The following is a 56,601-nucleotide window of genomic DNA, read 5'->3' on the forward strand; positions in this document are numbered from 1 at the left end:
AACCTAGACCCTTGACCGCAGCAGCCGACCCGAAACAAAACTAACAGGCGGGTCACTTCTCAATGGAAAACCCGGGGCACTTCTCGGCGGAAATCAACATTGAGACGGTAACATCGGTGACGACTCGATCATGTCCATCGTTTCCACCTCAGCTGGCATGGGCTCAGGCGTTGACGTCGACGACGGTGCGGCCCTAGATCTTTCCCTGCAAGACCTGGGCGGCGACATCCTTGACCTCATCCAGTCCGATCATCCGCGTGGTTTGGGCCAGCTTGTCGAGATCGATGCCAGCCAAACGCGACCATGCTTCAGGGCGTACGGTCTGTGCGGCCTTGACGGAGTCGGTACCTGCCAGAGTGACGTCGCGGAGGATGAAAGGGGAGAACCGTGCCGGGGAGATACGCGCCTTGGGCAAGGCCATTGGTTGTAACGACGACACGACTGCCCATCTGCGCTAGGATATGGCGAGCGTCTGGCTCCACACCGAGTCGATTGCGCCCGCCCAACGTTCGGCTGAAATCGGCGCACGTAGCTCGGGCAAGCTCTTGCGGGTGATAATCTCGATTGCGCCCAACTACTTGAGATAGTCACTTTCTGCAAGCCGGCCGGTCGACGCAATTACCCTATAGCCGAGGTTGGACAGATAGCGATCGCAACGGAGCCAACGCAACCATTGGCGCCGATGACAAGGATCGGCCCGCGGTCCGGTGTGATCCCGCCATATTCGAAGGCGAGGACGCTGAGCATCGCCGTGTAACCGGCGGTGCCGATGGCAGTTGAATGAAGGGTCGAGAGTGACTGGGAATCGTGACCAGCCAATCGCCGCTGAGCTTTGCCTTTTGCGCGAATCCGCCATGATAGGTTTGACTCGGGCGCCGGCCATTGACGACGACTTTGTCGCCCGGCTTGAAATCGGAATGAGATGAGGTTTCGACGTTGCCGGTGAAGTCAATGCCGGTAATCAGGGGGAATGTGCGGATCCCCTCAGAGGTGCCGCATAGCGCCATCGCGTCTTTTAGTCCACCGTGAAATATTCGATAGCGACGGTTAAGTCGCCAGTCATCGAATTGTACTCGCCGAAGTCGACGAAATATCGGCGGAGAATTTGTCGGCGCTTTTGGTTGCGCGCAGCGCTTTAAAAGTCTTTTTCCAGTCCTTTTCATTGTCGAATGCGATGCGCGAGGGGCGTCGCGAGGCTATTTGGGGATGCCGATGTAGGTTCTGGTCGCCGTCAGGATCTGCTCTGAAACAGCTTCGGAATCAGAGATGCGGGCCAGAACTAGGGCGCCGATCATGGTGGCCCATTTTCCGAGTGCCTGGGCATCCAACTCGTTTTCGCCGTCTTCGCGAGACACCGTGAATTCCTCGATCTGCCGGTGGATGGCGTCACTCATGACGCTGCGGGCCTGCGGGTCGGCGCGGGCGACTTCAGAACCAAGAGCTGCAAAAACACATCCCTTGCCCGGATTTTCGCGATGGAGCTTGGTCAGATAGTCGTCTGCAAAGGCATCTACGCCATCGGCTGAGATTAGGCGCGACTTTCCAGAGCCTTCCAACGCCAAGGCGAGCGCTTCGGCAACGAGCGCCTGCTTGTTCGGGAAATGCCGCGGGAAGCCGCCATGGGTGAGGCCAGCCGCGTCCATGATCTCGGCGACGCTGACCCCTTCCAGCCCCCGTTCGCGAAACAGTTCTGCTGCTGCAATGACGATGGCGGCGCGGCTCGTCGCCTTCTGCTGCTGACTTGTTCCCATGATCGGCCACTCCTGTGTTTCGATGTTTTAGATGATCACCATCATCTTGACAATCAAGATGATGAACAACATCTTGATTGCGACATTCGGGTCAATCTCCAGCAGGTATCACTATGTCCACTGCACTTATCACTGGCGCTTCAAGCGGCATCGGCGCGGTATACGCGCGGAAGTTTGCCAGTCGCGGCCACGATCTGGTTCTCGTCGCGCGCACCACTCAGAAGCTTGAAGACCTAGCCGCAGAGTTACGCGCGGCATATGGCGTCAAAGTAGAAATCCTCACCGCTGACCTTATCAATGCCACACAGCGGCAGACGGTCGAGAACCGGCTACGGGACGGATCGCCCATCGATGTGTTGGTCAACAATGCCGGCGGCAATATTGCCGGCACTATCGCTGAAACGAATCCTGTCGATCTTGAAAAGCTGGTGACGCTCAATGTGACCGTGCCAACTCTTTTGGCAGCGGCAGCGGCAAGCGGGATGGCCCGGCGGGGTACGGGGACGATCATCAATATCGGTTCCGTCGTCGGCTTCATGCCCGAGCACTTTTCGGGAATCTATGCTGCGACCAAGTCTTATATCTTGACCCTCTCGCAATCCCTTGCCGCCGAGCTTGGGAACAGGGGTGTTCACGTGCAGGCCGTGGTGCCCGCAGCGACACGCACGGCGATCTGGGAGCGGAGCGGGGTGGACGCAAACACACTGCCCAACCTGATGGAGGTCGATGATCTCGTCGATGCGGCACTGGTTGGCCTCGATCGCAAAGAGCTCGTGACCATTCCGCCGCTTGGCGACGAGGCACTGTGGCAGAATCTAGAAAGCGCCCGTCATGGACTCTTGGGCGGTCTCGGCGGCACAAAGCCGGCCGAACGCTATCGTTTGGAAAAGTGAGGGCACGCCCATGAAAACGGCAATAGTGACCGGAGCTTCATCCGGCATCGGCCGAGCCAGCGCTGAAGCGCTTGCGAAAGCGGGTTTCACGGTCTTCGGCACAAGTCGGAAGCCGGGTAGGACTTTGCCTGCCGGCATTGAAATGCTCACCTGCGATGTAACCGACGAAGCTTCCGTAAAAGCTCTGGTAGACACTGTCCTTGAGCGCGCAGGCCGGATCGATGTCGTGGTGAACAATGCCGGCGTCGGCCTCCTTGGCGGGGCAGAAGAGTCCTCCATCAGCCAAGTTCAGGCGCTCTTCGACGTGAACCTCTTTGGCGTTCTGCGGATGACCAACGCGGTGCTGCCAACCATGCGTATGCAGCGGCAAGGCCGGATCATCAATGTCAGTTCAGGTCTCGGCTTCGCGCCTGCGCCTTACTCGGCCCACTATGCGGCGACCAAGCATGCATTGGAGGGTTATTCAGAATCGCTCGACCATGAAATCCGCGCCTTCAACGTCCGGGTCTCCCTGATCGAGCCCGCTTACGTGCGCAGCCCATTCGACCAAAACTCGCTCGAGCCGGACAGGAAGCTGCCGGAATATGACGAGGCACGTTCGAGAGTTCTTGGCTTCGTTCAGGATGTCATGCCCACGGCGGATACACCTGAAATGGTGGCTGAGGCAGTGCTGAAAGCGGCGACGGACAAGGATCAGAAGCGTCGCTACACCGTCGGTGAAGTTGCCGGACAGATCAGCCTCCTGCGGCGGCTGATGCCTGCAAAAATCTTCGACAAGGCCCTCCGCCAGCAACTGCGCCTTCCCGCGTAATTCCAGACAGGACATCCATGCCATGTACGCCTATTTTGTCGATGCCTACAAAAAGGGCTCGCTCCTCCGTCTAAGGGAGGCACCAGAGCCAGACGTTGGGCCCAACGATGTGCTGGTGCAGGTTCATGCCGTCAGCCTTAACCTCCTCGACTCCAAGATCCGCGACGGTGAATTCAAGCCCATTCTACCCTACAAGCCGCCCTTTATCGCCGGCCATGATGTGGCGGGCACCGTCCTTCGGGTTGGCGCCCAAGTGCGAAAATTCAACGTCGGTGACGAGGTCTATTCGCGGCCGAGCGATGGCCGCATCGGCACTTTTGCAGAACGTATTGCCATCGACCAGAAAGACCTGGCGCTCAAGCCCAAGACCCTGAGCTTTGCCGAGGCCGCCTCGGTTCCACTCGTAGGCTTGACCGCCTGGCAGGCATTGGTCGATCGGGCAAACCTCAGATCTGGCCAGAAGGTCTTTATCCAGGCCGGATCTGGCGGGGTCGGTACGTTCGCCATCCAACTCGCCAAGCATCTTGGCGCCAAGGTCGCCACGACGACGAGCGCTGCCAATGGTGAGCTTGTGCGGAACCTTGGCGCCGATGTGGTGATCGATTATCGCGAGCAGGACTTCGAGAAGGTGCTCTTGGGCTACGACGTGGTGCTCAACAGTCAGGATACGGAGACGCTGGAAAAGTCATTGCGCGTTGTCCGCAGGGGTGGCGTAGTCGTCTCCATTTCCGGTCCGCCCGATCCCGGTTTCGCCAAGCAGAAGAGACTCAATCCGATCATCGGATTAGTGTTTCGACTGCTCAGCAGAGGCATCCGCAAAAAGGCCCAGCCGGCTGGTATCCGCTACACGTTTCTTTTTATGAACGGTAGCGGAGCGCAACTCGAACAGATCACCAAACTCATCGAGGCAGGCGCTATTCGTCCCGTTATCGATAAGGTGTTTGCTTTCGAGGCGCTGAATGAAGCCATGGCCTATCTCGAAACCGGCCGGGCCAAGGGCAAGGTGGTCGTTACTCTCCGATAAGGCCAGTGCACCCGTTGTCTCGGCGATACCTGACAACCGGTAGATCCACGCCGTGCTGGTTTTACCGGAACACGACGATGGCCTCAACTTCGAAGAGCATGGTGTCGATGGCGAGCTTGGGAACGGGGACGAGGGTCTGGGCCGGAAGCTTGTCGCCGAACAGGGCGATGACGTTCTGGGCGAGCACGCCGAGCTTGTACATGTCATGGTCCACGACATAGACGGTCAGTTTAGCCACCTGCTCTGGCTTGGCGCCGATGCCTTCGATAGCCACGCCGAGATTGGCATAGGCTTGAGCCACTTGCGTGCCGAAATCGGGCGAGAGAGCGCCGGTCTGATCCTGACCGCCTTGGCCGGAGATATAGGCGATGCGCGCATTGGCCGGCGCCACAACCGCCGTGCTGTACCCATTGGCGGTTGGATCGCCCAGTTTAGGGGGATTGATGAGGGTGAGGTCTTGCGCGACAGCGGCGGCGGAAAATTGCATGATGAATAGTCCTTTTATGAGTAACGTTTTGATCGCCTGAGACATGACCGGTGGTCCTTCTGACACAAGGCGGTTTGAGTTGCTGATGGGAGAAGAATAGGCGACCATACCTGTCATCTGCTGTCAGGTTGGTTGGGGCCATTTCAAATTTATGCGTGCAAGTCGGCTCCTCTCGATCCTCACTACACTCCAGGCCAAAGGGCAGGTTACCGCCCAGGCCCTCGCGGACGAGTGCGAGGTTTCGGTGCGGACGATTTATCGAGACGTGGATGCACTAAGCGCTTCTGGGGTGCCGATTTACAGCGTGCAGGGCAGCGCTGGTGGATATCGCCTGCTCGACGGCTATCGCGTGCGCCTTAATGGCGTGTCGTCAAGCGAAGCGCAGGCGCTGTTTCTCGCGGGCCTGACACAGCAAGCCGCAGATCTGGGAATGGGATCGGCGGCGGCAAGCGCGCGGAGCAAGGTGTTGGCGGCCTTGCCCGAAGAGATGCGGTCGGGTGCGGCGCGGTCGCGCTTTCATTTCGACGCGCCGGCCTGGTTTGCAGAACCCGAGACATTGGCCCAGCTTCCTACAGTGGCTGCTGCCGTCTGGAGCGAGCGGGCACTGCGCTTCCGCTATGCAAGCAGGACCGGCTTAGGTGAACGAGAGGCCGACCCACTCGGTATCGTGCTCAAAGGTGGGGCTTGGTACCTGGTTGCCGGGGTGAAGAGCGAAACCAAGACCTTTCGAATTGCCCGCATGAGCAACGTCCATCTGCTCGAGAAGGCATTCGACTACCCCAAGAGCTTCGATCTGGCTGGCCACTGGGCCGAAAGCATACGTCTCTACGAAGTTGACCTGCATCCCAACAAAGCGACCACTCGGCTATCGCCGGCCGGATTCGCAATGCTCGATGACCTATTGCCGCCCTACATCCGCAGCGGGGCCGTGATTTCGCCGGAGAACGACCGAAATGGCTGGAGGCAGGTGACCATCTCTGTCGGCTTGCTCGACCACGCCGCCGCCGAAATGCTGCGCTTCGGCACTCATGCTGAAGTGCTTGAGCCTCCGGAACTGAGAGCCAAGATGACCGAAATCATTGCTTCGTTGGCGAAGATGTATCGGTCGTCAGCGAAGCCGGAGGGATAGCGACCGCCGGAAGCCGCCCATTGTCCTGGCTAACGGATGCTGAACGGAAAATATTTGGCGTTGATCATGTTGTAGGTACCGTCTTCGGTAATTGTCTTCAGCGCGGCATTGAGTGCGGTTTTCAGGTCCTGCTCTTCCTTGCGCACCGCGATGCCTGCACCATCGCCGAAAAAGCCGGCATCCTTGATGTCTTCACTGCGGAATTCGCAGCATTGGCCGGTCTTGGTGTTGGTGAGCCAATCATAGGCAGCGAGTTTGTCTTCGAAGACGACGTCGACTTCGCCCTTGGCGAGGCCGTCGTAGAGTTCGGGCGACGTGCCATAGACCTTGATGTCCGAGCGGCCATAAAGGCTCTTGGCATAGGCCTCTTGGGAGGTCGCAAGGCTCACGCCGATGCTTTTGCCGGCGAGATCATCCGGCGCAAAAGCCTCGAGGTCGGATTGCTTGTTGGTGATGAAGATGGACGGGCTGTCGTAGTAGCGCTCGGTGAAATCGGCGACCGCGCGGCGTTCGTCGCTCATCGACATGGAGGAGATGATGGCATCATATTTGTCGTCGAGAAGCCCGGGGATCATCTCGTCCCAGTCCTGCGTGACATATTCGCACTCAGCCTTCATCGCAGCGCAAAGGGCATCGGCAATCTCGACGTCGAACCCTTGGAGCTTGCCATTGGTATCAAGATAATTGAAGGGCGGGAACTGTCCCTCGATGGCGATGCGGATGGGGTTGTCCTGGGCGAGGGCCAGAGGGGGCGCAGCTAAAATGCTGACCGCTGCAAGAATGCCCAATGCCCAATGCGTCGTTCCGCTCTGCCCGTTCATTGCCGTCTCCCTAGTGCTGGCGCACGCACGCGCTCTTCGGCCTTTAGCAAAACAGAAAATCTACAATCACAACTTACGTCATCGGCCCATTTGTGAGCCTTTATGACAAGACAATCGTAATTGTTTGAGTAGAGCCTGTGGGCGTACTCGGCATGATTGGCCTTCCCTTGCTTCGTCCCGCCCTCAAATGGACCTCGTCCGGCGCGCTCCTCACCCTGATCGCCATTGGCGGTGTGGTGACCATTGGGCTCGTGCTGGCTTCGGCTATCTGGGCTAGCCGCGAAAGCGACCTTGCTGCGCTCGATCGACAGCGCGAACTTTCAAACACGCGGCTTTCGACACAAATCGAACGCGTTGCCCACGAACTCGACTTGATGGCCGAGGGCTATGCCAGCTCGATTTCCACTGTCGACGAAAGCAATGTCAGCCCCCAGGACGGCAAGGGGTTTAGCCACCTCATCAAGTCGATCTTCGGATACGATCAGGTCTTTGTTATCGACGGCGACGGCAAACTTGCGCTTGAGACCGATGCGGAAATCGCGTCGCGATTTGACTGGGCGAAGCCGCTACTGCTTCCGCTGCTGACAAGGCTGCGGCAGCAGGATGAGCCGCTGCCAGTTGTCGAACTGATGCGCCTTGAAGGCCGCCCGTCTATTGCCGGCATCAAGGCGATTACGCTTGGATCGCAGCCCGTCGCGCCGACCAATCGACTATATCTGATTGCCTATCGCTATATCGATGGTCCGGCGCTCGATGCTTTCAGCCGCGAACAGGGCCTCAACGGCGCCCGTTTTGCGCGCGCTGCTGACCCGGATATCGAAGAAGTCACTTTCGAAATTCGTGCCACAAGCACGGGCGAGCCGATCGGCTTTATCATCTGGACGCCGGACTTGCCGGGCTCGCGCGTCGTCAGCCGGCTTCTCCCGGCCCTCGCCGCTTCCGCGCTCATCATTGCCTCGCTTCTGGCCATGCTGATGTTGTTGCTCAAGAAGTCGATGTCGGAACTGACCGACAGCGAACAAAAGGCCCGGCGCCAATCGCTCCATGACGCCCTCACTGACTTGCCCAATCGAATTTTATTTGGCCGTCGTCTCACTGATTGTCTCGAAGATCAGCGCCTCAATGTTACGCGCTCGGTCGTGGCGCTGATCGACCTCGACAAGTTCAAGGCCGTCAACGACACGTTCGGACATGGCGCGGGGGATGAACTGCTGACTGCGGTCGCCGATCGTATCCGTGCCCTGCTTGGGCCCAATGATACCCTCGCCCGCCTCGGTGGCGATGAATTTGCCCTGCTATTGCCTGACCGCGCCAAGACAGATCGATCGCATGTCGAACTCTTTCAGCGGATCATCACCTCGCTCAATGCGCCCTTTCCGCTGCTCGATGGCAAGGTGACGGCCACCATTGGCTGCTCGATTGGCGCCACGAGCCTGACGAGTGCACGCCAGACGACCAGCGAAGTGCTGCACCTGGCCGATATCGCGCTTTATGAAGCCAAGAGTACCGGCCGCAACCGTTGCGTAGAATATTCGGCGCGGCTTGATAGCTCGGCGCAAATGCGCGCTGAGTTGAAGTCCGAGCTGCAGACATTGTTGGGCACTGGTGGAACAGATCCTCAGTCCGAATTCGGCCTTGAGGTCTTTTTCCAGACCATCCACTGCACCGCGCCGGGCCATGCAGTTTCGGGCGCCGAGGCTCTGGTGCGCTGGCGCCACGAAACGCATGGTCTCCTCACGCCCGATAAGTTCATCACGCTCGCCGAAGACAGCGGCATGATCCATGAGCTTGGCATGGTGGTGCTCGAAAGAGCCTGCGCCGCGGCGACAGGGTGGGACAGCACGCAATTCGTCTCGGTCAACGTGTCGCCCCTTCAGCTTCGCCGTCCCGACTATGTCGACGCGGTGGTGAAGGTGTTGAAACAAACCGGGCTTGCCGCTGAGCGTCTGGAACTCGAACTCACTGAAACCGCACTTCTCGATGCCGACGAGGCAGTGGTATCGGATACATTGTCGCGCCTCCGCGATGCAGGCATCAAGATCGCGCTTGATGATTTTGGCACTGGCTATTCCTCGCTCAGCCACCTCGTCCGCTTCGGTATCGATCGCATCAAGATCGACCGGTCTTTCGTTAAGCTCCTCGGCAGTCGCGCTGATGGCGCCGCGGTTGTGTCGGCAATCGTCGCCCTCAGCCACAGCCTTGGTCTATCGACAACAGCCGAAGGCGTTGAAACCGAAGGTCAACGCGATTTTCTCGTGGCTGCAGGTTGCAACGATCTTCAGGGATTTTTGCTTTCAAAGCCCGTCCCCAACCCCGATATGGGTGTTGTCGATGAGGCGGCTACGGATTTGCGGTTAAGCGGCCTGTCAATCGCTTAAGTTAAACGCCGTTTCGGGAATTGCGTGATCAGTTGCCTGAAGAAACTTGATCATTTTATCTGCGTTATTACGCTCGCAGGCAGTGGGTGAATAAGCTTACATCTGACAAGCGCTGATGATTTCCGATGGACGAATAGATGAACGCTGACCCCCGAATTTCCACCGGAAACGAAGGCCTCGATATCGTATTGAATGGGGGCCTGACGCCATCGCGCCTCTACCTCCTCGAAGGAGCGCCCGGCTCGGGCAAAACCACGCTGGGTCTGCAATTCTTGATGGAGGGCGTGCGGCAGGGCGAAAGATGCCTCTACATTACGCTCTCCGAAACCCACGAAGAATTGGCCGCCGTTGTCGCCTCGCATGACTGGACGCTGGACGGCATCGACATTTTTGAACTGTCGTCGGCAGAGGAAGTGCTTGGCGATGGTCGTGGCCAGACCATCATCCACCCCTGGGAAATCGAACTGAGTGCGACGGTCGACCTGATCATCAAGCGGGTCGAAGAGGTGCAGCCGCGGCGCCTGGTATTCGATAGCCTGTCCGAATTGCGTCTCCTGTCTCAGGATCCGCTGCGTTATCGCCGGCAGGTACTGGCCCTGAAACAGTATTTTGCAGGCCGCAATATTACAGTGATCCTTGTCGACGATCTGACCGGAGAACATGGCGAGCGTGACGCTCACCTCCATTCGATCGCTCATGGTGTCATAACGCTCGAGCGCAATACGCTGGAATTCGGCGCTGCCCGCCGCACTATCCAGATCCAGAAACTGCGCGGCGTCAGTTTTTCGGCTGGATATCATGATGTCCAAATCCTGCGGAGCGGACTCAAAGTGTATCCGCGGCTCATCGCCTCGGACTTTCACACGCCATTTGTCGGCGATCCAGTGCCGAGCGGCATTCCAGAACTCGATGCGCTGCTCAATGGCGGGCCGATGCGCGGCACTTGCGCCATCATGACGGGTCCCCCCGGCACGGGCAAAAGTTCAGTCGCCTTCTCCTATGCACTCGAAGCCTGCCGGCGGGGCGAAAATGCCACCGTTTATCAATTCGATGAGCGTATCGGCACCCTGATGGCCCGCTCCCGCTCTTTGGGGCATGATCCCGATGGGCCAATGGAGGCTGGCTGCCTCAAGCTCATCCAGATAGACCCTGCCGACGTGACGCCGGGGCAGTTCGCCTGGATGGTGCGTAAGGAAGTGGAAGAGCGTCAGGTCAAGGTCATCGTGCTCGATAGTCTCAATGGTTATCTGTCATCGATGCCTGAAGAAAAGCAGCTCATTTTGCAGATGCATGAGCTGCTCTCCTATCTGAACCAGCAAGGTGTGTTGACCCTACTGATCAATCCACAGCAGGGATTGGTTGGTACGATGCACTCTGGCGCGCTCAACATTTCATACATTGCGGACGTCGTGTTCCTGTTCCGGTTTTTCGAAGCCCAGGGCCGTCTTCGCAAAGCTATGTCAGTGCTCAAAAACCGAGCCGGCGCACATGAGGATGCAATCAGAGAAATAAAGTTCGACAGTCACGGCATTCGTATGGGCGATCCCTTGGTTGCCTTCAGGGGCGTCCTGACTGGTACTCCGGAATATGTCGGTGATCGCGGCCCGCTTATGGAAAGCCGCCCCAATGATAGCCAGTGACGGCAAGGTCGTCGTTTATGCGCCCTATGCGAAGGATTCAGCCAGCATAGTTGGGTTGCTGCGGGGCGAGCATTTCGACACGGATACCGCGTCGTCGCTGGCCGATCTGGTGGGGCATTTCGGCGAAAGCCTCGGCGCGGTGCTGATGAGCGAAGAGGCACTGGTGCAGGCGGATTGGTCGGCCCTCCTCAAGGCTGTCCACAATCAGCCGACATGGTCGTCTTATCCCTTCATCCTGCTGATCAGCCAGAAACGCTCTGCCGTTCAGACCGAAGCGGTCTATCGCTTGTTCCCGCCTGAAGTTGCCAATGTCATGGTGCTCGAGCGTCCCATGAGTTCGACTGCGCTATTGAGCGCGGTCCGCTGGGCATTGGCCGGACGGCGTCGTCAGTTCGTTACCAAGTCTCATCTTGATGAACTAGAGCGCCGGGCACAACAGCAGCGCCTGTTGACGCGCGAACTGGCGCACCGGGTTAAGAACACCATCGCCATGCTTCAATCCATCGTTGGGCAGACCATGCGGCCCCACCCTGAAATGGCCGATGTTCAGGAACAGATCGTCGAGCGTTTTTCGGCCCTGGCACGAACGCATGACCTGCTGTTCAGCACCGATTTCCAGGAGGCCGAATTCGGCGAACTGGTGCGGCAGACGCTCTCTGTCCATAGTCGAAATTTCGTCATTAAAGGACCCGCAATTCACTTCTCGCCACAGGCCGCATTGTCATTCGCCCTCGTCATCCACGAGCTGGCGACGAACTCGATCAAATATGGCGCGCTGTCCTCGGACCAGTCGGGCCAGGTTGACGTCATGTGGGAAATCCAGCCTGGCCCGAATTGCGACCAATTGAAATTCGATTGGCGGGAGAGTGGTGGGCCGCCGGTTTCAGCCCCGGCGCGCAAGGGCTTTGGCAGCCGATTGATCCGCGCGACCCTCGGGGGTCTGGGCCAATCCGAGATCAGTTACGCAGAAGAGGGTTTTCGATTGGCCTTCACCGGCGATCTGGCAGGTCTTGCCCAGTCCGTTACCCCAACCGACTGATATCCAAAGGCTATTCCGACGCGGCGAAACGCAAGGCTTCGGAGGAGGAGCGGAGGCGTTGTGCCGTGATGATGGCGATCCAGGTGATGATGGCCTGGCCGATATCGGGCGCCTCGTGCGAGAGCGTCTCGAAGGCTGATTTGCTGAGATAAAGGGTTTGCAGCGAACCGTCCGCAAGGAGATCGGCGGAGCGTGGATTGCCTTCGAGGAGGGCAAGTTCGCCAGCTGGGGCGCCTGCAGCGATGCCAGCGACGCGCAGCGCGCCGCTGGTTGCGGGAATGCGGACGCTGATGCTGCCCGAGAGGATGATCCACATGCCGTCACCCGCATCGCCCATGCGGCAGAGGATTTCGTTGGCGGCATAGTCGCGATGCTCTACCGTCGCCATGAAAATCGCGCGGCGGTCGGTGGATAGGGATTGGAGGAATTCGAGGTCGTCCTGCGCGTGCGGCGCATTGAGGCGCTCACCGAGCGACTTTTCCTCGAACCGCTCGAGGGCCGAATCGAGATCGGGCAGGGTCTCGATGGCCGGGCCGATGAATAGCGCCAACTCCGGCGTGAGCCCCGCGATGCAGAGGCTGCGGCCGTTCTTGGCGAGGCGGGCGCGCATGTCGTTGAGGAGCTTGTTGCCGGTGGCGTCGATATCGGTCACCCGGCGCATATCGAGGATGGCGGTGTCGAACTCTGGTTCGAGCCGGCGCAGTTCGGTATCGAGATCATCGCAATTGCCGAAGAACAGCACGCCCTGAAGACGGAGTACCAGCGTGCGTTCGCCTTTCTGGCGCAAGAGGTCCATGTCATGCGCCGAACGGCCACGGCGGGAGAGGAGGGTTGCGCCGGTGGTGCGCGCGACAATCATTGGGCGCGCCATATCGGTGATGAACAGGAGGCAGGAGAGGACGACGCCGATTAGCACGCCCATCGTGGGATGAACGAGCAGAATGCCGAGCATCACGGCGAGAAGGATGGACAGATCGCGCAAAGCGCGGCCGCGGAGGCTCGGATATTGCGGACGAATGGCGTCGCGCACCATGTCGATGACCGACCAGTTGATCGAGCGTACGACGAAGAAAAGGGTCAGCGCCGTCAAGCCCAGCAGCGGCATAGAGCCGATGAAGCCAGGGATCAGGGCAATGGCGAGGAGCGCGAAACACCCGACGATGCGCGTGAGGGTGGTGCGGCCACCGGCGAGATAGGCGGGGACGGCAACGGAGAGCGACGTGGTCATCGCGGCGGCGCCGGACACGCTGGCGGCCATATTGGCAAGGCCGAGGCCTGCCAGTTCGCGGCGCGGGGTGGCGTCGATCTCGATATAGCCCTTGCTGGCGCGGACCGTGAGCAGCGTGTCGAAAATGCCGATGGCGGCGACGGCGACGGAATTGAGAATGATCGGCTGGATCATTTCGCGAGGGAGCGTTGCGAGACTGCCAAGAGCGGCACTGACAATCCCGGCGAGTTCCCCAAGGGCATCACCGCTGGCGGTGCGGCCCAGCGCAATGCCGGGGAAAACCAGGTGGAGGCCATGGTAAAATACGATGGCTGCGAAAAGACCGATCAGCGGCACCGGCAGGCGCGGAAAGCGCCGGACGAGAAGCAGCATGCCGGCGATCAGGACGAGGCCGATCAGCGGCATGGCCAGTTCGGAGGCGCCGAAGGGCGTGGTGACCAAAGCTCCGAACGAGGTGCGGCCAAAGAGCATGGGCATCTGGCCGATAAAGAGCAGGAGCGAGACGCCAAGACCAAAGCCGGCAAGAACCGGGTGGGGCACGTAGCGCACGACATTGCCGAGCCCCGCCAGCCCAAACAGCACCTGCCAGAGACCCGCCAGCGCCACGCAGATCGCCATGGCGGCGATGGTGGCATTGAGATTGCCGGTGGTCGCCAGCATGGTTGTGGCGAAATTGGCCTGCAACAGCGCCACCATGACGCCGGGCGTGGTCGGTACCGGGCTCGGCGTGCGGGCACCGACAAGGCCGGCAAAGACGGCGCCTGCAAGACCGGCAATAGAGCCAGCGGCGGCCATTTCAGGACCCAGCGCCTGATAGGCGACGACCCCAGCGGCCATTGAGCTTGGGAGCGCAATGACCGAAAGCACCACCAATCGGCAGAAGAGTAATTCGGGCATGAAAGCCGGCGCCATCATGGATGATGAACTGGACGAAGGCATTCTTGATCAGGTGTCGCTGGCCGGGGCGCGCTTTGAACACATGATGTCCATCCTCTCCGCCGCACGCGCCTAGCCCTCCGATCACATTTTACGCGACTATCTTCCTCATGCGAATGAATTTAGTCATTCTCTTCCATTCGCTGCGAATTGAGACGGTAGACAGCCCCCATGGTAGACAGTGCGGCGCCCAGCCAGGCCATCCATTCCAGTGCGCTGTCGCGAGAGGAAAACTACGAGCAGTGGCGCATGGGGCTCGCGAGCCTTTTTGAGGCCAATCCGCTCGATGGTGAACTCGAGACATTCTTCCGCGTTTTTGTTTTGCACTGCTATTGAGCATGCAAGGAAGGCCTAGTTCTATATCCGTCTTCCAAGGGCACACCTTTTTGCGGTTGGCTTCGAGCCATCTTTTGAAAAACGAACGAGGTTTTCGGCATGGCCAAGCGCATCGAGAAAAGCGATCTGCCGGTGAAGACTTGCTTGGTCTGCAAGCGCCCATTCGTCTGGCGCAAGAAGTGGGCCAAGGTTTGGGATGAGGTCAAATATTGCTCTGACGCTTGCAGGGCCCAAAGAAATAGCAAGGTGGGATAGCGGCGTAATTCGGCGTGCCATTCATCCGCAGCGGCGCCTGTCAGCCCGATGGTGAAGGTCGTTCGGCAGCTTGCTCTTGCATGCATGATTTGAGGCAGAACGTTTCCTACGAAGCTATATCAACAAAAGCAGCCGCTTCCGCCGGTTGTAAGACGGGAAAAAGACTTGCCATCTTCAGGTCCCGCAATCCCTAAGCTATTTATCTATAAAAATACTAGACTTATGCTGGCGCCCTGTACCAAGGGGATCATGCATGACCTATCGCCTCAGCCTGCTCGACAAGAGCCCGATTGCCAAGGGCGAAACCGCCCACCGGGCTTTGCAGCGGACGATTGCCTATGCGCAACGGGCGGAAACGCTGGGCTATCATCGGTTCTGGGTCGCTGAACACCACAACGCGCCCGAGCTTGCGAGTTCGTCTCCCGAGATCCTGATCGCCGCTTTGGCGACCTCGACCAAAACCATCAGGGTCGGGTCCGGCGGGGTCATGCTGCAGCACTATAGCCCCTACAAAATCGCCGAAAATTTCAATCTTCTCGAAAGCCTCGCCCCGGGACGCATCGATATCGGGATCGGCAAGGCGCCCGGCGGCTTGCCGCTGTCGACCAAGGCGCTGCAGGCCGGCCGCGACGCTGCAGTCCGTCCCGACTTTGCAACCCAACTGCGCGAGTTTAACGCCTATCTGGGCGAGGGCACTGGCGATCGCGTGGAAGGTCTTTCCGCGACGCCTCAACCGGCCAGCACCAGTGAGCGCTTCCTGCTCGGGGCGAGTGTCGAAAGCGCCGAACTGGCCGCGAGTCTTGGCTGGAACTTCGTGTTCGCCCGCCACCTCAATGGTGATGATGTCGCGCTGGCAACGTCCATTTCGACTTATCGCGATCTGAACCATCGCACTCCGATCGTGGCACTGGCAGCCATCGTTGAGAAGGATGGCAATAAGGCGCGCGAAACCGCAGCCGGCTTCACGCCCTTCCGCGTCACCATCCCGGGCGGTCAAAGCGTCACCGTCGGCAGCGAGGCGCAGGCCGCCGAATATGCTCGTCAGGCCGGCGTCACCGACTTCAAAGTTGAAAAGCGTAAGGCCAATGTCCTTGCCGGCGATGGCCACGACATCGTTGCGGCGCTCGATGCGCTCGCCCGCCAATATGGCATCGAAGAATTCATTCTCGATCTTTTCAATCCCGGCGATAGCCGCCTCGACGCCATCGGATTGATCGCCGATGCGCGTGAGCGCGCTGCCGCGCCGACAGCACTTTCCGCCTGATTTTTCGGAGATAGACCATGACCAAGACCCGCATTCCGTTCGGCCTGATGCTGCATGGCCCGGGCGGCCATATGAATGCCTGGAAGCATCCAAGCGGCCCCGCCGATGCCTCGGTCAATTTCCAGTTCCTGCTCGAACAGACCAAGAAGGCTGAAGCGGCAGGCATCGCCTTCGCTTTCGTGGCCGATGGGCTCTACATCAACGAGCAGTCGATCCCGCATTTCCTCAACCGCTTCGAGCCGATCGCTCTGCTTTCTGCGCTGGCGGCAACGACCAGCACGATCGGCCTCGTCGGCACGCTCTCGACCTCCTATAGCGACCCGTTTACCGTGGCGCGGCAGTTTGGCTCCATCGATCTCCTGAGCAATGGCCGCGCCGGCTGGAATGCGGTGACTTCGCCGCTCGAAGGGTCCGCCAAGAACTATGGCCGCGTCCAGCATCCCAACCACGCCCTCCGCTACGAAATCGCGGCCGAGCATATCGAGATCGTCAAAGGGCTCTGGGATAGCTGGGACGACGGCGCCTTTACTCGCGACCGCGCCAGCGGCCAGTTTGCCGATTTCGCCAAGCTCCACCGCCTCAATTTCAAGGGCAAGTTCCACTCCGCCGAAGGCCCACTCAATATCGAGCGCTCGCCACAGGGCCAGACATTGTTGTTCCAGGCCGGTGGGTCGCCGGCCGGTATCGAGCTTGCCGGCCGCCATGCCGATGCTGTTTTTGCGGCCTCTACATCGATCGACGAAAACCGAGTGCTGACCCAAAAACTCAAGCAAAGCGCCATCGCCCACGGCCGCGGCGCTGATGCGATAAAAATCCTGCCCGGTGTGGGCATCATCGTCGGCTCGACCGATGAGGAAGTCGAACGCAAATATCAGGAGATCGCGGGTCTCGTGAACATCACCGAAGCGCTACATTATCTCGGGCGCTATTTCGATCACCACGATTTCAGCCAATACGATCTCGACGCGCCATTCCCCGAATTGGGCGAAATCGGCCGAAACAATTTCCAGTCGGGCACCGATCGGATCAAGACCCGAGCCAGGGAGCATGGGCAAAGCTTGCGCGAGGTCGCTCTCGAACAAACGACGCCGCGTAGCGAATTTCAGGGTACCCCGGAGCAGATCGCCGACAAGATCGAGGAATGGGTCGATACCGGCGCCGCCGACGGCTTCGTTTTCGGCTTTCCGGTCTCGGCACAAGGCTGGACCGATTTTGAGGAACAGGTCTTGCCCATCCTCGAAAAGCGCGGCCGCCATAACCGCGAGCAGATCGGCACGACGCTGCGCGATCATCTCGGTCTGCCGTACCGCGAAAGCCGCTATGCCTTGCCTGCGGAAAAGGCAGCCGGCTGACCGACCAACCGCGGGGGGCTTTGCGGCTCTCCGCCCCACTTAATAACCATCAGCGCGGAGGCCCGGTCGTGACCGACAGCTTTCTCTATACGCTTCCCACCGATCCCGTGGCCCTGCCGCTCGTCGAGCAACTGACCGAAGAGTACCAAACCCGCTACGGCAATTATTTCGAAGAGGGCGGCGCAGCACAGGAAATGAACCGCTATCCGCCAGAGCGCTTTGGCGCGCCCGATGGCGCATTTGTCCTGCTTCTGCGGAACGGAAAACCCATCGCTGGCGGCGCTTTCATGCGCTACGACGAGACGACGGCCGAGTTCAAACGCGTCTGGACCGATCGTGATCATCGTCGCCAGGGCCTCGCGCGGAAAATTCTCGTCGAGCTCGAAGCGCAGGCGCTGCGCCAAGGATATGGCCGGGTCTATCTTACGACCGGCTTCCGCCAACCCGAAGCGCGCGAGCTTTATCTGCGCACCGGCTACACCGCGCTTTTCGATCTTCAAGCCGATCCGGAAAGCATCCAGATTCTGGCATTCGAGAAAGCGCTCGTCGCACCGCGTGCAGCATTTGCGAATGAAAATGGCAGTGCGCTGCAAGCCGCCGTCGCGCGCAAATAGTTTCCTCTCCTCTCCAAACACAGAATGGCGTCGCTTCTCAACGCCACCACTCTCAAACTAATATCTACTAATTCTGTAGATTAAAGGTATGGCCATGGCTTCGGTTACTGACATCGGTTTGGAGAGCGCCCCCAAGCGCACCGCGCCGCAAGACCTTCACCGCCTCAAAGTGGTCGAGGCACGTCATCCCTGGCGCGTCGCCGGAACCATTTTTGCGGCTGCCGTCATCCTCATCACGCTCCACTCGGTGTTCACCAACGAGCGCTGGGGTTGGCCGGTCTTCGCGGAATATTTCTTCTCCGCCCCAGTGCTTTCAGGCCTCGGGCGAACCCTGATGCTTACTGGCATTGCCGCCGTCATCGGCTTTATCCTTGGCGGCCTTCTGGCTTTCGCCCGGGTATCAAAGTCGCCGCTGCTGTCGAGGCTTTCCTGGGGCTATATCTGGCTCCTGCGCTCGATCCCGCTGATTGTGCTGCTGCTCGTACTCAACAATCTTGGCTATCTCTACGCCAGCATCAATCTTGGCGTGCCGTTCACCGATATCCTCTGGGCCCAGTTCGATACCGTTCAGACGCTGAGCCCCTTCGCCGTCGCGATTATCGGCCTCAGCCTCAACCAAGCTGCGTTCTCGTCCGAGATTATCCGCGGCGGTATTCTCTCTGTCGATCAGGGTCAGCACGAAGCCGCTGCCGCTCTTGGCCTCAGCAGTTGGCGCCAGGCAGTGCATATCGTCCTGCCGCAGGCCATGCGCGCCATCCTGCCATCGGGCTTCAATGAAATCATCGGCTTGGCCAAGGCAACGTCCATCGTCTATGTGCTGGCGCTGCCCGAGCTGTTTTACACTGTGCAGGTGATTTATCGCCGCAATCTCGAGGTCATCCCGCTCCTGATGGTCGCAACCGTCTGGTACCTCGTGATCATGGTCGTGCTCTCGGGCTTCCAGTATCTCGTCGAGCAATACTATTCGCGCGGCGCCAAGCGCGAAGCTCTGCCGCCGCTGGTCGATCGCTTCTTCCGCGCTATTGGCCGCAAGGCGCCGGATGCAGCACCCGTCGCGCCCATGTCAGTGGTCGTCGATCGCAAGCCGCTTGCCGGTTTCGAAAGCGGCCGTATCGGTGGCGAAGTGTCGATCCACGGCGTCAACAAGTCCTTCGGCGCGCTCAAAGTGCTCGATAAGATCGATCTGACCGTACACTCCGGCGAGGTGGTGGCCATTATCGGCCCATCGGGCGCCGGCAAATCGACACTTCTGCGCACCATCAATCATCTGGAGCGCGTCGATGCCGGTATCGTCGCCATCGATGGCGAGCTCATCGGCTACGAACGACGCGCCGACACGCTCTATGAACTCAAGGAGCCCGCCATTCGCCGCCGCCGCGCCGGTGTCGGCATGGTGTTCCAGAACTTCAATCTTTTCCCTCATCTCACGGCGCTGGAAAACATCATCGAAGCGCCTGTGTCGGTGGCCGGCGTTCCAAAGGACGAAGCCCTGGCGCAGGGCAGGGATCTCCTCGCGCGGGTCGGGCTTGCCGATAAGGCTGATGCCTATCCCCGTCATCTCTCTGGCGGCCAGCAGCAGCGCGTTGCGATTGCTCGCGCGCTGGCGCTACGGCCAAAAGTTCTGCTCTTTGATGAACCGACATCGGCGCTTGATCCAGAGCTCGTCGGCGAAGTGCTCGACGTGATCAAGGAATTGGCTAAATCCGGCACGACGCTCGTGATCGTCACCCATGAAATCGGCTTCGCCCGCGAAGTCGCCGACCGCATCGTCTTCATGGAAAACGGACGGATCCTAGAAATCGCGCCGCCGGAACGCCTCTTCAGCGCGCCCTCGCACAGCCGAACTCGCGAGTTCCTCGCCAAGGTTCTCTAGCCACTCCCAACTCTGCGCCCTCCTCCCTCTTTCCATGCCGGTCAGCGGCAGGATGGCGCACGTCCAGATCTCAACCCCGGTTTTATCATGCTTCTCAGACGTTCATTCCTTATCGGCGCCACGGCGCTTCTTCTTGCCGCCGCACCAGCCGCCGTCTTCGCTCAGGCCTTTGATCTCAGCCCCAATCCGCCAAGTCGGCTCCATGCCGAAAAGGTCGACGCGATCGCAGCGCTCCTGCCGGCCGATTTCGATTATGCCAAGGATGGCGTTCTCAGCATCGCCATCGCCGCCGGCGCCCCGCCGATTTCGGCCTATGCCACCGATGGCGCGACGGTGGTCGGGTTCGATCCCGACCTCGGAAGGCTTGTAGGCGAGGTGCTCGGCCTTGAGGTCGAGATCGTCCCGATTGCCTGGATCGATTGGCCGCTGGGTCTCAGCAGCAGCAAATATGACGCCGTCATTTCCAATGTCGGTGTGACTGAGGAGCGCAAGGAGAAATTCGACTTCTCAACCTATCGCAAGGGCGTGCACGGTTTTTACGTCAAGGCGGATAGCCCAATCACCTCGATCAAGGAGCCCAAGGATATCGCGGGCCTCCGGATCATTACCGCTTCAGGCACCAACCAGGAGCGCATCACGCTCGAATGGGATCGGATCAATCAGGAAGCTGGGCTCGCACCGGTCGAGATCCAATACTACGACGACGATGCCGCCTCTGACCTCGCCATCGCTTCCGGTCGCGCCGATGTCGAACTCAACCCCAATGGCCCGCTGGCCTATAAGGCGGCGCTGACCGGCAATACGAAACTGGTCGGCACGATCAGCTCCGGCTGGCCCAATCCAGCCGAGGTAGGCGTGACGACCCGCAAGGACAGCGGCCTTGCCAAACCCTTCACCGCCGCCATCAACCACCTCATCGAGACCGGTACTTACGCCAAGCTCCTCGAGCAATGGAACCTGACGCCCGAAGGCGTCGAGCAATCTCAGACCAATCCACCGGGCCTGCCAAAACCCTGACTAGTTTAGGGGCCGGTCGATCCAACGACGATCGGTCCCTCGCGCGGGCGGTGGCTTCCCTCCTTCCCTGTTCCGCCCGCGCCCCCTCCTTCTCGAGACAGACCATGACCGCGCACATCAAAGAGATTGGCTTCCTCATTCCTGGCAATTTCGACAATGCCGTGCCCTCTGCCGGCATCGAGGATACGCTCGAGGTCATCGCTCAGGGCGAGCAGCTCGGCTTTGACAGCGCCTGGGTACGCCAGCGCCACCTCGAGCCAGGCATCGGCTCTGCTGCCGTGTTTCTTGCGGCCGCCAGCCAGCGCACCAGCACTATCCAACTGGGGTCAGCCGTGATCCAGATCGGCTATGAAAGCCCATTCCGGCTCGCCGAGGACCTCTCAATGGTCGATGTGCTCTCGGGCGGTCGGCTCAATGTCGGCCTCAGTGCCGGCGTGCCACCGCATAGCCATCTGATCGCGCACCTGATCCATGACGGCGACTGGCGCCAGCATGACCTGAGCCATGCGCGGATCCAGCGGTTTCGCGACAATCTGCGCGGTGATTATCTCGGGGACGAAGAGACCTTCGTGGCAACGCCTTTTGGCCCGCAGCGCCCACGCCTCCAGCCGCATGCGGAGGGGCTGGTCGATCGTCTCTGGTATGGCGGCGGCTCGCTGCGGTCGGCGCGATGGGCGGGCGAGAATGGCTTTAACCTCCTCACCGGCAATGTCATTTCCGGCGAAGGAACGGATGATTTCCATCTGGCCCAGGTCAATCTGATCAACACCTGGCGCGAGGCTTTAGGCGGGCGGTCTGGGCGCGTTGCCCTTGGCCGCGTCATCGTCCCGACGGACTCGGCGCCACCTTCGCGTATCGCGCGTTATGAGGCATTTGCAGCGTCGCGTTTCGATCGCACGCTGAAGCCACAGGGCGAACGCCGCACGCTTTTTCCGCGCGATCTCGTCGGACCTGCCGAGCAGATCGTCGAATGGCTGCTCGATGATCCGGTGCTGCCGCTCGTCTCGGAGCTGCGCCTCGAACTTCCCTATGAGTTCAAGCGCGAGGAATACGAGCAGATCCTCTCGGACACGATCACCCGCATCGCGCCGGCCCTTGGTTGGCGCGCAAAACCCCAGCCCGCGCTCGCGGCCGAATGACTTTGGCTCCGGCGCCCGCGCGACGCCAAGCCCTCCCTTAAGCGCACTTTTTCCGACATCTGGATGAAATCATGAAAACTACTCTTCTTGCCGGCTTTGCCATTCTGGCGCTTGCGACTGCCGTGCACGCGGCCGAGTTCGATCTGAGCCCGGAGCAGCCGGCCCGCCTCAAGGCCGAACCCAACCAGGAAGCCATTGCGGCGATTCCGGCTGATTTCAAATTTGCTGCCGAAGGCAAGTTTACCGTCGCGGTTTCGCCTTGGGACCCACCGATCGCCACCTATGCGACGGACGGCCAAACGGTAGTAGGTGCCGACCCGGACCTCGCATCGCTAATCGCCGACTCCCTAGGCCTCGAGCTCAATCTCGTCGCCACCGCCTGGGCCGATTGGCCGCTCGGGGTCACTTCGGGCAAGTATGATGCGGTGATTTCCAACGTCACGGTCACCGAAGAGCGCAAGGAAAAGTTCGACTTTTCGAGCTACCGCCAGGACGTCGTAGGCTTTTATGTCCGCAACGATAGCCCCATCCAATCAATCACCGAGCCCAAGGATGTCGCGGGGCTGAAAGTCGTCACCGGCGCCGGGACTAATCAGGAAAAGATCATCCTCGAATGGGATCGCCTCAACCAGGAAGCGGGCCTCGCACCGGTTGAAATCCAGTACTACGACGACTCCGCGGCCAGTACGCTTGCCTTGCAATCGGGCCGTGCCGATGTCGAGTTCAACCCCAACCCAACGCTGTCCTATTCCTCGGCCGTGAGCGGCGATACGCGCCTCGTCGGCGTGCAAAGCGGTGGCTGGCCGGCAAAGGCTGAGATCGCGGCAACGACGCGCAAAGGGTCCGGTCTGGCAGAGGCCGTGACCATCGCGATCAATGGCCTGATCGAGAACGGCCTTTACGGCAAGACCCTCGAACGCTGGAACATCAGCGCTGAGGCGGTGGAACAATCCCAGACCAATCCTCCGGGCCTGCCCAAGACCTGACGCATCAAAACGACGGCCGTGCGAGAGCCGGCCGCCCCATGCTCTCAACCAGAGTGGAGTTCACCATGGCGCATGACCGGCTTTTTCTGATCGATCCCGGCTTTGAGGTTACGGGCCGGGACGATGGACCTTTCGTCTGTCCGTTCTGCAATCAGATTGAAGGGCTGCTCGCCAGTTTTCCGCAGCTATCGCTTGATATCGAGGTGGTCCGGGTAGCATTTCCCCGACCACGACAGGAGGTCGTGGCCTTGGTCGGCGAGGCAAACCAAGGCCTTCCGCTCTTGATCCTCGGCGATAATTCACCCGGTGATGCGCGCGTGCGCGACGGTCTGCATTTTGTTTCCGACACCGAGCGCATTCTCGAATTGCTTGCCGAGCGGCATAGGTTTCCGCGCCTCCTCCGACCAGCGACGGGGGCAAGCAAGGTCGCCTGAGCTCAGGCTGCGAAAGTGGCCTCAAGGCTTGTTGCGGAGCGTTTGGACAGCGTGCAGGCATGACGCTCCGCCGTGCCCTTGATTACCAATTCGAATTCGTCGGGGATGATCATCGGCAGGGAGACGGCAAACTCGGCGCCGCCATCCCAGAGCGATCGGATGGTGCAATCGTATGTCGATCTGCCGCCATCGAAGATGACCTGGCCGGCTTTGAGCACGCGGCGCCGGTTGGGCTTTGGTGGTTCGGTCGGCGCGTCCGACCCGCACACCTGGTTGCGGCCGGAGCGCTTGGCGACATAGAGCATCTGATCCGCGCGTTCGAGCAGCGTATCGAGATCGTCGCCCTCGCCGATGGTCGAGACGCCGAAGGATGCAGTGACTGCAATGGGCGGGAATGTTCCAGGAAAATCAAGCGCTTTAACGATGGCCCGGAGTTTTTCGGCGGTCGCCATCGCCGCCTTGTGCTCGGTGCGGGGGAGGATAATCGCGAACTCTTCCCCGCCGACGCGACCGACGAGATCGCTCTCACGCAACCCGTCCTTGAGGGCCTTTGCGACCGACGCCAGCACACGATCGCCTGCCGCATGGCCATAGGTGTCGTTCACCTGCTTGAAGTGGTCGATATCGAAGGCGATGCAACTAAGCGGCGCCGCATAACGGATAGCGAGGGCGAGATGTTTGACCGCCTCATCCTGGAAGGCACGCCGGCTTCTCGCGCCTGTAAGCACGTCCGTCGATGCCTCCTGTTGCAGCTCCAGCTCGTGCATGACGATGGCTGCAAGATGGGTAAGGATGGCGGTGTCGCGTTCGCTGAACTCGCGGGCGGTGCCGTCGATCGCGCACACGGTGCCGATGGTCAGGCCGTCGCCTGTCATGATTGGCGCACTGGCATAGAAGCGCACTTTGGGCCCGCCCGTGACATGCGCATTGTCGAAAAAGCGCTCGTCCTGACTGGCATCGGGCACGATCAGCGGCCGGCCCAGTTGCAGCGTATCCTTGCAAAACGTGCTGTCGAGAGAGACTTCGGTATTCTCAAGGCCATCGACGGCCTTGTACCACTGGCGATGGGCATCAATCATCGACACGATGCCGATTTCGACCCCGAAGATCAGCTTGATCAAGGCCGCAACGCGGTCAAAGACCATTTCTCCCGGCGTGTCCAAAATGCCAAGCCGCTCGAGGGCATCGAGACGGTTGGGATCGGCGGCCACCTGACGATAATCAGGTGTAAGGGATGTTGGCATGGTCTTGTCCTGACGCTACGGACATTGAAGTTTCACCATCAAGGGCATGACGGCATTCTGCGCGCTGTCTGGGCCAAAAAATGTTCAGCGACAAGGGGATTTGAATTAATCTCTAGAGGCTGACACGGCACGCACTTCGGCCAGCCTATTCTCGGCATAATCATCCTTCCAGCAGACGGCAGCCTCCCATGCGGCAGAGGCTTGGGCCGCGGCATCACCCTCGGCGCCCTCCAACGCGCCGCCATTAAACGGCAGGACGAGATCGAGGAGGGGCACATCGACATGGGCTTCATCCCAATCGACAAGGCCGACCCGATCGCCTGTCATGAGGATATTGGCCGGGTTGTTGGGATTGCCGTGGACGACGCACATTTCGTGCCCCGCAAGACGGGCCCAAGCCGCGCGGCAGCGTTTGACGGCTTCGTCCGGCATGGCGGTGAGATCGATGCGGGTGCCGTGATTGGCGCGCAATAATTCGAGCGACGCCTTCCAGCCCGGGCGCTGAGGCCAATCTGCCGTCAGTCGATGAAGCGCGCGCAACGTCTCGGCCACGCGCCGCCAATCGCTGGCATCGGCCGGTGGTCCGCCCTCGATAAAGGTCATCACCATCAGCCCATGCGCGAACGGGCGGCCATCTTTTGTTGGGATCGGTACCGGCACGGTCAGGCCGGCGCGATCGAGGTGCTGCAGCAGCGCGGCCTCCCAGGCGAGATCGTCATCGCTTCGCTTGCCCAGGCGCGCGACCGCGATTGTGCCGCCGATATCGACGCTCCACACATCGTTGGACGAGCCGCCGGTGAGCGGTTTTATCCGCGTCGCGTCCCAAAGTGTCAGCGCATCCCAACTCATTTGGGGTTCAAATCCTCAGCCCTTGTTGGCGATGAGAATGCCACAAGGTTTGAGGGCCGGGAATAAGTCGGGACGGAGCGCAGAAATCGTGATGCGCCGGGGCGAGGATATCTCGTTACGGTTTGGGATCTTTCCGCGGGACGTCCTTGAGCTGATCCATGAGGAAAGCGTGGGTCGCGGCATTGGCGACGATCAGGGTGCCGGTCTTTTCAAAGACTTCCGGGCCGCGGCCCCACCAGTCGGTGACGATGCCGCCGGCCTCTTCGACGAGCAGAATCCCGGCGGCGGTGTCGACGAAGCCGGTTTCCTCAAAATAGCCGGTGAGGCGGCCGCAGGCGACATAGGCGCAGGAATTGGCGGCGCTGCCGACGATGCGGACGGCGCCGGTCGGGGCGCGAATGGCGTCGAGCCGGGCATAGGCGCCGGGATAAAGTTGCAGGTTTGGCGTGGGCAAGCCAGTGCCGATGCACATCATGGCGACATCGGTCGAGCGGCTGACATGAAGCCGTTCGCCATTGAGAAAGGCGCCACCACCCTTGAGCGCGGTGAACATCTCGTCGGAGACGGGATTGTAGATGAGGCCACACATGGTTTCGTTGCCCCGGCGGAGAGCAATGGTGATCGTATAGTGCTGGCCGTTAAGGAAATTGGTCGTGCCGTCGATTGGATCGACGAGCCAGCGATGGGTTTCGTCATCACGTTCGGCCGGCGCGAATTCTTCGCCTGTCAGGCCCCAGGGATAGGCGGAAAGCAGGCGGTCGCGGATCAGGGTTTCGGAGTCGCGATCGGCGTCGGAGACGAAGTCGCCCGGGCCTTTGACGCCGATTTCGAGATCGCGAAAGCGCGCGAAATGCTCAAGGGTCAGCGCGCCGGCTTCGCGGGCGGTGGCGACCATGTCGGCGAGAATCTTTGAGTAGTCTTGGCTCATGAGGCAAAGGCTGCTGCGAGCCCCTCCGGATCGTCCGTCGTGATCTGATCGACTTTGAGCGCGAGAAGGCGCTCGATCAGCGGAATGGTTGAGGAATCGACCTGGCGTATGGTCCAGGCGTCGATGCGCTTGCCGGCCGCGTGGATGGGCGCGACGATATCGAAGCCGGACTTATCCGCGACGAGGACAATGTCATAGGCGAGGTAGATCATGTCCGCGTTTGGCGCGGTCGCGAGGGCCTCGGAAATGAAGGTTTGGTAGTCGCCGGTTGCTTGCAGCTTGGCGAGAGACTCCCCGTAGCAAGGGTCGTAACCGCTGCGCAGTTTCGGGGCCGAATTCGTTAGCATTCCGATAGCATCGAAGTCGCCGCCGGAGAGAATAAGGTAATCGGCGACAGGCGCGACACTCGCGCCGAAATTGGCGACGATCCTTGGCGTGAGGGCGGCGTAGCCTTCCTTGAAATCGAGCTGCAGCAGTGCGTCGGGGTGCGGCTTCTCTTTGGAAAGAAGCGCACAGAGGTCTTCGAGCAGCATGACCTTGTCGGCGATCGGCTGACCGTCATTACCGCGAAGGTTCAGCTCGCGGAGAACCGAGGCCGGCGTTTCGCGGACGAGGCCCGTGCCGGTGGTTTCGGCATCGAGCGCGAAGTTATGAAGGATAGCGCAGCCGTGGTCGGCGTGGATAACGAGATCGACCTCGACACTGGCCCCAAGGCGCATGGCTTCGAGGATGCGGCTGCCGGTGAAGACCGGATCGGTTGGCTTGCGGCGGCCGCGATGCCATTTGATAGAGGTGCGGTGACCATCCCGCTCGATATAGAGAGGATCGCTCATGGGGCGCTCCGGAACACCTGGACATCGTCGCGATAGGCGGCGACGGCGCGGGGCATGAGATTGACGCCTTGACCGTGCTGGAACTGACCGGGTTGATTGACCATGGCTTTGAGGCGCTTGCCATCGGGCAGGTCGAAATCGACGAGGCCATGAGTGCCGTAATCGGTGACGCGATGGACTTTGCCGGCGCCGGGTTCGGCCGGAACGATATCGAGGGCTTCGGGGCGGACGGCGAGGGTGGCCGGGCCGTCGCCGATGGCAAGCCGATGAGAGAAACCGGCGCGGGTGAACTGGCCGTTGCTGACCGTGCCTTCGATGAGATTCATCGTGCCGATGAAGCCGGCGACGAAAGGCGTCTGCGGGTTGCGATAGACGACGTCGGGGCGATCGATCTGCTCGGTGCGGCCATCGCGCATGACGACGATGCGATCGGCCATGGAAAGGGCCTCGTCCTGTCCGTGCGTGACGAAGAGCGTCGTGATCCCGACGCGCTGCTGAATGTCGCGGACTTCTTCGCGGAGGCGCTCGCGCAAGTGCTGGTCAAGGCTGGCGAAGGGTTCGTCGAGGAGGAGGATTTTTGGTTCGAGCACTAGCGAGCGGGCCAGGGCGACGCGCTGCTGTTGGCCGCCCGAAAGCTGGGTGACGCGGCGCGAGCCATAGCCGCCAAGACCGACCAGCTCGAGCACGGCTTCGACGCGGCGCTTGATCTCGTCTGCCGGGAGGCGACGGAGTTTGAGGCCGAAGGCGAGGTTTTTGGCGACATCCATATGCGTCCAGAGCGCGTGGCTTTGAAACACCATGCCCGTCGGACGCTTTTCCGGCGGGGTGCGGGTGATGTCTTCGCCGTCGATGGCGATAAGGCCCGAGGTCGGGGTTTCAAAACCCCCGACCATGCGGAGAAGCGTGGACTTGCCCGAGCCCGAGGGGCCGAGCAGGCAGACGAGTTCGCCGTCCGCGACTTCGAGCGAGAAAGAGTCGACAGCCTTGGTGCCGCCGGGGAAGAGTTTTGTGACGTCTTTGATGGTGAGGACGGACATTTTTATTCCTAGGTCACGCGGTCGCGGGGAAGGGTCGCTGCGCGACTGGAGAACGGTGAGTTTGGCCACACCCCCTCCCGGCCTCCCCCATCAAAGGGGGAGGTGAAGGGACGGTGGTTTAGGCGAGAAGCTGCCTCAAACTGGATCGGACACCTCCCCCTTGATGGGGGAGGTTGGGAGGGGGTGTGCTGGGCCATGCTCAAGCACCGAACCCCTTGGCAAACGAACCCGAATTGACCACCCGCCTTGCAAACAGCAGGGCGATGAAGCTTGGCACCCAGAGTAAGACTGAGAGCACGGCGCCGTATTGGATGACGGGCTGGTTGTTGATGAAGGAGATCATCAGGACCGGGAGGGTGCGGACTTGCGGGGCACCGATGAGCCAGGCGCCTTCGGTCTCGTAGAAGGTGCCGACAAAGCTGAGGAGAATGGCGGCGGCGATGGTCGGGCCGGCTTGTGGTAGGGTGATGGACCAGAAGACGCGGAAGGGTGAGGCGCCGACGTCGCGGGCGGCTTCTTCCATCTTGCGATCAACCGACTGGAAAGCGGCGACTGGGATCCAGATCATGAACAGCAGCGTGCCGACGAGCTGGATGAGGACGACGCCCCAGAATGTGCCGATGAGGTTCAGTTGCAAGAAAATGCCGGCGATGGCGACAAGAAGCCCGAACTTTGGGAAGGCGTGCCCGGCGAGAAACGAAAAGAACAGAATATCGCGGCCGGGAAAGTCGAGGCGGGCAAAGGCATAGGCAGCCGGCAGGCAGATGACGGCGGAGAGCACCGTCACTGTGGTCGCGAGCGTCAGACTCATGGTGATCGAGGACCAGACATCGGCACGGGCCAGAGTCTGGTACCAGAATTTGAGCCCGAATTCCTGCGGGATAACCGAAGGAAAGCGCCAGACATTGGTGAAGGCCCAGGTGCCGACGACGAGGAGTGGGGCGACGATGACGAGGGTGAGGACGACGGCGAAGACAATGCCGGTCCAGTCGATCGGCGCTCTGATTTTCACAGCTGTGGTGCTCATGTCACGGCGTCCTGTTCTTGGCGACGGAGCGCACATAGAAGAGCCCGAAGACGATGCAGAAGCCGAAGGTAATCACGGCCTGGGTGATGGCATTGGTCGGATCGAAAAGATCGCGGAAGGTGCGCTGCATGAAGGGCCCCATCATTTCCGGCGCGGCGGGACCGAGCACATAGGGCAGGGTGAAGGCCGAGAAGATGCCGAGGACGGCAAAAGAAATGGCGACAAGGATGGAATTGGAAATGCGCGGCAGGATGATGTGCCAGAGGAGCGCGAAGCGCCCGGCGCCGACATCGCGCGCGGCTTCGATCGCCTGATTGGACACATTGCCGAGGCCCGAAAGCAGGATCAGCACGGTCAGCGGGATATTGTCCCAGACGAGGCCGATTACCGGACCCCAGGGCGTCAGGTAGGGCGATTTGATCTTGGGGAGGCCCACCGAATTGAGAAGGAGGTCGACGGTGCCATTTGGTCCCAACACGCGGATAAACGCGAAGCTGAGAATGATGGAGGGCACGAACATCGGGAAGATGGCGAGGCCCTGCACATAGGCAGCGATCTTGGAATTGGAAAAGCGCAGGTAAAGCGCGATGGGCAGGCAGATCACGAGGAGCAGCACGGCGCAGACGCCGGTGGTCCAGAGCGTGATGGCGAGGTTCGCCCGGCTATAGGGATCGCTGACGAAGAACTCGTAGCTCTCCGCCGAAAAGGTGCGGCCGCCATCGGGCGTCGGCAACCAGAGCGTCTGAATCACCGCCGAAATGATCGGCCAGATGATGAGCCAGAGAACGAGGAGAACGGGCACGGCCACGAGCAAGAGGCCGATCGGCCTCTTGCGTTGGGTGGGTGCGGGCGCGAGGGCGCCCGCTTCTGTCGATGTCACGAGGCAGGGTCCACATTCGGTGCAACGGCGCGGTACCAGCCATCATTGATGGCAGTTTCCCACTTGCCGCCCGGGAAGGTCGGGATCGATTCCGGAATGATGTCGGCGAAGCGTTCACGCAGGTCAGCTGCGACATAGTCCCAGGAGACGCCGGGGAAGCCGCCGAGCTCGGTGAGAACGGCAGACTGGATTTCCTCGGTGAGGAGGAAGTCGGCGAGCTTGAGAGCGGCGTCCTTGTTGGCGCCGTTCGAAAGGACGGCGATATAAGTGAAGCCGCCGGGAAGGCCGAGGTCCTGAAGCTGGACGAGGCCGGTGGTTTCCGGCAGCACGCCCTGCTGGATGGCCGAGAGGGCCTGATCGGACCAGGCCGGGATCATGGTGACAGCCGACTGGCCGAGGAGCTGCAGCGACTGGGTATTGCCCGAGGTGTAGGCGCCGTTTTCAAAGAGCGACGGAGCGAGGTCGTTGAGCATGGCCCAAGCGGGGGTCAGGGCTTCTTCGGCAAATTCAGGGGTGAAATTGTCGACGGTGAACTTCTTGGGGTCGTTGCCGTTGGCTTCGAAAATGGCGCGACGGACGAAATTGCCACCCGAACCACCCTTGTTAGGGCGGTTGTAGATGAACTGACCCGGATTGGCCTTGATCCAAGTGACGAGATCAGCCCAGGTCTTGGGCACATTGGCCGGATCGAGCTTGGTTGTGTCATAGGCCAAAAGGACCTGCGAACCGCGATAGGGGAGGCGGGTCGGGATGTCGTTGGCAAGCGGATTGATCTTGGAATAGTTCGAAAGGCCAGCGGTCGAAAAATCGACGAAAAGGCCTTTGTCGATGGCGCCGGCATTGACGCGGGTGTCGTAGCCTTCGAAAAGATCGGCCTGCGGATCGGCGCCGCTCGCGAGGGCGGCAAGGGCACGGTCGCCGATGGCAGCAACGCCGGGGCCGTCGCCACCGTCTACGAGATTGAGCGTGATGCCGGAATTGGCGGCTTCGAATTTCGGTTTTACCACATTGGTCCAGAAGTCGATGACGTTCTGGTCCGAAGTGAAATAGACGTCGATCACGCCTTCGGCAGCGAAGGTCATGCGGGGCATCAGGGTCACGCCAGCCGAAATAGCGGCGGCGGAAATCAGGAAATGGCGGCGTTTCATCATACTCTCCCGTGTCGGCAGCTCAGGGCGAGCTAACCTTCGCTCTCGCTGGCGACGGAGTCCATGAACCGGCACGCTGGCCGATCAGCGGATGCGCGGCCAGCTCGCATCCACCCAACTCATGGGCTCCCCTCCTCATTGCGGCAGCGTGCGGAAGACAGCCCAATCTTTTGCCGGGTCAATCTTGTGCATCGTTGCAGCACCAGACAACACCGAAAGATGCTTGCACACAAGTGCAATTCCATCTCTTTCGGCTGTGCTCAATATTTTGCTTGGGTAACGCTTTGATGACAGTGAAAGGCTGCGCACGTGTGCAAGGTGTTTCCGTCTGTGCAGTGCCCTTTTTAGAGTGCTGAGGCTCTTATACTTTTTCGCCAGATCGGGACGGGCTGAAAAATGCGGCGGCCGGGGATAACCGGCACTGGTGCAGCCAGAAGGTCGACCACGTGATCGCCCATTTCTGCAAAGGGCTGAGCGAAGGTGGTGAGCTTATACGATTCCCAGGCGCCCTCTTCGATATCGTCGAACCCGACAAGGCAAAGCTGATCGGGGAGGGTGAGGCCGAACTCGTGGCGGGCGGCATCCATGAAACCGAGCGCGAGGAGATCGGTAACGCAGAAAACGCCATCGGGGCCATCCGAGCGCCCGAAGAGGCGGCGCGCGCTTTCATAGCCCGAGGCATAGGTGGTGGGGCCGGCGGCCATGACGGCGACGGGAAGGCCCGCCGCCTCGGCGACGGCGACGAAGACGCGTTCGCGCTCGATCAGGCTTGCGGTATGGGCGGTAGAAGTGACGAGGGCAAGGCGCGTGCAGCCGGCGCGGCGGAGGAGGAAGAAGGCCTCGCGGCCGGCCATTTCATTGTCGACACCGAGATTGTGGCAGCCAGTGAGCGGGTCGTCACGATTGATGAGGACGACCTGCTGGCCATTGGCGAGGCTCGTTTCGATGAGCTTTGCCGATGGCGTGCCGGAGAGAAAGACGGTCGCATCGGCGCGGTAATTGAGGGTCTGCCGCATGGCCGAGGCGACGCTTTGCTCGTCCGTGCCGGTATTGATGACCATGGTCACCTTGCCGGCGGCCTGCAATTTGCGGGTCAAGACGTCGATCAGCCGGGCACGGATGGGCGTCGTCATGTCGGCGACGACGAGGCAGACGATATTGCTGCGTTCGCGCAGTCCCCGGGCAAGGTGATTGACGTGGTAGCCAAGCTCACCGGCCGCTTCGAGGACCTTGCGGCGGGTTTCCTCGGAAACGCTGGCGCCATCGGTAAAGGTGCGGGAAACGGCGGAGCGGGAAACGCCGGCGCGCTCGGCGACGGTGCGCGCGCTGACGAAGGGGCGGCGTTCCTCAGTCATGATCGCGGGCCTCGAGTGTCGGGCCCGCGATGTTGCTTTCATTCCACGCCCCGTCAAGAGGCGTTGGTGATCAGTACTTGATCACCGAGCGGATCGACTTGCCTTCATGCATGAGATCGAAGGCGTGGTTGATTTCATCGAGCCCCATCGTGTGGGTGACGAAGGGTTTGAGGTCGATCTTGCCACTCATGGCGTCTTCGACCATGCCGGGAAGCTGGCTGCGGCCCTTGACGCCGCCGAAGGCGGTGCCCATCCACTTGCGGCCGGTGACAAGCTGGAAGGGGCGGGTGGAGATTTCCTGGCCGGCGCCGGCAACGCCGATGATGATCGACTGGCCCCAGCCGCGATGGGCGGATTCGAGGGCGGCGCGCATGACGTTGACATTGCCGATGCACTCGAAGGAGTGGTCGACACCCCAGCCGGTCATTTCGACGATCACCTGCTGGATCGGCTTGTCGTGATCCTTGGGGTTGATGCAGTCCGTGGCGCCAAACTCGCGGGCGAGATCGAATTTGCCCGGATTGGTGTCGATGGCAAAGATGCGGCTGGCCTTGGCCTGGCGTGCGCCCTGGATGACGGCAAGGCCGATGCCGCCGAGACCGAAAACGGCGACGGTGTCGCCTTCCTGCACCTTGGCCGTGTTGTGAACAGCGCCGATGCCGGTGGTGACACCGCAGCCGAGAAGGCAGACGTGCTCGTGGTTCGCCTCAGGATTGATCTTGGCGAGAGAGACTTCGGCGACGACGGTGTATTCGGAGAAAGTCGAGCAGCCCATATAGTGGTAGAGCGGCTCGCCATTATAGGAAAAGCGCGTGGTGCCATCGGGCATCACGCCCTTGCCCTGCGTGGCGCGGACCGACGTGCAGAGATTGGTCTTGCCCGACTTGCAGAAGAGGCATTCGCCGCATTCGGCAGTGTAAAGCGGAATCACGTGGTCGCCGGGCTTCACCGAGGTCACGCCCTCGCCGACTTCGACGACGACGCCCGCACCTTCATGGCCGAGAACAACTGGAAAGAGCCCCTCCGGATCGTCGCCCGAGAGCGTAAACGCGTCGGTGTGGCAGACGCCGGTATCGGTGATTTTGATCAGCACCTCGCCCTTCTCGGGCGGAGCGACGTCGATCTCGACGATTTCAAGCGGCTTTCCTGGCGCAAAGGCGACGGCGGCGCGGGATTTCATGGCTGGCTTCCTCAAGTCGGTCTTGATCGTGAGGTACAAGCCCATGCTCCGAGGTGCAAGTCACCGCGATAGTGGCTTCATCTGCGGCAAGTCGGCGCATCGAAAGCGGCGCAAAGCCAGCAAAACAGCTGATCAAAACACCGAGAGTCCTGAGATTTTGAGGAATTTCATCGGTTTAGTGGAACCAAATCAATTTTTGTTCATTTTTTGATCGCCTGCCTTTCGCCCCAATCGACCCTTAGCGAGGCGCTGTTCACGCATTTTTAACGCGTGAAACAAGGCCGCCAGAAGGCGGAAACGAGAGCCGTTTGGGTATGCGTGATTCGCATGCCCGCCATGCAACAACTTTCCCACCTTGGCGGCGTTGCCGGAAATTGATGGAAAGCAAAGAACAACAAGCGTCACAAATGCTCACCGCTCATTCCCATCGCTTTTCGCGCCGCGCTTTTCTGACCAGCGCCGCGGCGACACTTGCCCTGCTTTCCACGACGTCGCTCACCGGCGCGGCGATGGCGCTCGAACCGGTTTCGGGCCAGTTCGACTTCGACAGTTTTTCCGCGCGCATGCGCGATCTAGCCGGCCAGCCCTATCAGAGCCCTGAGCTGATCGATTCCGAGGCCTATACCGGCCTCAACTATGACGGCTACCGCCGGGTGCAGTTCAACACCAAGAAGGCGCGCTGGCTCGGCGATGATCATGGTTTCCAGATCCAGGCTTTCCCGCCCGGCTGGCTCTTCAAGGAAAAGGTCTCGGTCTACGAGATCACCGACGGGGATTCCCATCCCTTCGCCTTCAACTCGGACGATTTCATCTATCATTTCGATGACAAGGCCGAGCGCGAGAAGATGGAGACCGCCGAGTTTCCAGGGATCGCCGGCTTTCGCATCAACTATCCGCTCAACCGTCCGGATGTGGCCGACGAACTCGTCGCGTTTCTGGGCGCGAGCTATTTCCGCGCGCTTGGCCGCGGCAATATCTACGGCTCGAGCGCGCGTGGCCTCCTGATCAATTCCTGGCGCGATGGCCCGGAAGAATTCCCGCGCTTTAGCGAATTCTATATCGAGCGTCCAAGCGAGAAGGGCCCGCTGACGGTCTATGCCGCGCTTGAAAGCCAGAGCGTCACCGGCGCCTATCGTTTCGTCGTTCATCCCGCCGGCGAAAGCCAGCAGGAAACCATCATGGACGTGACGGCGCGGCTCTATTTCCGCACCGATATCGCCGAAATGGGCATTGCCCCGCTCACCTCGATGTTCCTCTTTGCCGAAACCAACCGGCATGAATTCGACGATTTCCGGCCGCAGGTGCATGATTGTTCCGGTCTCGTCATCGAGCCCGAAGCCGGCCTGCCGCAATGGCGCCAGCTCAACAACAACGAGCAGCTTGGCAATTCCTACTTCTGGGATGCCAATATTCGCGCCTTTGGGCTTTACCAGCGCAATCGCGAATTCGAATCCTACCAGGATGCCGGCGCCCATTATGAACGCCGCCCCTCGATGCGTGTCGAGCCGACAGGCAATTGGGGCCAGGGCCAGGTTCGCCTCATCGAAATTCCGGCCAAGTCGGAAACCGATGACAATATTGGCGCGTTCTGGATTCCCAACGAGCCCCCGAAGGCAGGCGAAGCCCGTGAATATGGCTATCGGCTGATCTGGGGCGATCTGATGCCGCGCGACGATGATGCTCTTGCCCATGTGGTCGAGACGCGCATCGGCAAGGGCGGTGTCTCCGGTGTCGAAAACGCCGCAAGCCTGAGAAAATTCGTCATCGATTTCGATGGCGGCAGGCTCGCCGAACTTTCGCCCGATACGGTCTTTGAAGTCGAGGCGACAGCATCGGCCGGCGAGATCGTGGGATCGACCTTTTCTCAGATCGAAGCCAATGGCCTCTGGCGGTTGGTGCTCGATGTCGAGACCGAGGGGCAGAGCCTAATTGAATTGCGAGCCAGCATCGGATCGGGCGGGGAGCCGCTGACCGAAGCCTGGCTTTACCAATGGCGTGGAGTACCCGCATGAAGCATCAGAATTTCCAGCCCCTAGACGGCTTGCCGAATGCACCCTTGTCCATGCCAAAGCAGGCGCTTGAGCGTCCTGCCGCATTTGGATCGTTTTGGCGTGCTTTCCTGTTCGTATGGCAGCGTGGCTAGGACAGTGAACGTATGAGCAATCGGCACACGATGGGGCAGGCTGAGTGGCTAAGGCTACTTACGCTGAGCTTTGCCGCGGCCGTGAGCTTGACCGCAGGCACGGTCTTTCTCGACCTGATCGGAGGCAACCGTCCGGTTTTCCTCGATTGGGTAAGAACCACCCTCCTGGTCCTCACCGGCTTTTGGCTGGTTTGGGGCGGTACGATCGGCCTACTCGGCGCGCTGTCGCCGGCGCCAAAACCGCGCCGCGATGTCGGCCGGCCCGAGGGCAAGACGGCGGTACTGATCCCGGTCTACAACGAAGACCCGGTCGAAACTTTTGCGCGCATCGCGGCGATGAACCGCCAGATCGTGGCGCGCGGCTTCGGACCGCAGTTTCACTTCGTCATTCTCTCCGATTCGACCTCGCTTGAAGTCGCAGCGGAAGAAGCGAGCGAATTCGAGCGCTTGATCGTCGAGCCCGAGGCCGCTGGCCGCATCTTTTATCGGCGCCGCGACCGCAATGTCGGGCGCAAGGCCGGCAATATCGAAGATTTCGTCGCCCGCTCGGGTGGCGCCTATGACTATGCCATCATCCTCGATGCCGACAGCCTGATGGAAGCCGACACTATGGTGGCCATGGTGCGTCGGATGGATACCGATCCGGAAATGGGCCTTCTACAGACCGTGCCGGTCGTGATCGCGGCGCGCACGGTCTTTGGCCGCATGATGGCTTATTCCTCGGCCTATTTCTCGCGCTATTTCGCGCGTGGCTCGGCCATGCTGCAGGGTGAACATGGTCCCTATTGGGGGCACAATGCCATCGTGCGCGTGCGGGCCTTTGCGTCCTGCTGCGGCCTGCCCGTGCTTTCTGGCAAGCCACCTTATGGCGGCCATATCCTTAGCCACGACTATGTCGAGGCAGCCCTGCTTGCCCGTGGTGGCTGGAAGGTCGAGGTCGACCCTGAACTCGGCGGCTCCTATGAGCAGGGTCCGGAAAACCTCATCGAATACGCCAAGCGCGATCGCCGCTGGTGCCAGGGCAACCTGCAGCATCGTCGCCTGATTGCGGCGCCCGGTCTTAAATTCTGGAGCCGGTTCACTTTCGTCCAGGGCATAATGGCCTATTTGGCCTCGCCGCTCTGGCTGCTGCTGCTGATCGCCAGCATTGCGGCCAGCATCTTGCCCGATAGTGGCGGTGACCGCTGGGGCGCGACGCCGTGGCTCATCGGTATCGGTGTTCTGACCACGCTGCTCCTGCCCAAATTCGCCATTGCCCTGCGCGGCGCCATTGACGGCACCAATGCGCGGTTTGGCGGCTGGGCCATCATTCCTTCGGTTTTAAGCGAGATTGTCATTTCGACCGTCATCGCTCCGGTGCTGCTCGCTTTCCAGAGCCGCGCCGTTTTCCAAATTCTGTTCGGGTTCGACGGTGGCTGGCCGGCGACCGAACGGGATGCCAAGGCTGTGTCGATGAAAACAGCCTTTGCTGCCAGTTGGTGGATCGTCGTGACGGCGTTGGCAACGCTCGTCTTCATGGCGCTCTTCGCTCTGGCCTATCTGCCCTGGCTTCTGCCCGTGGCAGCCCCGGCGCTCGCCGCGCCGCTCGTCATCTGGGCGAGCTCGCGCGGTGGCGATGCGCCGGTCAGTTCCTGGCTCTTCAGCGTGCCCAGCGAGCGGGCACCAAGCGCGATTATCCGCGAAGCGGACTTGATTCTTGCCGGCTGGCGTGCGACCGCCCCGGTAAAGACATCGGGTCTTGCCGAAGTGGGTATCCATGCTCCAGCCTAGGCCTTCCTTTTGGGGGGCAATTCCATTCATGCGATCGATCATGGCGGGGCCGGCTCCGTTGCCGCCCGGCGCGCGCGACGAACGGCTCGACATGTTCCGCGGTCTCGCGCTGGTGATGATCTTCATAAACCACGTGCCGGGCACGGTCTTCGAATATTTCACCAATCGCAATTTTGGCTTTTCCGACGCGGCTGAAGCCTTTGTCTTCATGTCGGGCGTCGCCGCGGGGCTGGCCTATTCCGGCTCAATTCTCAAGAAGGCGCCGCTTTGGCTCTCGGTCGCCCGGCCCTGGGCGCGGGCGCGCCAGCTCTATTTCGTGCACCTGACGCTGACCTTTATTTTCCTCGGCACCTTTGCCGCAGCGGCACACTATTTCGGGCTCTTTGAACTGCTCGAAACCAATAATTTGAAGGCACTGGCGCGCGATCCGCTGCCAACGCTGATCGGCATTCCGCTGCTGACCCATCAGTTCGGCTATCTCAACATCCTGCCTCTCTATCTGACGCTGCTGCTGTTCACGCCGTTCCTCATCATGGCGGCGTTGAAAAAGCCCTATTGGGTGCTCGCCGGCTCGGTCTTGGTCTGGGCCATCGCCGGTCAGTTCCGGCTCAATTTCCCGAACTATCCCAATTCCGGCGGCTGGTTCTTCAATCCGCTTTCCTGGCAATTGATCTTCGTCATCGGCCTTCTTGCCGGCATCGGCATGAAGACCTCGCGACGGTTCTTCCCGGTCAATCCTTTGGCGTTTTTGCTGGCGCTGGGTTTTCTGATCCTCACCATTTTCTGGATGAAGGTGAAGCCGGTTGGCGCCATGGGCAATGGCTTCCTGACCTTCCTCTGGAAGTCGGGCTTTCCGTTCTACATCCATTCCTTCGACAAGACCTTCCTGTCGCTGCCGCGGCTGCTGCATGCGCTGTGTCTGTTCTATGTGCTCGCCTCGATCCCGGCCATGCAGACCATTGCGGCCTCGCGCTGGGTCTCGCCGCTCCGGGTCATGGGGCGACAGGGGCTCGCGGTATTCTCGACCGGCACTGCGCTGAGCCTCTTTTTCCAGGCCGTGAAGGCCGGGACGCCGGCGAGCACGCTGACTGACGCGCTTATCCTGATTGTGGGCCTCGGCATTCAGGTGGGCCTGGCTTACGCCCTGACCGACACCGTCAAGATGCGGGCAGGCGAAGCACGGACCAAGGCCGTGCCAACGGGGCCGGTGGCGCCCTAGTCACTCCGCCAATGCGGCTGGGGTTCGGCAAGCGTCTGCAAGTCGGTGATAGGCGCGCCGTCGATGCGGCGGAGGAGGAGACGGGTCAATTCGCCGCCGGCGCCAAAAATGTCCTCGCGAATGCTGTCCATCTGCGGAAAGAGTGTCGGCAGAATGCCGGAGGTTTGCTTGTAAATCAGGCTCACTTCCCGCCCAAGCACGACCCCGCCCTCGGTGAGCCCGCCCACGAGCGCGATGGTGCGCATTTCGCTGTCTGAAATGATGCCATCCGGCCGGTCGGGCGCGGCGGCCAGTTTCAAGCCGACTTGGCGCATCTCCGCGGGAGGCAGTTTGGCCGTCCCTTCCAGTACGCGCGCCTCGACGCCGGCGCGGGCGGCGTTTTTCCGAAAACTCGTGACGATGTTTTGGTAGTTGGTCGTGCTGTCATCGCCAATGACCAGCATGATGTCCTTGCGTCCGAGGTCTACGAGGCGCCTGACGGCAAGCGCCGCAAATTCCTCGGACTTGAAATCGTGATAGGCGTGCGGCGTGTAAAACTCGGTGCGCCCATGGCTGACGAAGGGGAAGTCGGCATCGATCATCATCTGCACGCGCGGGTCGCGCGGGCCGGTATGGGTGATGATGACGCCATCAGCGGTGCGGTTGGAGAGGATGTAGCCGATCGTATCGGTGGTGGGGTGCTGCTCGAATTCGGGGATGACCGTCAGGTGATAGCGCGTGCCGCGAATGGCGTGGCCAATGCCCTGGATCATCGAGCGCGCAAAATCGATGGAGTCTTCGGCGCCATCGAGAACCAGCGCGATGACATTGGTCTTGCCGGTGCGTAGGCGCACGCCGGCACGGTCCGGCACATAGCCGAGCGAGCGCGCGGCTTCGTTGACCTTGTCGCGGGTCTCTTGCTTGAGCGTCGTGCCGCCGCGCAAGGAGAGCGAGACGGTCGAGAGGCTCAGCCCCGTCATTTCGGCAATGGTTTTCAGCGTCACGCGCTGATTGCCGTTACTGGCTTTGGTCACTGTCGTCTTGGCTGTTCATGAAATATCTGGACCGCGAGTCTACACATGGCCGCACGGCCAATCCAATGCGAATTTTTTGTAACGTTCTATTGGCCGAACGGTTCGATGAAAACGATACAGCTCGGATCGAGCCGCTGATATCATTAGATAAAAAATCGGATAGGTCAGCAGGGATGACAAATAGCACGAGGCCATTGCAACGTTGCAGAGGTTGTGATTACCTCGGGCCGTGCTGGATATGGAGGTCCGGTGCAAAGCCGCGGTGCAAAGCGCGGCCAAAGAGCAGAGGAGGAGTTAATGCTCAAAACCGGTTTCCTGTCGACCGTTGCCGCCTTAACGCTGATGGCCGCGTCGACGCTGCCTGCGCGGGCTGAAATATCATTCATGTATGCCGATTGGATCGCCGCCTTGGTCGAGCCCGGCATTGCCAATTTCGAAAAAGAGACCGGTGAAAAGGTCAACGCCATCAAGCTGCCGGGTCAGGGCTATGATCAGCGCATCGCGCTCGATCTCAGCGCCGGCACTGCCGCCGATGTCGCCTTGATGGATTCGTTCATGGTGTCCGAACTGGCTTCGGCCGGTTATCTCGAGCCGCTTGGCGAACACCTCAAGGGCTGGGACCAGTCGCAATATTATCTGCCGGGCCTCCTGGAAGTCGCTTCCTATCAGGGCGAAGTCTACGCGCTGCCGACCGATACCGACGTGCGCATGCTCTGGTACGATCTGTCCAACTTCGAAAAGGCCGGTATCCCGACCCCATGGGAGCCCAAGAACTGGCAGGACATTCTTGATGCTGCGCAAAAGCTCAAGGATGCGGGCGTCCAGTATCCGTTCCAGCTTCCGGCCGGCACTAAGCAGGGCGAAGCGTCGACCATGCAGGGCGTCTATATGGCCCTCCTCGGCGCCGACGTGCCCGAGGGCGATCGCAATCGCCTCCTCAACCGCGAAACCAATCAGTGGATTGGCGATAGCCCGGCCCTGCGCCGCACGTTCGAGCTCTATTCCAAGGTTTATTCCGAAGATCAGCTCAACCCGGCTGATCTGAACTACGCCACCGATATCGGCGCAGCCGTTCGCGCGGCTCTCGCTGCCGATCAGCTCGGTATCCTAGCCTCCGGCTCGTGGGAAGATGCATGCCTTTGGGACTGCAACAATCCGCCCACCCGCGAAGTCCGCGATGCGGAAGTGGCCTGGACGCCATGGCCGGGTTCGGGTGAGCCGGGCACCAAGGCGACGACCAATATTTCGGGCGGCTGGACCATTGGCGTCAATGCCAAGGCTTCTGACAAGGAACTGGCTTTCAAGCTGATCACCTCGATCTTCGACGAAGCCAATTTCAAGGCCTGGACCCTTGAAACGCACCGCATGGCTGTCCGTACCGACATCTCGGATTCGCCCGAATATATGGCTGATCCGTTCCTTGCCAAGGCAACGGCGCTTGCCGCCGATACGACCGGCCGCGACACGGTTCCGGGCTATCAGACGGTATCGGCCCTGATCCAGCAGGCGACTTCGGATCTGCTCGATGGTGTGTCGGTCGATGAGGTCATCGAGACCTATCACAACGCTCTCGTCGACGAGTTCGGCGAAGAGAACGTCATCACCTACGAATAAAGAGTCCTCCCGACGCGGCGGCGCCCACTCGTCCTCCGGGTGCCGCCGTGACGGGAGTTTTATTCTCGATTGTCGCCCTCTTGGGGCTGACGCGGGATGCGTGGCCGATCTTCTGCCAGTGAGAAAAAATCCATGAAAAATCAGGTCAATCCTTGGCTCACCGGCAATCTCTATGTGCTTGTTATCGGCATGTTGCCAGCCATCGTCCTGATTGGTGCGCTGCTCTATTTCACCGCCTGGGCCTTTGCCTTTTCGTTCACCGATCTCGCGCTGGTCGGGCGGAAGAGCGTCGAATGGAGCTGGGTTGGCCTCGAGAATTTCGAGCGGCTGTTTACGCGCCGCGGTTTTCTTGAATCGCTCTGGACCACGGTTATCTTCGTGTTCTTCTCGGCCATTGTCGGCCAGTCGGTACTAGGTTTCCTGCTCGCGGCGACGCTGCGCGGCACGCAATCGACGCTGCGCACGGTGGTCGAAGTCTGCATCATGCTCGGCTGGCTCTTGCCCGATATCGTCGCGGCATTCCTTTGGTCGGCAACGACGAGCCAGACCGGCCTCATCAACCAATTGATCGTCGTGCCGCTTGGCTTTCCGCCAATCAACTTCATCAACAATTATGCCCTACCGGTCGTGACGATCGCCAATATCTGGAAGGGTACGGCCTGGTCCTATCTGCTGTTTTCCGCAGCCCTCGACTCAGTCAGCCGTGAGGTGGTCGAGGCGGCCAAGGTCGATGGCGCGACGCCGCTCCAACGCATCTGGCTCGTGCAATTGCCGATCATTCGGCCGCATATCGCGACCAATATGCTCTTCATCACCATCTGGACCTTCACCTATTTCCCGCTGATCTTCGCAATGACCGGCGGCGGGCCGGGTCGGCAGACGGAAACGCTCGCCGTGTTCCTCTATAATCAGAGCTTTTCGCGCGGCAATCTGGGCTTTGGCTCGGCGATCTCGGTCGCCATGCTGCTGATCGTTGGTTTCCTGTCGCTCTTCTATCTCCGTCTTCTGCGGGAGCCCAAATAATGGACAATACCGGCCCCTCGCGCCTGACCGCCATTGCGCTGACCTTCATGGCGGTGATCTGGGTCAGCCCCTTTTCCTGGCTGATCCTCAACGCCTTCAATCCGCTCTCGACCGGCCAGCTTGAAATCCCGCGGGCATTTGGTTTTGACAATTTTGGGCTCGCTGTCAGCGGTAATGCCGGGCGGCAGTTCCTCAATTCCTTCATCATCGCGGCGGGCACGGCGACGCTATCGGTCGTGGTGGGGATTTCGGCGGCCTATCCGCTGTCGCGCCTGCGCATTCCGGGGCGCAATGCTTTCCTCTGGACGCTCGTACTCTTGCGCATGCTGCCGTCGGCCGGCGTGCTGGTGCCGCTCTATTTTGCCGCGCAGCGCTCGGGCCTCCTCAATCAGCTCGGCGTCATCATCGCGCTGACTATTCTCAATCTACCTTTCACGCTGCTGCTGTTGAAAAACTTCTTCGACACGGTGCCGATCGAGCTTGAGGAAGCCGCCTATGTGGAAGGCGCGACGCTTCTTCAGATTGTCACGAAAATCGTGTTGCCCATGTCGCGCGCAGGCATTGCGGTGGTCTGGTTCTTCAGCTTCACGGGAGCCTGGAACGAGTTCCTGCTGCCGCTGATCTTCGCGCGCGTGCAGGATGCCTTTCCGATGTCGGTGGGGCTTTACGCAGCGTTCGGCCAGCAGGGCGCCATCAACTACGGCTTCCTCACGGCCTTTTCCATTCTCTATGCGGCGCCTGCCATCGCCGTCTATTTCTTGTTGCGGCGGAACATGAACACAGGGTTCGCCGGTGTCGGAGTCAAAGGATGACCTATTCCAATCCCCAATCCACCAAGCTCGGTCTTCTCGATGACGACCTCAAGATGGAAGGAAAGCTCCTCCGCCTCTGCAAGGACCTTGAAACAAAGATCCGCACGCCGCTCGCCAATGTGCCATTCCAGTGGCACGTGCAGCGCGCCGACGGGTTTACGGCAGCCGAGGCACTGAAGGCGGATTGGCGGACTTGGGAAAAGTTCGGCAGCCACTCTGTCTGGGCCAAGCATCAGGAACACACTTGGTTCGCCGCTGAAATTACCGTGCCGGCAGAAGCGAAGGGCAAGGTGTTTGTCGCCCATTTCACCAGCCAATGGCAGGACCGGCCTGGTTCGACCGACCCGCAATGTCTCGCCTATCTCGACGGCAAGATCGCGCAGGCGCTGGACGGCAATCACACTGAACTCGTCATTGAGCGCAATGCCAAGCCAGGCAACAAGCACGTCATTCTGGTCAATGCCTTTACGTTCTTTGACCGGCCGCTTGTTGGGTTCGAAGTGGATTTCTTGGTGCGCAATGAGCGCGCGGAAAAACTCTATTATGACCTGCAGACCCCGCTCGATGTGGCGGTGCGCCTCTATCAGAACGATCCGCGGCGGCAGGCGATTCTGAACATCGTCGATCGCGCCCTGCGCGCACTTGATCGACGCGATGGGCATACGCCGGAATTCGAAGCGACCCTGCCGGCGGCCGAAAAGATCGCCAAGGAGATCTACGATCTGGTCGATACCGAGGTGCAGCCGCAGATCACTGCGGTGGGCTCGACCCATCTCGACGTCGGTTGGCTCTGGCGCGTGATGCATACGCGCGACAAGACTGGTCGCAGCTTTGCCACGGTGCTCAACCTGATGGAGGAGTATCCGCAGTTCGTCTTCATGTATAACCAGTCGGTGCTCTTCGATTTCCTGAAAAAGGACTATCCGGAAATCTGGGAGCGCATGCTCAAGAAGGTTAAATCCGGGCAGTTCGAGATCGAAGGCGCCATGTGGGTGGAGCCGGACGTTAATATCGCCTCGGGGGAGTCGCTGGTCCGCCAGATCATGCGCGGGCGTCGCTTCCATATTGAAAACTTCAAGGTGACGCCCAAGACCGTCTGGCTGCCGGACACGTTCGGCTATTCGGCTAACCTGCCGCAGATCATGGAGAAATCCGGGCTCGAATATTTCGTGACGTCGAAGCTCTCTTGGAACGACACGGATCGGCATCCCTATGACACGTTCTTCTGGCGCGGCATCGACGGGACCGTCACGAAAGCGCAGCTGATCACCGCGCAAAGGTATGACAGCGAACAGATTTTTACGACGTACAATGGCGATCTCTCTGTTTCCGAGACCATGGGCGCATGGAAGCGCTATGAGCCCAAGGCGGCTTATGATCAGGTCGTCATGTCTTATGGTTATGGCGATGGCGGCGGGGGACCGACGCGCGCCATGATCGAGCGTGGCACGCGGCTCGAGCGTGGCATTCCCGGCGCACCCAAGGTCAAGCTTGAGGGCATCGTGCCATTCCTTGATCGCCTTGGCGCGGCGATGAATGCGAACCCCGGCAAATTCCCGACCTGGAATGGCGAGCTTTATCTGCAGTATCACCGCGGCACGCTGACCTCGGTCGCCAAGAACAAGGCCAATAACCGCAATGCCGAGCGCCGTTTGCGCGAGCTCGAATTTGTCGGCATCATGGCGCTGACCCAGGCGGGCCATGCCTATCCCACTGAAACGCTTGCCGAATTCTGGGAGCTGGTACTGATCAACCAGTTCCACGACATCCTGCCGGGCACATCTATTCCGGAAGTTTATGTGGATAGCGATGGCGAATATCACCAGATTTTCTCGACGCTCTCCTCGCAAAACGGGCCATGGCATGCGGCGGCCCAGGCCTTTACCAAGCCCGGCAAGGATCAGCTTCGCGTGCTCAATTTCACCAGCCAGAACCGCGCCGAACTGGTGAGCCTCGGCCAGGTTGCCGATGGCAATACGCTGGTGACGGCGAATGGCTCGGCACCGATCCAGACCATTACCCGCGCCGATGGCAGCACGGAATCGGTGGCGCCGGTGCGCAATATCGCGGCGCTCGGCTGGACCGGGGCGCAGGTGGTGGCTGGGCCGTTGGTGATGACCTCAAGCGTTTCGGTCTCCGAAAAGCATCTCGAAAACGAGCTGATCCGCGTCGATTTCGATAAGGCCGGCGAGATCACCGGGATCTTCGACAAGAAGCGGCAGCGCGATGTGCTGGCGCCGGGCAAGACGGCCAATCGTCTGATTGCCTATGAAGACAAGCCCATGGAATGGGACGCCTGGGATATCGACCGCTATTTCGAAGAGCAGTTCTGGCCGCTGGCCGATAGCCCGACCAAGATTTCCGTCGTCGAAACCGGTCCGCACCGCGCGGCGATCCGGGTTGAACGAAAATACCAAAAGTCATTGATCGTGCAGGTGATTTCGCTTTCCGCCGGTGCGCGTCAGGTGGAGTTCGACACCTTCATCGATTGGCAGGAGCGGCAGCAGGTCATCAAGGCGCAGTTCCCGTTCGATCTCAACATTTCCGAAATCCGCTCGGAAATTCAATTCGGCCATGTGAAGCGCCCGACCCATCGCAATACCACCTGGGACCGCGCGCGGTTTGAGGCCTCGATGCATCGTTGGGTCGATATTTCCGAATCCGACTTTGGCGCCGCGCTGATCAATGACAGCAAATATGCCTATGATTGCCACGAGCAATCGGTGCGCCTGACACTGGTGCGGGGTTCGACCTTCCCGGCACCCGACGCTGACCTCGGCGAACATCGCATCCGATATGCGCTCTTTATCCATGAAGGCGTGGCGGATCTGGCCCAGGTGCATCGCGCGGCCGAACGCTTCAACAACCCCCTCGCCGTGATCGGCAATCTGACGCCTTCGGCGGCGAAGGCTGGTGAACTCGCCCAGTTTAGCTTCGCTCAGGTGGACGTGGATAACGTTACCATCGAGACGGTGAAAAAGGCCGAGAAATCCGACGCCGTGGTGCTGCGCGTCTTCGAGCACGCCAATATCCGGGCCGAGGCGACCATCTCCTTCGGGGTCAAGGTCAAGAGCGTGCGCACCGTCAACCTGATGGAAGAGGGGCCGAGCAAGCCTTTGGCAATCAAGGACAATAGCGTCACCTTGAAGCTGCGCCCCTTCGAAATCACAACGCTTCTCCTGGAAGTCTGAGGAGGTTTTCATGGCCGATGTCACGCTTCGCCAAGTCCGGAAATCCTATGGGAACCTCGAGGTCGTCCATGGGGTCGATCTCGAGATCAAAAGCGGGGAATTCGTTGTCTTCGTCGGGCCCTCGGGCTGCGGAAAATCAACACTTCTGCGCATGATCGCCGGGCTCGAACCGATTACGGGCGGCGAGATTTCAATCGAGGGCCGGGTGGTCAACGACGTGCCCTCGCCCCAGCGCGGCATCGCCATGGTGTTCCAGTCTTATGCGCTTTATCCGCATATGACGGTCTATGAGAACATGGCCTTTGGCCTCAAGCTCAAGAAGACGCCGAAAGAAGAGGTGGATCAACGGGTTAGGGAAGCTGCGCGGATTTTGCAGATCGAAGCCTATCTCGATCGCATGCCCAAGGCGCTCTCTGGTGGGCAGCGGCAGCGTGTCGCCATCGGGCGGGCGATCGTGCGCAATCCGAAGGTGTTTTTGTTCGATGAGCCGCTGTCCAATCTCGACGCATCGCTGCGGGCGCAGACGCGTGTCGAGATTGCAAAACTGCACGATACGCTTGATGCGACAATGATTTACGTGACCCATGACCAAGTCGAGGCGATGACCCTCGCGGACCGGATCGTGGTGCTCAATGCAGGTAATATCGAGCAGGTCGGTTCGCCGCTCGATCTCTATCGCAACCCGGTCAACACCTTCGTGGCGGGGTTCATCGCCAGCCAGCGCATGAACTTTATCTCCGTGACGCCAGAGGGCAATCAACTGCGCCTGCCGGGTAACATTCCGTTAACATTGAGCGGCGTCGATCTCGCAAAGGTTAAAACCATCGGGGCACGGCCCGAGCATCTGACTTTGGCGAGCCCGGAAAGCGCGCATCTGAGCGGGACGCTCGCCGTGATCGAACAGTTCGGCGAATATGCGCTGGCCTATGTCGAACTGCCGGACGGGGAAATGGTGACGGTGAAACTCGACGGCGCGCCAGACCTCGAATTGCACCAGGCGATGCATATCGCACTGCCACCCGACGAGGTGCATCTGTTCGATGAACAGGGACGGGCGATTCGCGCTTAGCCGTAGCGCTCGGTGCGGATGATCTCGGCGGGCATGCCGGCTTCGACGGCGCGGTCGGCGGCGACGTTGACGAAGGCGTTGCTGCCGCAGATGAAGACATGCTTTGGCGCGGCGCCGAGCGTTTTGATCGTGTCTGTGATGATCGGGCCGTCGATGCGGCGAGCGTAGTCGCTTGGGCGACTGGGCGTTTCGCGGGTGAGGGCGAGGCGCAGGGTGAAGTTTTCCCACTCAGCTTCGATGGCGAGGAGGTCGTCGAGGAAGGGTGCTTCGGCGGCGGTGCGAGCCGAGAAGAGAAGCACCACGCGGGCGTCGGATTTTTCGGCAAAGCCGTGGCGGATCATGGCCAGCAGGGGCACGACGCCGGAGCCGCCGCCGATGAGAAGGAGCGGGCCGCCATTGGTGGGGCTCCAGACGAAGTGGCCGCCGAGTGGGCCGCGCAGTTCGATCTCGTCGCCCACCTCGGCGACATCGTGGAAGAATGGCGAGACTTCGCCATCATCGAGCCGGTCGATGGCGAGTTCGATTTCGGGAACGGTATTGGGCGCCGAGGCGATGGAATAGCTGCGCAGGGCGACATAGCCATCGGGCGCCGTGAGGCGAACATCAACATGCTGGCCGGCGCGATGGGCGAAAGGCTCGGGCGGCAGAAAGAAGAAGCTCGAGAGCGTCTTTGTCCGTGCAACGATGCGCGTGATCCTCGCCTCTTGCCAGCGGATCTCGCGATTGATCGTATCAATCATCGGTATAGCGCTGCTCTTTCCAGGGGTCGCCATAAATGTGGTAGCCGCGCAATTCCCAGAAGCCGGCTTCGTCGCGCTCGGTGAATTGGAGACCATTGACCCACTTGGCCGACTTCCAGAAATAAAGATGCGGCACGAGAAGGCGGGCGGGGCCGCCATGGTCGCGCTCTAGCGGCTTGCCACCATATTTCAGGGCCACCATCGCCTTGCCGGTGAGGAGATCGGCGGCGGGGACATTGGTCGAATAGCCATCATAGGAATGGGCGAGCAAAAACTTGGTCGGCGGCTCGATAAAGGCGTCGGCAAGAAGATCGTCGATGAGGACGCCTTCCCAGGTGGTATCGAGCATCGACCATGTAGTGACGCAGTGGATATCCCGCACCATTTTGGTCATGGGGAGCGCGTTGAATTCGGCCCAGGTCCAGGTTTTGACCGGGCGCGGGCCGACCTTGAGGGTGAATTTCCAGCTTTCGGTCGCGATATGGGGCGTCGGGCCGGCGGTGAGTACGGGGAAATAATCGACGAGGTGCTGGCCGGGCGGGACGCGATCCTTTTGCTCGGGTTCGCGGGGGCGTCCGGTAAAGCCGCGTGTCGCCATGGTCGTTTCCTCCGGCGTGAAGCTGGACGGCAGTAGAAACCAGCGCGGCGTTTCAGGCAATCCGCGCTGGCGGGGAGGCGGGTTACTTCTTTTTCATGGCGGCGCTGAGGAGCGCGCCAAACGCGCCCTGGTCGTTGGCCTTGGGCGCGGGGGCGGGGCGCTGCTGGGATGGCCGGCTGTTGGCGGGCCGCTGTTGCTGCGGACGATCCTCGCGGGCCGAGGCGCCGCCGTCGCGGCGCATGGTGAGGCCGATGCGTTTGCGGGGGACGTCGACTTCGACGACGGTGACTTTCACGACATCGCCGGCTTTGACGACCTCATGCGGGTCTTTGACGAATTTATCGGCGAGCTGGGAGACGTGGACCAACCCGTCCTGGTGGACGCCGATATCGACGAAGGCGCCAAAGGCGGCGACATTGGTGACGGTGCCTTCAAGCTGCATGCCGGGTTTCAGGTGTTTGATGTCATCGACACCTTCGGCAAAAGTTGCGGTCTTGAAGGCGGGGCGGGGATCGCGGCCGGGCTTTTCGAGTTCGCCGATGATGTCGCAAACGGTCGGCAGACCAAAGCGCTCGTCGACGAAGACGCGCGGGTCCAAGGCCTTGAGCGCTGAGGGATCGCTCATTAGGGCGCGGACATCGCGGCCGCAGGCAGCGACGATTTTGCGGGCAACGCCATAGGCTTCGGGGTGGACTGAGGAAGCATCGAGCGGCTCGGTGCCATCGGTGATGCGCAGGAACCCGGCGGCTTGCTCGAAGGTGCGCTGGCCGAGGCGGGCGACGGACAACAGTTCTTTTCGCGTCTTGAAGGGGCCGTTTGCGTCGCGATGATTGACAATGGCTTCGGCGATCGAGCCGCTGAGACCGGAGACGCGGGAGAGGAGCAGGGCCGAGGCGGTGTTGAGATCGACGCCGACGGCATTCACCGCATCTTCGACGACGCCATCGAGCGATTTGGCGAGGCGGTATTGATCGACATCGTGCTGATATTGACCGACGCCGATGCTCTTGGGTTCGATCTTGACCAGTTCGGCGAGCGGGTCCTGGAGGCGGCGGGCGATGGAGACGGCGCCGCGGAGCGAGACGTCGAGACCGGGGAATTCGGCGGCGGCAAGGGCAGAGGCGGAATAGACCGAGGCGCCGGCTTCGGAGACGATGACCTTCATCGGCTTTGGCGCGGGCATGCTTGCGAGCATGTCAGCAACGAGCTTTTCGGTTTCGCGCGAGCCGGTGCCATTGCCGATGGCGATGAGTTCGACATTGTGGGCGCGGATGAGTTTGGCGAGTTCGACCTGGGTGCCCGAAACGTCATTGCGCGGCGGGAAGGGATAGACCGTCGAAGTGGCGAGGACCTTGCCGGTGCCGTCGACGACGGCGACTTTGACGCCGGTGCGGATGCCGGGATCGAGGCCCATGGTGGCGCGGGAGCCGGCAGGGGCGGCGAGCAGCAGGTCTTTGAGATTCCGGGCGAAGACGTGAATGGCTTCTTCGTCGGCGCGTTCGCGGAGATCGCGCATCAGATCGAGCGAGAGGTGCACATAGAGTTTGGTGCGCCAAGCCCAGCCTGCCACTTCAAGGAGCCATTTGTCGCCGGGGAGGGCGCCGCCGACCTGGTAGGCGGAGGCGACCATGCGGACGGCGGGTTTGACGGCAGAGGTGTCGTCGGCATCGACTTCGATATCGACGGAGAGCACTTCCTCATTGCGGCCGCGCAGCATCGCCAGCGCCCGGTGGCTGGGGGCGGTGGCCCAGCGTTCTGTGTGGTCGAAATAATCGGAGAACTTTGCGCCGGCCTCTTCCTTGCCCTTGATCACCTTGGCCCGGATGGTGGCGCGGTCTTTCATATAGGTGCGAAGGCGGCCGACAAGATCGGCGTTTTCGGCCATCTGTTCGACCACGATGTCGCGGGCGCCGTCGAGCGCGGCTTTTACGTCGGGAACATCGTCGGTGAGATATTTGGCGGCGAGATCGGCAGGGACAAGGCGGCGGTCGCCGAGGATGGCTTCGGCCAGGGGGCCGAGTCCCCGCTCGCGGGCAATTTCCGCCTTGGTGCGGCGCTTGGGTTTGAAGGGGAGATAGATGTCCTCCAATTCGGCTTTTGTGGGCGCGGCGGCGAGGGCTTGGGCGATCTCTGGCGTGAGCTTGCCCTGCTCGGTGATGGATTTGAGGATCGCGTCGCGGCGCGTGTCGAGTTCGCGAAGGTAGCCGAGGCGTTCTTCAAGCGTGCGGAGCTGGGTGTCGTCGAGCCCGCCGGTCACTTCCTTGCGGTAGCGCGCGATGAAGGGAACGGTGGCGCCGCCATCGAGCAATTCGATCGCGGCCTTGGCCTGATCGGGCTTGGCGCCGATTTCCTGGGCGATGCGGGTGGCAAGGTTTTGGGAGGGGAGCGCCATGGGTCAGCCAAGTTGAGTCGAACTGGCGCGACCATAATGGGGAATTTGGCGAAAACACATGCGGCGGGTGCGGGGTTGTGGAAAGCGGGGACTGCTCCGCCTTGAGACCCTGTGACCGGCAGGCCAAAGCCTACCGGATCAGAATGGCGCGGAAATCATTCACATTGGTGCCGGTCGGGCCGGTGACAAAGAGGTCCCCGATCGCCTCGAAGGCGCTATAGGCGTCGTTGTTTGCCTGGGCGGCCAGTGGATCTATCCCCGCCGCACGCATGCGCTGGGCGGAGGTGCCGTCGACGAAGGCGCCGGCATTGTCTTCGGAGCCATCGATCCCGTCGGTATCTCCCGCCAGCGCCGTGACGCCGGCGATGCCGTCAAGCGCGATGGCGAGCGCGAGCAGAAATTCGCCATTGCGTCCGCCGCGCCCCTTGCCGCGCAGGGTGACGGTCGTCTCGCCGCCCGAGAGCAGGACGACCGGCTTGGCAAAGGGTTGATTGCGCCCCGCGATTTCCTTGGCAATCGCGGCATGGACCAGCGCCACGTCCCGGGCTTCGCCCTCGATGGAATCGGAGAGGATGGCCGCGCCGATCCCCTGCTTGCGGGCTTCTTCTGCAGCGGCAGTCAGCGACAGGGCCGCCGAGGCGATGGTCACCACCGAATTGCCGACAAAACGCGGGTCGTCCGAACGCGGGGCGGGGTTGTCGTCGCCTGCGAGAACCGCTTGCACCGCTTCTGGCAAGTCCAGTCGATAGAGATCGGCGAATTTGCGTGCTTCAGCGCGTGTGCCGGCCAATGAAATCGTTGGCCCGGACGCGACGAGGGCGGGATCGTCTCCCGGCACGTCGGACACGACGAGGGTGGCGACGCGCGCCGGCGCGGCCAATGCCGCAAGCCTGCCGCCCTTGATGGTCGAAAACTGATTGCGGATGAGGTTCATCACCCCGATCGGGGCTCCGGATGCGAGAAGCGCGCGGTTGACCGCCTGCTCGTCTTCGAGCGTCAGGCCATCTGCCGGTGCCGGAAGCAGGGCGGAGCCGCCGCCCGAAATCAGGGCGACGACGAGATCGTCGTCCGTGAGGCCTGAGACCAGGTCCTTGAGCCGCTGGGCTGCGGCAAAGCCTGCGGCGTCCGGAACGGGGTGGGCGGCTTCCGCGATTTCGATGCGCTCGCAGGCTTCGGCATAGCCATAGCGCGTAACGACGAGACCGGCGTGGATCGCATGTGGCCAAGCCTGTTCAAAAGCGCGCGCCATTTGGGCGGAAGCCTTGCCGGCGCCGATGACAATTGTCCGCCCCTTCGGCGCCTCGGGCAAATGCCGCTCGACGGCCAGCGCGGGCTGGGCACGATCTACGGCAAGCTCGAACAGCGATTGCAGGATTTCGCGATCCATTTGGTCCTCCGGCCGTTTTCCCCGCGCCTTTGTGACGGCGGCATCCGTCCTTGTCCAGCCTTGCCAGCCTGTCAAAAGGTGGACACATAGAGGCAGTACCGGCAGGCGCAGGGAGTTTTATGTGACCGAACGATTCGCCATTTACTATGCGCCGTCCGCCAATAGCCCCCTCTGGGACCGGGCCTCGGCCTGGCTTGGGCGCGATCCGCTGACCAATGAACTGTTCGAGGGCGCGATTGCCGGGATCGAGCGCAATCGGCTGCTCAATCTCACCCAATCGGCCAATCGCTACGCCTTCCACGCCACCATCAAGCCGCCCATGGCGCTGGCCGATGGCGCGACAGTGGATGATTTGCGCGCGAGCCTTGCCGATTTTGCCAAGCGCCAATCGCCCTTTTCGATCGGCAAGCTGACCGTCGCTTCGCTCGATGGCTTTCTGGCGCTGATCCCGGAAGCCGAAAACGAAGCGCTCGTCGATTTCGCCGCATCGGTTGTCGAAGAATTCGAGCCACATCGCGCGCCGCTCAGTCTGAAGGATCGCGCCGCGCGCCTTGCGCGGGGTTTGACGCCACGTCAGGAAGAACTCCTCGACGCTTATGGCTACCCTTACGTGTTCGACGAATTCCGCTTCCACATGACGTTGACGGATCGGCTGAGCCAAGAGGACCATGCCGAAGTCATGGCGGCAGCACAGGCTTGGTTCGCGCCGGACCTTGCCGAGCCGCTGACCTTTGACCGGCTCGTGCTCTATCATGAGCCAGAGCCCGCCTCCTATTTCCGCCGCCTTGAAGATTTTCGCCTGGGAGCCTGAGCGTGTCCGAACTGGTCATCAAGAACGCGCGCCTCGTTCTCGCCGATAGCGTCGTTTCAGGCAGCATCCAGGTGCGCGATGGCGTAATCACCGATATCGCCACGGGCCGGGCGCAGCAGGGGGAGGATTTCGAGGGCGACTATCTGATCCCCGGCATTGTCGAACTCCATACCGACCATCTCGAAACCCATTATCGCCCGCGTCCCGGCGTTTTCTGGGATCCGCTTGCGGCGCTCCATGCGCATGACGTGCAGATCGCCGGTTCGGGGATTACGACGGTTTTCGATGCTGTTCGCATCGGCTCGGATGTCGACATGCCCGAAATGTTCGAGCACTCGCGTAAAATGGTCGAGGCTATTCGCCAGGGACCCGAGCAGGGCTGGCTGCGCGCCGAGCATTTTTTGCATCTGCGCTGCGAATTGCCGAGCCATGACGTGCTCGAACACTTCGAGGCTTTTGCCGATCATCCGCTGACCAAGCTCGCTTCGGTGATGGATCATACGCCCGGCCAGCGCCAGTTCCGCTCGCTCGAGGACTACAAGCGCTTCTATTCCAAGCATATGGGCCAGAGCGAAGCACAGATGCAGGCCTATATCGATGCGCGCCAGGCCGAGCATGAGAAATATTCGGCCAAGAACCGCACCGCGATCGTGTCGCTGGCGCAAAAGCTTGGCCTTGCGCTTGCAAGCCATGATGACGCGACCATTGCCCATGTCGAGGAAGCCGCGGAAAACGGCATTGCCATCGCCGAATTCCCGACGACGCTTGAAGCGGCTGCTGCCGCCAAGGATGCCGGGATTGCGGTTTTGATGGGTGCGCCCAATGTCGTCCGCGGCCGCTCACACTCGGGCAATATTTCGGCCAGCGATCTCGTCGCTGCGGGGCTGCTTGATATTCTCAGCTCCGATTATGTGCCTTTTGCGCTTTTGCAGGCCGTGTTCCTGCTGCCTCAGCGTATCGATGATATCGGCCTGCCCGAGGCCGTCGCGCTCGTGACCCGCAATCCGGCTGCGGCAGCCGGGCTTGTGGATCGTGGCGAGATCGCCATTGGCAAGCGGGCTGACCTGGTGCGAGTGTCGGGGCAGGGACGTATTCCGGCGGTGCGGGGCGTCTGGAAACAAGGGGTGCGGGTCAGTTGAGCGAACGTCCGCCTGGACTGCTGGTGCTTGTCATTGGGCCCTCTGGCGTCGGCAAGGACACGCTGATCACAGGCGCCCGTCATGCCCTCGATGCCGACAAGCGCTTCAGCTTTGTGCGGCGGCTCGTCACCCGACCGACCGATATCGATCTTGAAGACCATCTGTCCATTGAGCCCGAGGAGTTTTTCCGCGCCCGGAGCGATGGCCGCCTGGCGCTCGATTGGGAAGCGCACGGGCTAAATTATGCGCTGCCGATCAGCGTTGATACCGATCTCGCGCTTGGGCGTATCGTCGTCGCCAATGTCTCGCGCCATGTGGTGGGCAAGGCGATCGCCAAATATCCCGCCTGCCGCGTCGTCATGATCACGGCCGAAATTTCGCTCCGCGCCCATCGTCTCGCACAGCGCGGCCGGGAAAATCGCGATCAGATCACCGCGCGCCTGGCTCGCGAAGGAGCGTCCCTGCCGGAGGGCGTCTCGCCCATCGTCATCGACAATTCGAGTTCGGTCGGGATTGGCGTAACGGCTTTTGTCATGTCGCTCAGGGCCCTTGCCGAAGAGTGAACCCTTGCGGGGCTTCTGCGTTTGGAAGGGATATCCAGCGTCAGGAGTTTTTTATGAGCCGAAACGGACTTTACGCCCTGGTGGCAGTGCTTGCCATCGCGGTGATTGGCTTTGCGGTCTACACCTATCAGCAGCAGCAGGCCCGCCCGGGTGTCGAAGTGCGCATTGACCAGCAGGGAGTGTCGATCGATGGAAACGGATAAGGACCTGCAGCGGACTGCCGTCACCACCGCCATCACCGTCGAACTGCAGCGCCAGGCGGAAGCCGGCGCGCAGCGCATCGATGTCGAGGCATTGGCTGAAGCCGTGTTGCAATCGATCGAACCGACCGGCCCAGCCGCCGAGGGCCGCCGGCCCGAGGAGCTCAATTCAAGCAATGACGGCTAAGGGATAGTCCTGAGGGGCCTCGGCAAAACCTCTAGGGCCCCTCCTCTTTCCCCCATATGGGCGGAAATTTCCCGCCAACCGTCACGGCGCACACTTGGGCATTGCCTCACTCATGAGGTGTGCTGTGTGGAGCCAAGACAATGGCGCGCTATATTCGCGTCTCCCCCGATCATATTCCTCTGGGCCAGACGGCCCTTTTGCTTTTCGTGCACCAGAACGAACTCTGCGCCGGAGCGCTCGAGCACCGCGCCGATGGCCGGCTCGACCGCCGTGTGCCCGAGGATCCCTCGCCCCACGATTTGGTGCTCGGTATCTGCCGGCTGATGGCCGACCTCCCGGACGATGCCGACCTGCTGGTCGTCATGGAACCGCTGGCCTATTGGCCGGCTTCATTTCCAAAACTCCATCAAAAAGCGAATAGATAAAATAAAGAATCTATTGGAATCAATTGTATGAAGTAACGTCCGAATAACCCAGTTCAATACAAGAAAATAATATACGTAGAGTCTCGAATTTATCGTCAGCCGTGAGCGGCGCAACATCTACCTCAAGACAGCAAGAAGACTTGTTGTTCACCAAGGAGGTAACGATGTTCAGAATGAATAAGACTGCGATTGCCCTGAGCCTGACTGCCGCACTCTGGTCCAGCACGGCCATGGCGCTCGATCTCGGCGGCCTGGGGGGCACGCTCGATTCCGTCACCAGCACGGTCACCGAAACGGTCAACACCGTCACGGGCGGTGAACTGGTGACGATCAGCAGTGGTTCGGCCAGCGATAGCGGCCTCGTCAATGTGGGTCTTGGCGGCGGTGGCGGCAACCTGCTCGATGCTAATGTCGGAG

The 56,601-nt window shown here is 60.8% G+C and carries 55 protein-coding genes (1 of these 55 only partly in view); 33 read left to right on the plus strand and 22 right to left on the minus strand.

What is annotated here, in order from left to right:
• Positions 1–193: 193 nt before the first annotated feature.
• The 3 genes from ASG47_RS21135 to ASG47_RS17995 form a co-directional block, all read right to left on the minus strand.
• Positions 194–421 (minus strand): hypothetical protein, encoded by a 228-nt coding sequence (locus ASG47_RS21135; protein WP_244487132.1) that lies wholly within the window; start codon positions 419–421, stop codon positions 194–196.
• 202 nt (positions 422–623) lie between these two features.
• Positions 624–1,163, minus strand: a complete 540-nt coding sequence (locus ASG47_RS21345) for an alcohol dehydrogenase catalytic domain-containing protein (RefSeq protein ID WP_413813473.1) — start codon at positions 1,161–1,163, stop codon at positions 624–626.
• A gap of 33 nt (positions 1,164–1,196) precedes the next feature.
• Complete coding sequence (locus ASG47_RS17995; protein ID WP_061911624.1) at positions 1,197–1,751, minus strand: TetR/AcrR family transcriptional regulator; 555 nt, start codon at positions 1,749–1,751, stop codon at positions 1,197–1,199.
• Between the two features lie 113 nt (positions 1,752–1,864).
• Here ASG47_RS17995 and ASG47_RS18000 point away from each other — a divergent pair, with 113 nt between their 5' ends.
• From ASG47_RS18000 to ASG47_RS18010, 3 genes are read left to right on the plus strand one after another with little or no spacing between them, the layout of a single operon-like run.
• Positions 1,865–2,644, plus strand: coding sequence for an SDR family NAD(P)-dependent oxidoreductase (locus tag ASG47_RS18000; protein WP_061911625.1), 780 nt, complete (start codon positions 1,865–1,867; stop codon positions 2,642–2,644).
• A gap of 10 nt (positions 2,645–2,654) precedes the next feature.
• A complete protein-coding gene (locus ASG47_RS18005; protein ID WP_061911626.1) occupies positions 2,655–3,455 on the plus strand; it encodes an oxidoreductase in 801 nt (266 codons plus the stop codon).
• A gap of 22 nt (positions 3,456–3,477) precedes the next feature.
• A complete protein-coding gene (locus ASG47_RS18010; protein WP_061911627.1) occupies positions 3,478–4,479 on the plus strand; it encodes an NADP-dependent oxidoreductase in 1,002 nt (333 codons plus the stop codon).
• Between the two features lie 61 nt (positions 4,480–4,540).
• On the opposite strand, the gene ASG47_RS18015 is transcribed toward ASG47_RS18010, so the two are convergent.
• On the minus strand, positions 4,541–5,011 hold the full coding sequence (locus ASG47_RS18015) for a RidA family protein (protein WP_061911628.1): 471 nt from the start codon (positions 5,009–5,011) through the stop codon (positions 4,541–4,543).
• Between the two features lie 106 nt (positions 5,012–5,117).
• Here ASG47_RS18015 and ASG47_RS18020 point away from each other — a divergent pair, with 106 nt between their 5' ends.
• Complete coding sequence (locus tag ASG47_RS18020) at positions 5,118–6,095, plus strand: helix-turn-helix transcriptional regulator (protein ID WP_061911629.1); 978 nt, start codon at positions 5,118–5,120, stop codon at positions 6,093–6,095.
• A gap of 29 nt (positions 6,096–6,124) precedes the next feature.
• On the opposite strand, the gene ASG47_RS18025 is transcribed toward ASG47_RS18020, so the two are convergent.
• Positions 6,125–6,916: a transporter substrate-binding domain-containing protein gene (locus tag ASG47_RS18025; RefSeq protein ID WP_061911630.1), complete on the minus strand. Its 792-nt coding sequence runs from the start codon at positions 6,914–6,916 to the stop codon at positions 6,125–6,127.
• Positions 6,917–7,068: 152 nt separating this feature from the next.
• Between ASG47_RS18025 and ASG47_RS18030 the strand changes: the two genes are divergently transcribed.
• From ASG47_RS18030 to ASG47_RS18040, 3 genes are all read left to right on the plus strand, one after another.
• A complete protein-coding gene (locus ASG47_RS18030; RefSeq protein ID WP_061911785.1) occupies positions 7,069–9,294 on the plus strand; it encodes a putative bifunctional diguanylate cyclase/phosphodiesterase in 2,226 nt (741 codons plus the stop codon).
• Positions 9,295–9,431: 137 nt separating this feature from the next.
• A complete protein-coding gene (locus ASG47_RS18035; RefSeq protein WP_061911631.1) occupies positions 9,432–10,934 on the plus strand; it encodes an ATPase domain-containing protein in 1,503 nt (500 codons plus the stop codon).
• Positions 10,921–11,973, plus strand: a complete 1,053-nt coding sequence (locus ASG47_RS18040; RefSeq protein WP_061911632.1) for a sensor histidine kinase — start codon at positions 10,921–10,923, stop codon at positions 11,971–11,973. The genes ASG47_RS18035 and ASG47_RS18040 overlap by 14 nt, the downstream gene beginning before the upstream one ends.
• A 10-nt stretch (positions 11,974–11,983) precedes the next feature.
• On the opposite strand, the gene ASG47_RS18045 is transcribed toward ASG47_RS18040, so the two are convergent.
• Positions 11,984–14,038, minus strand: a complete 2,055-nt coding sequence (locus ASG47_RS18045; RefSeq protein ID WP_162243275.1) for an SLC26A/SulP transporter family protein — start codon at positions 14,036–14,038, stop codon at positions 11,984–11,986.
• 16 nt (positions 14,039–14,054) lie between these two features.
• Here ASG47_RS18045 and ASG47_RS20890 point away from each other — a divergent pair, with 16 nt between their 5' ends.
• From ASG47_RS20890 to ASG47_RS18085, 11 genes are all read left to right on the plus strand, one after another.
• Positions 14,055–14,213, plus strand: coding sequence for a hypothetical protein (locus tag ASG47_RS20890; RefSeq protein WP_162243276.1), 159 nt, complete (start codon positions 14,055–14,057; stop codon positions 14,211–14,213).
• Between the two features lie 95 nt (positions 14,214–14,308).
• Positions 14,309–14,473, plus strand: coding sequence for a hypothetical protein (locus tag ASG47_RS20770; RefSeq protein ID WP_156464164.1), 165 nt, complete (start codon positions 14,309–14,311; stop codon positions 14,471–14,473).
• Positions 14,474–14,572: 99 nt separating this feature from the next.
• Positions 14,573–14,728, plus strand: coding sequence for a DUF2256 domain-containing protein (locus tag ASG47_RS20465; protein ID WP_082511837.1), 156 nt, complete (start codon positions 14,573–14,575; stop codon positions 14,726–14,728).
• Between the two features lie 253 nt (positions 14,729–14,981).
• Complete coding sequence (locus tag ASG47_RS18050; protein ID WP_061911634.1) at positions 14,982–15,992, plus strand: MsnO8 family LLM class oxidoreductase; 1,011 nt, start codon at positions 14,982–14,984, stop codon at positions 15,990–15,992.
• Between the two features lie 17 nt (positions 15,993–16,009).
• Positions 16,010–17,344 carry an LLM class flavin-dependent oxidoreductase gene (locus ASG47_RS18055; RefSeq protein ID WP_061911635.1) on the plus strand — a complete coding sequence of 445 codons (1,335 nt, stop codon included), beginning with the start codon at positions 16,010–16,012 and terminating at the stop codon, positions 17,342–17,344.
• A 68-nt stretch (positions 17,345–17,412) separates the two neighbouring features.
• A complete protein-coding gene (locus ASG47_RS18060; RefSeq protein WP_061911636.1) occupies positions 17,413–17,958 on the plus strand; it encodes a GNAT family N-acetyltransferase in 546 nt (181 codons plus the stop codon).
• Positions 17,959–18,052: 94 nt separating this feature from the next.
• On the plus strand, positions 18,053–19,831 hold the full coding sequence (locus ASG47_RS21225) for an amino acid ABC transporter permease/ATP-binding protein (RefSeq protein ID WP_082511857.1): 1,779 nt from the start codon (positions 18,053–18,055) through the stop codon (positions 19,829–19,831).
• An 87-nt stretch (positions 19,832–19,918) separates the two neighbouring features.
• Positions 19,919–20,848: an ABC transporter substrate-binding protein gene (locus ASG47_RS18070; RefSeq protein WP_082511839.1), complete on the plus strand. Its 930-nt coding sequence runs from the start codon at positions 19,919–19,921 to the stop codon at positions 20,846–20,848.
• Positions 20,849–20,952: 104 nt separating this feature from the next.
• Complete coding sequence (locus tag ASG47_RS18075; RefSeq protein WP_061911638.1) at positions 20,953–21,987, plus strand: LLM class flavin-dependent oxidoreductase; 1,035 nt, start codon at positions 20,953–20,955, stop codon at positions 21,985–21,987.
• A gap of 71 nt (positions 21,988–22,058) precedes the next feature.
• Entirely contained in the window at positions 22,059–22,973 is a 915-nt protein-coding gene (locus tag ASG47_RS18080; protein WP_061911639.1) for an ABC transporter substrate-binding protein, read from the plus strand.
• A 65-nt stretch (positions 22,974–23,038) separates the two neighbouring features.
• Entirely contained in the window at positions 23,039–23,407 is a 369-nt protein-coding gene (locus ASG47_RS18085) for a DUF3088 domain-containing protein (RefSeq protein ID WP_061911787.1), read from the plus strand.
• Positions 23,408–23,409: 2 nt separating this feature from the next.
• On the opposite strand, the gene ASG47_RS18090 is transcribed toward ASG47_RS18085, so the two are convergent.
• The 11 genes from ASG47_RS18090 to ASG47_RS20895 all read right to left on the minus strand — a co-directional run bounded on the left by ASG47_RS18090 (position 23,410) and on the right by ASG47_RS20895 (position 34,293).
• Positions 23,410–24,651, minus strand: a complete 1,242-nt coding sequence (locus ASG47_RS18090; RefSeq protein ID WP_061911640.1) for a GGDEF domain-containing protein — start codon at positions 24,649–24,651, stop codon at positions 23,410–23,412.
• A 105-nt stretch (positions 24,652–24,756) separates the two neighbouring features.
• Positions 24,757–25,500, minus strand: coding sequence for a phosphotransferase enzyme family protein (locus ASG47_RS18095; RefSeq protein WP_061911641.1), 744 nt, complete (start codon positions 25,498–25,500; stop codon positions 24,757–24,759).
• Positions 25,501–25,615: 115 nt separating this feature from the next.
• Positions 25,616–26,428 (minus strand): inositol monophosphatase family protein, encoded by an 813-nt coding sequence (locus ASG47_RS18100; RefSeq protein ID WP_061911642.1) that lies wholly within the window; start codon positions 26,426–26,428, stop codon positions 25,616–25,618.
• Positions 26,425–27,261 (minus strand): glycerophosphodiester phosphodiesterase, encoded by an 837-nt coding sequence (locus tag ASG47_RS18105; protein WP_061911643.1) that lies wholly within the window; start codon positions 27,259–27,261, stop codon positions 26,425–26,427. The genes ASG47_RS18100 and ASG47_RS18105 overlap by 4 nt, the downstream gene beginning before the upstream one ends.
• Complete coding sequence (locus tag ASG47_RS18110; RefSeq protein ID WP_061911644.1) at positions 27,258–28,298, minus strand: ABC transporter ATP-binding protein; 1,041 nt, start codon at positions 28,296–28,298, stop codon at positions 27,258–27,260. The genes ASG47_RS18105 and ASG47_RS18110 overlap by 4 nt, the downstream gene beginning before the upstream one ends.
• A gap of 199 nt (positions 28,299–28,497) precedes the next feature.
• Positions 28,498–29,325, minus strand: coding sequence for an ABC transporter permease (locus ASG47_RS18115; protein WP_061911645.1), 828 nt, complete (start codon positions 29,323–29,325; stop codon positions 28,498–28,500).
• A 1-nt stretch (position 29,326) separates the two neighbouring features.
• Entirely contained in the window at positions 29,327–30,205 is an 879-nt protein-coding gene (locus tag ASG47_RS18120) for an ABC transporter permease (protein ID WP_061911646.1), read from the minus strand.
• Positions 30,202–31,353 carry an extracellular solute-binding protein gene (locus tag ASG47_RS18125; RefSeq protein WP_061911647.1) on the minus strand — a complete coding sequence of 384 codons (1,152 nt, stop codon included), beginning with the start codon at positions 31,351–31,353 and terminating at the stop codon, positions 30,202–30,204. Before ASG47_RS18125 ends, ASG47_RS18120 begins: the two co-directional genes overlap by 4 nt.
• Before the next feature lie 344 nt (positions 31,354–31,697).
• Positions 31,698–32,708 carry a substrate-binding domain-containing protein gene (locus ASG47_RS18130; RefSeq protein WP_061911648.1) on the minus strand — a complete coding sequence of 337 codons (1,011 nt, stop codon included), beginning with the start codon at positions 32,706–32,708 and terminating at the stop codon, positions 31,698–31,700.
• 70 nt (positions 32,709–32,778) lie between these two features.
• The gene (locus tag ASG47_RS18135) at positions 32,779–33,888 is read right to left on the minus strand and encodes an S-(hydroxymethyl)glutathione dehydrogenase/class III alcohol dehydrogenase (protein WP_061911649.1); all 1,110 of its coding nucleotides are present in this window, start codon (positions 33,886–33,888) and stop codon (positions 32,779–32,781) included.
• A 189-nt stretch (positions 33,889–34,077) separates the two neighbouring features.
• Entirely contained in the window at positions 34,078–34,293 is a 216-nt protein-coding gene (locus tag ASG47_RS20895) for a hypothetical protein (protein ID WP_162236016.1), read from the minus strand.
• Positions 34,294–34,295: 2 nt separating this feature from the next.
• On the opposite strand from ASG47_RS20895, the gene ASG47_RS18145 reads away from it, so the two are divergent.
• The 3 genes from ASG47_RS18145 to ASG47_RS18155 all read left to right on the plus strand — a co-directional run bounded on the left by ASG47_RS18145 (position 34,296) and on the right by ASG47_RS18155 (position 39,020).
• The gene (locus ASG47_RS18145) at positions 34,296–35,900 is read left to right on the plus strand and encodes a glucan biosynthesis protein (RefSeq protein WP_061911651.1); all 1,605 of its coding nucleotides are present in this window, start codon (positions 34,296–34,298) and stop codon (positions 35,898–35,900) included.
• Between the two features lie 143 nt (positions 35,901–36,043).
• A complete protein-coding gene (gene mdoH, locus ASG47_RS18150; protein ID WP_200940971.1) occupies positions 36,044–37,801 on the plus strand; it encodes a glucans biosynthesis glucosyltransferase MdoH in 1,758 nt (585 codons plus the stop codon).
• A 28-nt stretch (positions 37,802–37,829) separates the two neighbouring features.
• Complete coding sequence (locus tag ASG47_RS18155; protein ID WP_200940973.1) at positions 37,830–39,020, plus strand: OpgC family protein; 1,191 nt, start codon at positions 37,830–37,832, stop codon at positions 39,018–39,020.
• Here ASG47_RS18155 and ASG47_RS18160 read toward each other — a convergent pair.
• Entirely contained in the window at positions 39,017–40,033 is a 1,017-nt protein-coding gene (locus tag ASG47_RS18160; protein WP_061911653.1) for a LacI family transcriptional regulator, read from the minus strand. The two genes, ASG47_RS18155 and ASG47_RS18160, sit on opposite strands and share 4 nt — an antisense overlap.
• Positions 40,034–40,330: 297 nt before the next feature.
• Between ASG47_RS18160 and ASG47_RS18165 the strand changes: the two genes are divergently transcribed.
• The 5 genes from ASG47_RS18165 (at position 40,331) to ASG47_RS18185 (ending at position 47,742) form a co-directional block, all read left to right on the plus strand.
• Positions 40,331–41,647, plus strand: a complete 1,317-nt coding sequence (locus ASG47_RS18165; RefSeq protein ID WP_061911654.1) for an extracellular solute-binding protein — start codon at positions 40,331–40,333, stop codon at positions 41,645–41,647.
• A gap of 132 nt (positions 41,648–41,779) precedes the next feature.
• On the plus strand, positions 41,780–42,670 hold the full coding sequence (locus ASG47_RS18170) for a carbohydrate ABC transporter permease (RefSeq protein ID WP_061911655.1): 891 nt from the start codon (positions 41,780–41,782) through the stop codon (positions 42,668–42,670).
• Positions 42,670–43,482, plus strand: a complete 813-nt coding sequence (locus tag ASG47_RS18175) for a carbohydrate ABC transporter permease (protein ID WP_061911656.1) — start codon at positions 42,670–42,672, stop codon at positions 43,480–43,482. The genes ASG47_RS18170 and ASG47_RS18175 overlap by 1 nt, the downstream gene beginning before the upstream one ends.
• Positions 43,479–46,673, plus strand: a complete 3,195-nt coding sequence (locus ASG47_RS18180; RefSeq protein ID WP_061911657.1) for an alpha-mannosidase — start codon at positions 43,479–43,481, stop codon at positions 46,671–46,673. Before ASG47_RS18175 ends, ASG47_RS18180 begins: the two co-directional genes overlap by 4 nt.
• 10 nt (positions 46,674–46,683) lie before the next feature.
• Complete coding sequence (locus tag ASG47_RS18185; RefSeq protein ID WP_061911658.1) at positions 46,684–47,742, plus strand: ABC transporter ATP-binding protein; 1,059 nt, start codon at positions 46,684–46,686, stop codon at positions 47,740–47,742.
• Here ASG47_RS18185 and ASG47_RS18190 read toward each other — a convergent pair.
• The 4 genes from ASG47_RS18190 to ASG47_RS18205 all read right to left on the minus strand — a co-directional run bounded on the left by ASG47_RS18190 (position 47,739) and on the right by ASG47_RS18205 (position 52,859).
• Positions 47,739–48,482: an FAD-binding oxidoreductase gene (locus ASG47_RS18190; protein WP_061911659.1), complete on the minus strand. Its 744-nt coding sequence runs from the start codon at positions 48,480–48,482 to the stop codon at positions 47,739–47,741. The genes ASG47_RS18185 and ASG47_RS18190 overlap by 4 nt on opposite strands.
• Entirely contained in the window at positions 48,475–49,080 is a 606-nt protein-coding gene (locus ASG47_RS18195; protein WP_061911789.1) for a sulfite oxidase-like oxidoreductase, read from the minus strand. Before ASG47_RS18195 ends, ASG47_RS18190 begins: the two co-directional genes overlap by 8 nt.
• An 82-nt stretch (positions 49,081–49,162) precedes the next feature.
• Positions 49,163–51,472, minus strand: a complete 2,310-nt coding sequence (locus ASG47_RS18200; protein WP_061911660.1) for a Tex family protein — start codon at positions 51,470–51,472, stop codon at positions 49,163–49,165.
• A 130-nt stretch (positions 51,473–51,602) separates the two neighbouring features.
• Positions 51,603–52,859 (minus strand): glycerate kinase, encoded by a 1,257-nt coding sequence (locus ASG47_RS18205; protein ID WP_061911661.1) that lies wholly within the window; start codon positions 52,857–52,859, stop codon positions 51,603–51,605.
• Positions 52,860–52,980: 121 nt separating this feature from the next.
• Here ASG47_RS18205 and ASG47_RS18210 point away from each other — a divergent pair, with 121 nt between their 5' ends.
• The 7 genes from ASG47_RS18210 to ASG47_RS20775 all read left to right on the plus strand — a co-directional run.
• Positions 52,981–53,670 carry a DUF1045 domain-containing protein gene (locus ASG47_RS18210; protein WP_061911662.1) on the plus strand — a complete coding sequence of 230 codons (690 nt, stop codon included), beginning with the start codon at positions 52,981–52,983 and terminating at the stop codon, positions 53,668–53,670.
• A gap of 2 nt (positions 53,671–53,672) precedes the next feature.
• Complete coding sequence (locus ASG47_RS18215) at positions 53,673–54,809, plus strand: alpha-D-ribose 1-methylphosphonate 5-triphosphate diphosphatase (protein ID WP_061911663.1); 1,137 nt, start codon at positions 53,673–53,675, stop codon at positions 54,807–54,809.
• Positions 54,806–55,372, plus strand: coding sequence for a phosphonate metabolism protein/1,5-bisphosphokinase (PRPP-forming) PhnN (phnN, locus tag ASG47_RS18220; protein ID WP_061911664.1), 567 nt, complete (start codon positions 54,806–54,808; stop codon positions 55,370–55,372). Before ASG47_RS18215 ends, phnN begins: the two co-directional genes overlap by 4 nt.
• 53 nt (positions 55,373–55,425) lie before the next feature.
• Complete coding sequence (locus tag ASG47_RS20955) at positions 55,426–55,575, plus strand: hypothetical protein (RefSeq protein WP_164474162.1); 150 nt, start codon at positions 55,426–55,428, stop codon at positions 55,573–55,575.
• Positions 55,562–55,759, plus strand: coding sequence for a hypothetical protein (locus ASG47_RS18225; RefSeq protein ID WP_061911665.1), 198 nt, complete (start codon positions 55,562–55,564; stop codon positions 55,757–55,759). Before ASG47_RS20955 ends, ASG47_RS18225 begins: the two co-directional genes overlap by 14 nt.
• 140 nt (positions 55,760–55,899) lie before the next feature.
• Positions 55,900–56,184 (plus strand): hypothetical protein, encoded by a 285-nt coding sequence (locus ASG47_RS18230; protein WP_061911666.1) that lies wholly within the window; start codon positions 55,900–55,902, stop codon positions 56,182–56,184.
• Positions 56,185–56,348: 164 nt separating this feature from the next.
• On the plus strand, positions 56,349–56,601 hold the start of the coding sequence (locus tag ASG47_RS20775; protein WP_156464167.1) for a hypothetical protein. Its footprint extends 629 nt past the window's final position; 253 of the gene's 882 nt are visible here — the first part of the coding sequence; its start codon is at positions 56,349–56,351; its stop codon lies beyond the right edge, outside the window.

Source organism: Devosia sp. Leaf420, from assembly GCF_001425445.1.
Lineage (GTDB): Bacteria > Pseudomonadota > Alphaproteobacteria > Rhizobiales > Devosiaceae > Devosia.

What these genes read in the sequence shown, in the direction of transcription:
- ASG47_RS21135 (WP_244487132.1), bottom strand. Translation starts at nt 421, where the DNA reads ATGGCCTTGCCCAAGGCGCGTATCTCCCCGGCACGGTTCTCCCCTTTC.
- ASG47_RS21345 (WP_413813473.1), bottom strand. Translation starts at nt 1,163, where the DNA reads ATGAAAAGGACTGGAAAAAGACTTTTAAAGCGCTGCGCGCAACCAAAA.
- ASG47_RS17995 (WP_061911624.1), bottom strand. Translation starts at nt 1,751, where the DNA reads ATGGGAACAAGTCAGCAGCAGAAGGCGACGAGCCGCGCCGCCATCGTC.
- ASG47_RS18000 (WP_061911625.1), top strand. Translation starts at nt 1,865, where the DNA reads ATGTCCACTGCACTTATCACTGGCGCTTCAAGCGGCATCGGCGCGGTA.
- ASG47_RS18005 (WP_061911626.1), top strand. Translation starts at nt 2,655, where the DNA reads ATGAAAACGGCAATAGTGACCGGAGCTTCATCCGGCATCGGCCGAGCC.
- ASG47_RS18010 (WP_061911627.1), top strand. Translation starts at nt 3,478, where the DNA reads ATGTACGCCTATTTTGTCGATGCCTACAAAAAGGGCTCGCTCCTCCGT.
- ASG47_RS18015 (WP_061911628.1), bottom strand. Translation starts at nt 5,011, where the DNA reads ATGTCTCAGGCGATCAAAACGTTACTCATAAAAGGACTATTCATCATG.
- ASG47_RS18020 (WP_061911629.1), top strand. Translation starts at nt 5,118, where the DNA reads ATGCGTGCAAGTCGGCTCCTCTCGATCCTCACTACACTCCAGGCCAAA.
- ASG47_RS18025 (WP_061911630.1), bottom strand. Translation starts at nt 6,916, where the DNA reads ATGAACGGGCAGAGCGGAACGACGCATTGGGCATTGGGCATTCTTGCA.
- ASG47_RS18030 (WP_061911785.1), top strand. Translation starts at nt 7,069, where the DNA reads ATGATTGGCCTTCCCTTGCTTCGTCCCGCCCTCAAATGGACCTCGTCC.
- ASG47_RS18035 (WP_061911631.1), top strand. Translation starts at nt 9,432, where the DNA reads ATGAACGCTGACCCCCGAATTTCCACCGGAAACGAAGGCCTCGATATC.
- ASG47_RS18040 (WP_061911632.1), top strand. Translation starts at nt 10,921, where the DNA reads ATGATAGCCAGTGACGGCAAGGTCGTCGTTTATGCGCCCTATGCGAAG.
- ASG47_RS18045 (WP_162243275.1), bottom strand. Translation starts at nt 14,038, where the DNA reads ATGGCCGCTGGGGTCGTCGCCTATCAGGCGCTGGGTCCTGAAATGGCC.
- ASG47_RS20890 (WP_162243276.1), top strand. Translation starts at nt 14,055, where the DNA reads ATGACCGAAAGCACCACCAATCGGCAGAAGAGTAATTCGGGCATGAAA.
- ASG47_RS20770 (WP_156464164.1), top strand. Translation starts at nt 14,309, where the DNA reads ATGGTAGACAGTGCGGCGCCCAGCCAGGCCATCCATTCCAGTGCGCTG.
- ASG47_RS20465 (WP_082511837.1), top strand. Translation starts at nt 14,573, where the DNA reads ATGGCCAAGCGCATCGAGAAAAGCGATCTGCCGGTGAAGACTTGCTTG.
- ASG47_RS18050 (WP_061911634.1), top strand. Translation starts at nt 14,982, where the DNA reads ATGACCTATCGCCTCAGCCTGCTCGACAAGAGCCCGATTGCCAAGGGC.
- ASG47_RS18055 (WP_061911635.1), top strand. Translation starts at nt 16,010, where the DNA reads ATGACCAAGACCCGCATTCCGTTCGGCCTGATGCTGCATGGCCCGGGC.
- ASG47_RS21225 (WP_082511857.1), top strand. Translation starts at nt 18,053, where the DNA reads ATGGCTTCGGTTACTGACATCGGTTTGGAGAGCGCCCCCAAGCGCACC.
- ASG47_RS18070 (WP_082511839.1), top strand. Translation starts at nt 19,919, where the DNA reads ATGCTTCTCAGACGTTCATTCCTTATCGGCGCCACGGCGCTTCTTCTT.
- ASG47_RS18075 (WP_061911638.1), top strand. Translation starts at nt 20,953, where the DNA reads ATGACCGCGCACATCAAAGAGATTGGCTTCCTCATTCCTGGCAATTTC.
- ASG47_RS18080 (WP_061911639.1), top strand. Translation starts at nt 22,059, where the DNA reads ATGAAAACTACTCTTCTTGCCGGCTTTGCCATTCTGGCGCTTGCGACT.
- ASG47_RS18085 (WP_061911787.1), top strand. Translation starts at nt 23,039, where the DNA reads ATGGCGCATGACCGGCTTTTTCTGATCGATCCCGGCTTTGAGGTTACG.
- ASG47_RS18090 (WP_061911640.1), bottom strand. Translation starts at nt 24,651, where the DNA reads ATGCCAACATCCCTTACACCTGATTATCGTCAGGTGGCCGCCGATCCC.
- ASG47_RS18095 (WP_061911641.1), bottom strand. Translation starts at nt 25,500, where the DNA reads ATGAGTTGGGATGCGCTGACACTTTGGGACGCGACGCGGATAAAACCG.
- ASG47_RS18100 (WP_061911642.1), bottom strand. Translation starts at nt 26,428, where the DNA reads ATGAGCCAAGACTACTCAAAGATTCTCGCCGACATGGTCGCCACCGCC.
- ASG47_RS18105 (WP_061911643.1), bottom strand. Translation starts at nt 27,261, where the DNA reads ATGAGCGATCCTCTCTATATCGAGCGGGATGGTCACCGCACCTCTATC.
- ASG47_RS18110 (WP_061911644.1), bottom strand. Translation starts at nt 28,298, where the DNA reads ATGTCCGTCCTCACCATCAAAGACGTCACAAAACTCTTCCCCGGCGGC.
- ASG47_RS18115 (WP_061911645.1), bottom strand. Translation starts at nt 29,325, where the DNA reads ATGAGCACCACAGCTGTGAAAATCAGAGCGCCGATCGACTGGACCGGC.
- ASG47_RS18125 (WP_061911647.1), bottom strand. Translation starts at nt 31,353, where the DNA reads ATGAAACGCCGCCATTTCCTGATTTCCGCCGCCGCTATTTCGGCTGGC.
- ASG47_RS18130 (WP_061911648.1), bottom strand. Translation starts at nt 32,708, where the DNA reads ATGACTGAGGAACGCCGCCCCTTCGTCAGCGCGCGCACCGTCGCCGAG.
- ASG47_RS18135 (WP_061911649.1), bottom strand. Translation starts at nt 33,888, where the DNA reads ATGAAATCCCGCGCCGCCGTCGCCTTTGCGCCAGGAAAGCCGCTTGAA.
- ASG47_RS18145 (WP_061911651.1), top strand. Translation starts at nt 34,296, where the DNA reads ATGCTCACCGCTCATTCCCATCGCTTTTCGCGCCGCGCTTTTCTGACC.
- mdoH (WP_200940971.1), top strand. Translation starts at nt 36,044, where the DNA reads ATGAGCAATCGGCACACGATGGGGCAGGCTGAGTGGCTAAGGCTACTT.
- ASG47_RS18155 (WP_200940973.1), top strand. Translation starts at nt 37,830, where the DNA reads ATGCGATCGATCATGGCGGGGCCGGCTCCGTTGCCGCCCGGCGCGCGC.
- ASG47_RS18165 (WP_061911654.1), top strand. Translation starts at nt 40,331, where the DNA reads ATGCTCAAAACCGGTTTCCTGTCGACCGTTGCCGCCTTAACGCTGATG.
- ASG47_RS18170 (WP_061911655.1), top strand. Translation starts at nt 41,780, where the DNA reads ATGAAAAATCAGGTCAATCCTTGGCTCACCGGCAATCTCTATGTGCTT.
- ASG47_RS18175 (WP_061911656.1), top strand. Translation starts at nt 42,670, where the DNA reads ATGGACAATACCGGCCCCTCGCGCCTGACCGCCATTGCGCTGACCTTC.
- ASG47_RS18180 (WP_061911657.1), top strand. Translation starts at nt 43,479, where the DNA reads ATGACCTATTCCAATCCCCAATCCACCAAGCTCGGTCTTCTCGATGAC.
- ASG47_RS18185 (WP_061911658.1), top strand. Translation starts at nt 46,684, where the DNA reads ATGGCCGATGTCACGCTTCGCCAAGTCCGGAAATCCTATGGGAACCTC.
- ASG47_RS18190 (WP_061911659.1), bottom strand. Translation starts at nt 48,482, where the DNA reads ATGATTGATACGATCAATCGCGAGATCCGCTGGCAAGAGGCGAGGATC.
- ASG47_RS18195 (WP_061911789.1), bottom strand. Translation starts at nt 49,080, where the DNA reads ATGGCGACACGCGGCTTTACCGGACGCCCCCGCGAACCCGAGCAAAAG.
- ASG47_RS18200 (WP_061911660.1), bottom strand. Translation starts at nt 51,472, where the DNA reads ATGGCGCTCCCCTCCCAAAACCTTGCCACCCGCATCGCCCAGGAAATC.
- ASG47_RS18205 (WP_061911661.1), bottom strand. Translation starts at nt 52,859, where the DNA reads ATGGATCGCGAAATCCTGCAATCGCTGTTCGAGCTTGCCGTAGATCGT.
- ASG47_RS20955 (WP_164474162.1), top strand. Translation starts at nt 55,426, where the DNA reads ATGAGCCGAAACGGACTTTACGCCCTGGTGGCAGTGCTTGCCATCGCG.
- ASG47_RS18225 (WP_061911665.1), top strand. Translation starts at nt 55,562, where the DNA reads ATGGAAACGGATAAGGACCTGCAGCGGACTGCCGTCACCACCGCCATC.
- ASG47_RS18230 (WP_061911666.1), top strand. Translation starts at nt 55,900, where the DNA reads ATGGCGCGCTATATTCGCGTCTCCCCCGATCATATTCCTCTGGGCCAG.